Annotated in this window: 60 protein-coding genes and 1 riboswitch (1 of these 61 cut by a window edge); of the genes, 33 read left to right on the top strand and 27 right to left on the bottom strand. The window is 36.1% G+C overall.

Annotated features, from left to right (window positions below; genetic code table 11):
* Positions 1 to 98: 98 nt before the first annotated feature.
* Positions 99 to 689 (top strand): hypothetical protein, encoded by a 591-nt coding sequence (locus ACN5L8_RS12360; protein ID WP_419173164.1) that lies wholly within the window; start codon positions 99 to 101, stop codon positions 687 to 689.
* Positions 690 to 732: 43 nt separating this feature from the next.
* Here the strand turns inward: ACN5L8_RS12360 and ACN5L8_RS12355 are convergent, their stop codons facing one another.
* On the bottom strand, positions 733 to 1,095 hold the full coding sequence (locus ACN5L8_RS12355; protein WP_162929649.1) for a c-type cytochrome: 363 nt from the start codon (positions 1,093 to 1,095) through the stop codon (positions 733 to 735).
* A gap of 133 nt (positions 1,096 to 1,228) precedes the next feature.
* On the opposite strand from ACN5L8_RS12355, the gene ACN5L8_RS12350 reads away from it, so the two are divergent.
* From ACN5L8_RS12350 to ACN5L8_RS12325, 6 genes are all read left to right on the top strand, one after another.
* A complete protein-coding gene (locus ACN5L8_RS12350; protein ID WP_419173163.1) occupies positions 1,229 to 2,158 on the top strand; it encodes a DMT family transporter in 930 nt (309 codons plus the stop codon).
* 27 nt (positions 2,159 to 2,185) lie between these two features.
* Positions 2,186 to 2,944 (top strand): glutathione S-transferase family protein, encoded by a 759-nt coding sequence (locus ACN5L8_RS12345; RefSeq protein WP_419173162.1) that lies wholly within the window; start codon positions 2,186 to 2,188, stop codon positions 2,942 to 2,944.
* 79 nt (positions 2,945 to 3,023) lie between these two features.
* Positions 3,024 to 3,728, top strand: coding sequence for a 5'-methylthioadenosine nucleosidase (locus ACN5L8_RS12340; RefSeq protein WP_419173161.1), 705 nt, complete (start codon positions 3,024 to 3,026; stop codon positions 3,726 to 3,728).
* Between the two features lie 9 nt (positions 3,729 to 3,737).
* A complete protein-coding gene (locus ACN5L8_RS12335; protein WP_419173160.1) occupies positions 3,738 to 4,157 on the top strand; it encodes a hypothetical protein in 420 nt (139 codons plus the stop codon).
* Between the two features lie 8 nt (positions 4,158 to 4,165).
* A complete protein-coding gene (locus tag ACN5L8_RS12330; protein WP_419173159.1) occupies positions 4,166 to 6,112 on the top strand; it encodes a bifunctional 2',3'-cyclic-nucleotide 2'-phosphodiesterase/3'-nucleotidase in 1,947 nt (648 codons plus the stop codon).
* A 151-nt stretch (positions 6,113 to 6,263) separates the two neighbouring features.
* A complete protein-coding gene (locus ACN5L8_RS12325; protein ID WP_114705156.1) occupies positions 6,264 to 7,643 on the top strand; it encodes an HAD-IG family 5'-nucleotidase in 1,380 nt (459 codons plus the stop codon).
* Here ACN5L8_RS12325 and ACN5L8_RS12320 read toward each other — a convergent pair.
* Positions 7,633 to 8,595, bottom strand: coding sequence for a histone deacetylase (locus ACN5L8_RS12320; RefSeq protein ID WP_419173158.1), 963 nt, complete (start codon positions 8,593 to 8,595; stop codon positions 7,633 to 7,635). The genes ACN5L8_RS12325 and ACN5L8_RS12320 overlap by 11 nt on opposite strands.
* A gap of 189 nt (positions 8,596 to 8,784) precedes the next feature.
* Between ACN5L8_RS12320 and ACN5L8_RS12315 the strand changes: the two genes are divergently transcribed.
* The gene (locus ACN5L8_RS12315; RefSeq protein ID WP_419173157.1) at positions 8,785 to 9,903 is read left to right on the top strand and encodes a saccharopine dehydrogenase; all 1,119 of its coding nucleotides are present in this window, start codon (positions 8,785 to 8,787) and stop codon (positions 9,901 to 9,903) included.
* On the opposite strand, the gene ACN5L8_RS12310 is transcribed toward ACN5L8_RS12315, so the two are convergent.
* Entirely contained in the window at positions 9,892 to 10,719 is an 828-nt protein-coding gene (locus ACN5L8_RS12310) for a glycosyltransferase family 2 protein (RefSeq protein WP_334678259.1), read from the bottom strand. The genes ACN5L8_RS12315 and ACN5L8_RS12310 overlap by 12 nt on opposite strands.
* A complete protein-coding gene (locus tag ACN5L8_RS12305; protein WP_120405142.1) occupies positions 10,709 to 11,638 on the bottom strand; it encodes an aldo/keto reductase in 930 nt (309 codons plus the stop codon). The genes ACN5L8_RS12310 and ACN5L8_RS12305 overlap by 11 nt, the downstream gene beginning before the upstream one ends.
* A 74-nt stretch (positions 11,639 to 11,712) precedes the next feature.
* Here ACN5L8_RS12305 and ACN5L8_RS12300 point away from each other — a divergent pair, with 74 nt between their 5' ends.
* Entirely contained in the window at positions 11,713 to 12,729 is a 1,017-nt protein-coding gene (locus ACN5L8_RS12300; protein ID WP_419173156.1) for a hypothetical protein, read from the top strand.
* Positions 12,729 to 13,730 carry a radical SAM protein gene (locus tag ACN5L8_RS12295; RefSeq protein ID WP_419173155.1) on the top strand — a complete coding sequence of 334 codons (1,002 nt, stop codon included), beginning with the start codon at positions 12,729 to 12,731 and terminating at the stop codon, positions 13,728 to 13,730. Before ACN5L8_RS12300 ends, ACN5L8_RS12295 begins: the two co-directional genes overlap by 1 nt.
* Positions 13,731 to 13,738: 8 nt before the next feature.
* On the opposite strand, the gene ACN5L8_RS12290 is transcribed toward ACN5L8_RS12295, so the two are convergent.
* A complete protein-coding gene (locus ACN5L8_RS12290; protein WP_419173154.1) occupies positions 13,739 to 14,698 on the bottom strand; it encodes a hypothetical protein in 960 nt (319 codons plus the stop codon).
* A 238-nt stretch (positions 14,699 to 14,936) separates the two neighbouring features.
* On the opposite strand from ACN5L8_RS12290, the gene rpmB reads away from it, so the two are divergent.
* Entirely contained in the window at positions 14,937 to 15,173 is a 237-nt protein-coding gene (gene rpmB, locus ACN5L8_RS12285) for a 50S ribosomal protein L28 (RefSeq protein ID WP_419173153.1), read from the top strand.
* Positions 15,174 to 15,267: 94 nt separating this feature from the next.
* Here rpmB and ACN5L8_RS12280 read toward each other — a convergent pair whose 3' ends face one another.
* Positions 15,268 to 16,965, bottom strand: a complete 1,698-nt coding sequence (locus ACN5L8_RS12280) for a S8 family serine peptidase (protein WP_419173152.1) — start codon at positions 16,963 to 16,965, stop codon at positions 15,268 to 15,270.
* Positions 16,966 to 17,110: 145 nt separating this feature from the next.
* Between ACN5L8_RS12280 and ACN5L8_RS12275 the strand changes: the two genes are divergently transcribed.
* A complete protein-coding gene (locus ACN5L8_RS12275; RefSeq protein WP_114705166.1) occupies positions 17,111 to 17,803 on the top strand; it encodes a hypothetical protein in 693 nt (230 codons plus the stop codon).
* Positions 17,804 to 17,823: 20 nt separating this feature from the next.
* Entirely contained in the window at positions 17,824 to 18,831 is a 1,008-nt protein-coding gene (locus ACN5L8_RS12270) for a DUF4340 domain-containing protein (protein ID WP_114705167.1), read from the top strand.
* Here ACN5L8_RS12270 and ACN5L8_RS12265 read toward each other — a convergent pair.
* Positions 18,828 to 19,718: a hypothetical protein gene (locus ACN5L8_RS12265; RefSeq protein ID WP_114705168.1), complete on the bottom strand. Its 891-nt coding sequence runs from the start codon at positions 19,716 to 19,718 to the stop codon at positions 18,828 to 18,830. The genes ACN5L8_RS12270 and ACN5L8_RS12265 overlap by 4 nt on opposite strands.
* A gap of 221 nt (positions 19,719 to 19,939) precedes the next feature.
* Here ACN5L8_RS12265 and ACN5L8_RS12260 point away from each other — a divergent pair, with 221 nt between their 5' ends.
* The 9 genes from ACN5L8_RS12260 to ACN5L8_RS12220 all read left to right on the top strand — a co-directional run bounded on the left by ACN5L8_RS12260 (position 19,940) and on the right by ACN5L8_RS12220 (position 27,996).
* The gene (locus ACN5L8_RS12260; protein WP_162929650.1) at positions 19,940 to 20,950 is read left to right on the top strand and encodes an HD-GYP domain-containing protein; all 1,011 of its coding nucleotides are present in this window, start codon (positions 19,940 to 19,942) and stop codon (positions 20,948 to 20,950) included.
* Positions 20,951 to 21,070: 120 nt separating this feature from the next.
* The gene (locus ACN5L8_RS12255; protein ID WP_114705170.1) at positions 21,071 to 21,295 is read left to right on the top strand and encodes a hypothetical protein; all 225 of its coding nucleotides are present in this window, start codon (positions 21,071 to 21,073) and stop codon (positions 21,293 to 21,295) included.
* A gap of 127 nt (positions 21,296 to 21,422) precedes the next feature.
* Positions 21,423 to 22,418 carry a phosphate ABC transporter substrate-binding protein PstS gene (gene pstS, locus ACN5L8_RS12250; RefSeq protein ID WP_419173151.1) on the top strand — a complete coding sequence of 332 codons (996 nt, stop codon included), beginning with the start codon at positions 21,423 to 21,425 and terminating at the stop codon, positions 22,416 to 22,418.
* Positions 22,418 to 23,362 carry a phosphate ABC transporter permease subunit PstC gene (gene pstC, locus ACN5L8_RS12245; RefSeq protein WP_419173150.1) on the top strand — a complete coding sequence of 315 codons (945 nt, stop codon included), beginning with the start codon at positions 22,418 to 22,420 and terminating at the stop codon, positions 23,360 to 23,362. Before pstS ends, pstC begins: the two co-directional genes overlap by 1 nt.
* Positions 23,359 to 24,219: a phosphate ABC transporter permease PstA gene (gene pstA / locus ACN5L8_RS12240; protein WP_419173149.1), complete on the top strand. Its 861-nt coding sequence runs from the start codon at positions 23,359 to 23,361 to the stop codon at positions 24,217 to 24,219. The genes pstC and pstA overlap by 4 nt, the downstream gene beginning before the upstream one ends.
* Entirely contained in the window at positions 24,219 to 24,986 is a 768-nt protein-coding gene (gene pstB, locus ACN5L8_RS12235) for a phosphate ABC transporter ATP-binding protein PstB (RefSeq protein WP_419173148.1), read from the top strand. Before pstA ends, pstB begins: the two co-directional genes overlap by 1 nt.
* A 10-nt stretch (positions 24,987 to 24,996) precedes the next feature.
* Entirely contained in the window at positions 24,997 to 25,611 is a 615-nt protein-coding gene (gene phoU / locus ACN5L8_RS12230; protein ID WP_114705175.1) for a phosphate signaling complex protein PhoU, read from the top strand.
* Positions 25,612 to 25,628: 17 nt separating this feature from the next.
* Positions 25,629 to 26,324, top strand: coding sequence for a response regulator transcription factor (locus ACN5L8_RS12225; RefSeq protein ID WP_419173147.1), 696 nt, complete (start codon positions 25,629 to 25,631; stop codon positions 26,322 to 26,324).
* Positions 26,314 to 27,996: a sensor histidine kinase gene (locus ACN5L8_RS12220; RefSeq protein ID WP_419173146.1), complete on the top strand. Its 1,683-nt coding sequence runs from the start codon at positions 26,314 to 26,316 to the stop codon at positions 27,994 to 27,996. The genes ACN5L8_RS12225 and ACN5L8_RS12220 overlap by 11 nt, the downstream gene beginning before the upstream one ends.
* Here the strand turns inward: ACN5L8_RS12220 and ACN5L8_RS12215 are convergent.
* The 6 genes from ACN5L8_RS12215 to kdsB are packed head-to-tail and all read right to left on the bottom strand — an operon-like array spanning position 27,993 to position 33,026.
* Positions 27,993 to 29,030 (bottom strand): NAD(P)H-dependent glycerol-3-phosphate dehydrogenase, encoded by a 1,038-nt coding sequence (locus ACN5L8_RS12215; protein WP_419173145.1) that lies wholly within the window; start codon positions 29,028 to 29,030, stop codon positions 27,993 to 27,995. The genes ACN5L8_RS12220 and ACN5L8_RS12215 overlap by 4 nt on opposite strands.
* Positions 29,027 to 29,281: a DUF493 family protein gene (locus tag ACN5L8_RS12210; RefSeq protein WP_114705179.1), complete on the bottom strand. Its 255-nt coding sequence runs from the start codon at positions 29,279 to 29,281 to the stop codon at positions 29,027 to 29,029. The genes ACN5L8_RS12215 and ACN5L8_RS12210 overlap by 4 nt, the downstream gene beginning before the upstream one ends.
* 11 nt (positions 29,282 to 29,292) lie before the next feature.
* Positions 29,293 to 29,868, bottom strand: coding sequence for a KdsC family phosphatase (locus tag ACN5L8_RS12205; RefSeq protein WP_334678251.1), 576 nt, complete (start codon positions 29,866 to 29,868; stop codon positions 29,293 to 29,295).
* A 3-nt stretch (positions 29,869 to 29,871) separates the two neighbouring features.
* Complete coding sequence (gene kdsA, locus ACN5L8_RS12200; protein WP_419173144.1) at positions 29,872 to 30,678, bottom strand: 3-deoxy-8-phosphooctulonate synthase; 807 nt, start codon at positions 30,676 to 30,678, stop codon at positions 29,872 to 29,874.
* On the bottom strand, positions 30,668 to 32,272 hold the full coding sequence (locus ACN5L8_RS12195) for a CTP synthase (protein WP_419173143.1): 1,605 nt from the start codon (positions 32,270 to 32,272) through the stop codon (positions 30,668 to 30,670). Before ACN5L8_RS12195 ends, kdsA begins: the two co-directional genes overlap by 11 nt.
* Entirely contained in the window at positions 32,262 to 33,026 is a 765-nt protein-coding gene (gene kdsB / locus ACN5L8_RS12190) for a 3-deoxy-manno-octulosonate cytidylyltransferase (protein ID WP_114705183.1), read from the bottom strand. Before kdsB ends, ACN5L8_RS12195 begins: the two co-directional genes overlap by 11 nt.
* 69 nt (positions 33,027 to 33,095) lie before the next feature.
* Between kdsB and ACN5L8_RS12185 the strand changes: the two genes are divergently transcribed.
* The 4 genes from ACN5L8_RS12185 (at position 33,096) to purB (ending at position 36,940) form a co-directional block, all read left to right on the top strand.
* Positions 33,096 to 33,464 carry a hypothetical protein gene (locus tag ACN5L8_RS12185; protein WP_133296839.1) on the top strand — a complete coding sequence of 123 codons (369 nt, stop codon included), beginning with the start codon at positions 33,096 to 33,098 and terminating at the stop codon, positions 33,462 to 33,464.
* 93 nt (positions 33,465 to 33,557) lie between these two features.
* Positions 33,558 to 35,006 (top strand): TolC family protein, encoded by a 1,449-nt coding sequence (locus ACN5L8_RS12180; protein ID WP_419173142.1) that lies wholly within the window; start codon positions 33,558 to 33,560, stop codon positions 35,004 to 35,006.
* Positions 35,006 to 35,644 carry a hypothetical protein gene (locus ACN5L8_RS12175; protein WP_334678249.1) on the top strand — a complete coding sequence of 213 codons (639 nt, stop codon included), beginning with the start codon at positions 35,006 to 35,008 and terminating at the stop codon, positions 35,642 to 35,644. Before ACN5L8_RS12180 ends, ACN5L8_RS12175 begins: the two co-directional genes overlap by 1 nt.
* 9 nt (positions 35,645 to 35,653) lie before the next feature.
* Positions 35,654 to 36,940 (top strand): adenylosuccinate lyase, encoded by a 1,287-nt coding sequence (gene purB / locus ACN5L8_RS12170; protein WP_120405150.1) that lies wholly within the window; start codon positions 35,654 to 35,656, stop codon positions 36,938 to 36,940.
* Here the strand turns inward: purB and cdd are convergent.
* The gene (gene cdd, locus ACN5L8_RS12165) at positions 36,937 to 37,359 is read right to left on the bottom strand and encodes a cytidine deaminase (protein WP_114705188.1); all 423 of its coding nucleotides are present in this window, start codon (positions 37,357 to 37,359) and stop codon (positions 36,937 to 36,939) included. The genes purB and cdd overlap by 4 nt on opposite strands.
* Before the next feature lie 155 nt (positions 37,360 to 37,514).
* Here cdd and ACN5L8_RS12160 point away from each other — a divergent pair, with 155 nt between their 5' ends.
* Together ACN5L8_RS12160 and ACN5L8_RS12155 are read left to right on the top strand one after the other, a co-directional pair.
* Entirely contained in the window at positions 37,515 to 39,173 is a 1,659-nt protein-coding gene (locus ACN5L8_RS12160; RefSeq protein ID WP_419173141.1) for a SulP family inorganic anion transporter, read from the top strand.
* A gap of 68 nt (positions 39,174 to 39,241) precedes the next feature.
* Positions 39,242 to 39,571, top strand: a complete 330-nt coding sequence (locus ACN5L8_RS12155; RefSeq protein ID WP_114705191.1) for an SWIB/MDM2 domain-containing protein — start codon at positions 39,242 to 39,244, stop codon at positions 39,569 to 39,571.
* A 32-nt stretch (positions 39,572 to 39,603) separates the two neighbouring features.
* On the opposite strand, the gene ACN5L8_RS12150 is transcribed toward ACN5L8_RS12155, so the two are convergent.
* A complete protein-coding gene (locus ACN5L8_RS12150) occupies positions 39,604 to 40,731 on the bottom strand; it encodes a DEAD/DEAH box helicase (RefSeq protein ID WP_120405151.1) in 1,128 nt (375 codons plus the stop codon).
* A gap of 60 nt (positions 40,732 to 40,791) precedes the next feature.
* Between ACN5L8_RS12150 and ACN5L8_RS12145 the strand changes: the two genes are divergently transcribed.
* Positions 40,792 to 41,010, top strand: a complete 219-nt coding sequence (locus ACN5L8_RS12145; protein ID WP_120405654.1) for a DUF3820 family protein — start codon at positions 40,792 to 40,794, stop codon at positions 41,008 to 41,010.
* On the opposite strand, the gene ACN5L8_RS12140 is transcribed toward ACN5L8_RS12145, so the two are convergent.
* The 3 genes from ACN5L8_RS12140 to ACN5L8_RS12130 all read right to left on the bottom strand — a co-directional run bounded on the left by ACN5L8_RS12140 (position 41,007) and on the right by ACN5L8_RS12130 (position 45,054).
* On the bottom strand, positions 41,007 to 41,450 hold the full coding sequence (locus ACN5L8_RS12140) for a hypothetical protein (protein WP_419173140.1): 444 nt from the start codon (positions 41,448 to 41,450) through the stop codon (positions 41,007 to 41,009). The genes ACN5L8_RS12145 and ACN5L8_RS12140 overlap by 4 nt on opposite strands.
* 89 nt (positions 41,451 to 41,539) lie before the next feature.
* Complete coding sequence (locus ACN5L8_RS12135) at positions 41,540 to 42,013, bottom strand: hypothetical protein (RefSeq protein WP_120405152.1); 474 nt, start codon at positions 42,011 to 42,013, stop codon at positions 41,540 to 41,542.
* A 2-nt stretch (positions 42,014 to 42,015) separates the two neighbouring features.
* Complete coding sequence (locus ACN5L8_RS12130) at positions 42,016 to 45,054, bottom strand: hypothetical protein (RefSeq protein WP_419173139.1); 3,039 nt, start codon at positions 45,052 to 45,054, stop codon at positions 42,016 to 42,018.
* Positions 45,055 to 45,306: 252 nt separating this feature from the next.
* Here ACN5L8_RS12130 and ACN5L8_RS12125 point away from each other — a divergent pair, with 252 nt between their 5' ends.
* Complete coding sequence (locus ACN5L8_RS12125) at positions 45,307 to 45,972, top strand: hypothetical protein (RefSeq protein ID WP_419173138.1); 666 nt, start codon at positions 45,307 to 45,309, stop codon at positions 45,970 to 45,972.
* Position 45,973: 1 nt separating this feature from the next.
* On the opposite strand, the gene ACN5L8_RS12120 is transcribed toward ACN5L8_RS12125, so the two are convergent.
* From ACN5L8_RS12120 to ACN5L8_RS12100, 5 genes are all read right to left on the bottom strand, one after another.
* The gene (locus ACN5L8_RS12120) at positions 45,974 to 46,720 is read right to left on the bottom strand and encodes a Bax inhibitor-1/YccA family membrane protein (protein ID WP_419173185.1); all 747 of its coding nucleotides are present in this window, start codon (positions 46,718 to 46,720) and stop codon (positions 45,974 to 45,976) included.
* A 69-nt stretch (positions 46,721 to 46,789) separates the two neighbouring features.
* Positions 46,790 to 48,103 carry a sensor histidine kinase gene (locus ACN5L8_RS12115; protein WP_419173137.1) on the bottom strand — a complete coding sequence of 438 codons (1,314 nt, stop codon included), beginning with the start codon at positions 48,101 to 48,103 and terminating at the stop codon, positions 46,790 to 46,792.
* Between the two features lie 160 nt (positions 48,104 to 48,263).
* Positions 48,264 to 49,754 carry a hypothetical protein gene (locus tag ACN5L8_RS12110; RefSeq protein WP_419173136.1) on the bottom strand — a complete coding sequence of 497 codons (1,491 nt, stop codon included), beginning with the start codon at positions 49,752 to 49,754 and terminating at the stop codon, positions 48,264 to 48,266.
* Positions 49,755 to 49,779: 25 nt separating this feature from the next.
* Positions 49,780 to 50,346 carry a pentapeptide repeat-containing protein gene (locus ACN5L8_RS12105; RefSeq protein ID WP_162929651.1) on the bottom strand — a complete coding sequence of 189 codons (567 nt, stop codon included), beginning with the start codon at positions 50,344 to 50,346 and terminating at the stop codon, positions 49,780 to 49,782.
* Positions 50,347 to 50,390: 44 nt separating this feature from the next.
* Positions 50,391 to 50,786, bottom strand: a complete 396-nt coding sequence (locus ACN5L8_RS12100; protein ID WP_148666850.1) for an acyl-CoA thioesterase — start codon at positions 50,784 to 50,786, stop codon at positions 50,391 to 50,393.
* A riboswitch (cobalamin riboswitch) is annotated at positions 50,752 to 50,926 on the bottom strand. It overlaps the preceding gene by 35 nt.
* A 78-nt stretch (positions 50,927 to 51,004) precedes the next feature.
* Here ACN5L8_RS12100 and ACN5L8_RS12095 point away from each other — a divergent pair.
* The gene (locus ACN5L8_RS12095) at positions 51,005 to 51,634 is read left to right on the top strand and encodes a hypothetical protein (protein ID WP_334678241.1); all 630 of its coding nucleotides are present in this window, start codon (positions 51,005 to 51,007) and stop codon (positions 51,632 to 51,634) included.
* 57 nt (positions 51,635 to 51,691) lie between these two features.
* On the opposite strand, the gene ACN5L8_RS12090 is transcribed toward ACN5L8_RS12095, so the two are convergent.
* The 4 genes from ACN5L8_RS12090 to ACN5L8_RS12075 form a co-directional block, all read right to left on the bottom strand.
* Positions 51,692 to 52,084, bottom strand: a complete 393-nt coding sequence (locus ACN5L8_RS12090; protein WP_419173135.1) for a hypothetical protein — start codon at positions 52,082 to 52,084, stop codon at positions 51,692 to 51,694.
* 97 nt (positions 52,085 to 52,181) lie between these two features.
* Positions 52,182 to 53,690, bottom strand: a complete 1,509-nt coding sequence (locus ACN5L8_RS12085; protein WP_419173134.1) for a hypothetical protein — start codon at positions 53,688 to 53,690, stop codon at positions 52,182 to 52,184.
* A gap of 86 nt (positions 53,691 to 53,776) precedes the next feature.
* Positions 53,777 to 54,118: a hypothetical protein gene (locus ACN5L8_RS12080; protein ID WP_114705204.1), complete on the bottom strand. Its 342-nt coding sequence runs from the start codon at positions 54,116 to 54,118 to the stop codon at positions 53,777 to 53,779.
* A gap of 71 nt (positions 54,119 to 54,189) precedes the next feature.
* Complete coding sequence (locus tag ACN5L8_RS12075) at positions 54,190 to 55,095, bottom strand: MerR family transcriptional regulator (protein WP_114705205.1); 906 nt, start codon at positions 55,093 to 55,095, stop codon at positions 54,190 to 54,192.
* Positions 55,096 to 55,196: 101 nt separating this feature from the next.
* Between ACN5L8_RS12075 and ACN5L8_RS12070 the strand changes: the two genes are divergently transcribed.
* Complete coding sequence (locus tag ACN5L8_RS12070; protein WP_419173133.1) at positions 55,197 to 56,579, top strand: TIGR01777 family oxidoreductase; 1,383 nt, start codon at positions 55,197 to 55,199, stop codon at positions 56,577 to 56,579.
* 28 nt (positions 56,580 to 56,607) lie between these two features.
* A protein-coding gene (locus ACN5L8_RS12065) for a lipocalin family protein (protein ID WP_114705207.1) crosses the window boundary here: on the top strand, positions 56,608 to 56,783 show its 5' portion. The gene runs 358 nt beyond the window's last position; the window shows 176 of its 534 coding nt (coding positions 1–176); the start codon lies at positions 56,608 to 56,610; its stop codon lies off the right edge, out of view.

The following is a 56,783-nucleotide window of genomic DNA, read 5'->3' as shown; positions in this document are numbered from 1 at the left end:
ACTTCTCAACTCTTCCATGTAAGATTTTTAACATTCAACAATGCCATTAAATAATGTGATATACATGTTCATTATTTATAAAAAGATGAGAGAAGTATATGAAATCACTAGTGTTAACATCAGTTCTATGTAGTGGTGTTTGCCAAGCAACACCTGTTAATAAAGTTGTAAAAGTCATGGATGGAAACCTTTCCAGGTGTACATCAAAGCAAGATGTCTTTAGAAACAAATTACAATCATATCGTGTAAAAAGCTACAAGGCCCAGCAACATAGCGGCAGTGTGGAACTGACAATCAATATTCAAATGCTTGAATGTAAAGAGACAGATAAGGGCTTTGCTTTTAAAGAAAAGAATATCTTTGACTTATTCTCGTATAAAACATTTAAAAATGAAGATGTAAGTGTTGTAACCAAGTCAGCAAATCTTCATTTCTATAAAGATGGAAGCTATAAGAGCTTATCTAAAGTTGCTATTAAAGATTATTCAAAAGAGTCTTCTATAACAGTGAACTTTGACATCCAGGACCTACTTACAAAAGAAGAATTACGAAAGTACTTAGATGGTGAAGCTGTTACAACGAGTTTCGATTTTAATCTTAATCGTAAAGTTGAAGTTTCAAATGATGAGATTTCAGATGAATTTAATCAAAGCTATGGTGGATTCAGGATTTTCTTAGAAGTTAAATAAAAAATACAGAAAAGCCGCTTAACTAAGCGGCTTTTTTATGGAATTACTTTTGTAACATTCCTTTAAACTTATCCTTAGACATTGTGCTTACATAAGCAGCTACATCTTTGATATCTTTGTCAGAGAGACCTCTAACTTTAGACCACATCATCGTTGTGTATCTAGTTTTTCTCTTCTTTGACTTAATTGCTGTTACTTGCTCAGCAATATAAGCAGCATCAAGACCTGCAATTCTTGGCCCGCTAACGATTGCTAATTTTCCATTTTTTGCTTTTCCCATACCATCAGCTTTGTGGCATAGAGCACAGTTAACTTTCTTGTAAATGGCCTTACCTTTAGCAGCGTCTCCAGCAAAAGCACTAACACTTAGTAAAGCGGCAACAACAGTGATTTTAAATAAATTCACAATATATCTCCTTTATAATTATAGCGTACGCATACTTTATGAAATTATCGGCAAATCGTCAGCAAAATTCAAAGAAAATATACCCTTCTAACTATAGTTTCGGCTATACTCTTGAAACTTAGTGAGGACTAATATGAACAAGAGCGTTATAAGCCTTATTTTAGGCACCATCTGTATAGGCTTAGCACCAATTTTTGTAAAAAACTTAAGTAGTGATATATCTCCTAGTATGATCGGCGCCCTTCGTTGTGGAATTGCTGGATCAATACTTCTTCTTTACCAATTATTTATTAAAAAACACTATATCAAAGATATTCGCTTCTATTCTATGACGGCCGTCATAGGAATTTTCTTTGCTCTAGACTTATTCGTATGGCATCGATCAGTTCATCTCATCGGCGCAGGAATGGCCACGATACTAGGTAATACTCAAGTATTTTACTTACTAGTATTAGGACTAATCCTTTACAAAGAGAAAGTTACAATAAAAAAACTTTTAGTCTTCTTCTTTGCTTTTTCAGGGGTTTTCTTGATTCTTAAAGGCCAAGTCGAGTTCTATAAATCAGATGACTTTTTCTGGGGTGTCTTGTTTGGCCTAGCAACAGGGCTTTGTTATTCTCTTTATACTACTTCGATTAAGAAAACGACATTACTAGCTTTTAAACAACAAATCACAGCTCTTGATATCATCACATATTCTTCATTAGTAACAGGCTTACTCTTATTTGTAAGTTCACAATTTGAGAGTGGATATTCACAAATAAACACGACCCACTTACCTTCTGTCTTAGGCTTGGCCATACTATGCCAAATTATTGGTTGGTCACTTATCAGCTATGGCCTAAAAAAAGCTCCTCTGTCGATTTCAGGGCTTATTATTTTGCTTCAACCAGTTATTGCAAAGAGCCTTAGCATTTCTCTATTTAATGAGCCATACTCATCACTTGAAATCGTTGGTGCAACAATTCTCTTAACTTGTATTTACCTTGGTACAAAACTTTCAAGTAAGACCAATAGAGAATCGTTAATCAAAACTGATATAAATCATATTTTCACTAAATAAAATTAAATCCCTTCCGATTAAAGAATTATGAATAAAATACTCTATACATGGTCTGGAAGTGACGAAATTGAATCTTTTGGCCCTTCATGCGCGATAATAAATCGATGTCTATCGTATTTAAATATCGACTTTGATATTAAGTCAATTGTTCTTGGCTCAGAGCTGACAGGGGCCAAAGAAAAATTAACAGGCCTTCCAATTATCCAAAATGGAGATAAGAAGTATTTTGGCATAAGAAACTCTCTAAAGTATCTAATGGAGTTAAGGTCTGAGTCTGATCTTTTTGAGATAGCTGATGATCAAATCATTCAAGAGCAAATGATAAGGGAATGGGCCTTAAATGTATTAAGAGCTTCATGTGTATACATGACATTTAAAGACCCAAGTGGCTACTCAATAATAAAGAAGAAGTTCTTCAAGGCGGCAAAATACCAATTGGATAAACAGGATCATTTAGAAACTGTGGCCGAACCAATTAGAAAGGCCCTCCTTGAGTCAACAAATGCACATGATATTTATAGCTTAGAATTAGATAAAGCAAGAGAGCACTTTGAAAAACAAATAAAGTATTTAGACACTATTTTACAATCAAATCAATTTCTACTAGGTAATCAGATTAAGTTAGTCGACATTATAGCATACTGTCATTTGAGCTCCGCTTTTTTATCTGCATCTGATTTTGTGACAAATCTTCGCCCTAAACACCCTCGAGTAACACGCTGGTTATTAAGAGTTGCTGGACTTACGCGCTCAAAGAATAATATTCATCCTGCTCACTTAGACTAAGAAAAAAGAAAGGCACAAATATTTCAATTAATGCTCAAAGTATTCTACACTATTAGTGTATTATTATTTGAGGTATTTAATGAAGAATATTGCTGTAATTATGGCCATGGATTCAGAGGCCGCTCCCCTGTTAAATAAATTAGAAATTAATCATAAAATTGCAGGAAAAATTGATGAGCACCTGCCAATGAAAGTTTATAAGACTAAATATCACGGTCATAATATTTCAATCGTTACTAGTGGTGAATGTAAGCGAAATAAAGTTCAAAATGTTGGAACTGCACCCGCAGTTATCTCTACTCTAACGGCAATAAAAGATTTCAAGGCCGATTTTATAATTAATGCTGGAACAGCTGGTGGCTTTAAGAAACGAGGAGCCGATATTGGAAAGGTCTATACTGTCGATACAACAGTCTTTCATGATCGCCGCATTCCAATTCCTGGCTATCAAGAATATGGAACATATCGATCTGAACATAAGATTGCTACAGATTATGCAAAAGCTCTAAATATTGAAACAGCAATCATCTCCACTGGCGACTCTCTTGATATGAGTCCTGAAGATGAGAAGCTTATCGAAAGTAATCTTGCACTTTTAAAAGATATGGAAGCTGCAGCTATTGCATGGGTAACAGATCAGTACTCTATTCCTACCCTATTTTTAAAATCAGTTACCGATATCGTCGATGGAGAGCATCCAACAGAGGAAGAATTCTTTGCTAACTTAAAATTAGCATCAGAAAATCTCGGTGAAAAATTAATCGAATTAATCGAAAAAATATAGGAGAAAACAATGATGAAGTATGCACTTGCAACACTTATTTCTTTACCACTACTAGCAGCGCCATGCGCAGGACAAGAAGGTGAATATAGAATTAATGCTGATGGATCTCAAGGTGGATTTGTCGCAACCACGGCCTATGTTTCAGATAGTGTCTACATCGGAGAGAATGCGCAGATTTGTGATAAGGCCCAAATTACAGGTTATGCTAAGATAACTGGTAATGCCATTATTTCAGACTATGCTAAAGTATGGGGCAATGCTCATGTTTATGGAGATGCAGAAGTTTTTGATACAGCTTCAGTATGGGAAAATGCAAAAGTTTACGGCCAAGCACAGGTCTATGGATTTGCAGGTTTAAAAGGAAATGTCGAAGTATATGGAATTGCCCGCATGTTTGATGCAACTTATTCTTCAGGACGTTATTACTAGGATTAAATATGAAAAACTTCTTCTTACTTTCACTTTCACTCACTTTTTTAATTAGTTGTCAGAATCAGACACAAGTTAAATTACGTATCATCGAAACAACTGATATTCATGGGTACTACAAAGATTATGATTATTATCAAAATCGTGAAAGCAAGAAGTATGGTCTAGTTAAAACAGCAACCCTCATTAAGAAATACATTAAATCCGCAGATAATTATACTTTGGTCGATAATGGTGACCTCATTCAAGGAAGCCCTATGGCCGACTTTGTGGCCAGCTATGGAAAAGAAGGAATCCATCCAGCTTTTAAGTTAATGAATCATTTAAAGTATGATGTGGGTAATATAGGAAATCATGAATTTAATTACGGACTAGACTTCTTAAACGAGTCCTTAAAAGATGCTAATTTCCCATATATCAATGCAAACGTTTTCAAAGACGAAAATGGCAAACCAGGTGCTCCATACTTTAAGCAATATATTATTAAAGAAAAGGAAGTCGTCGATACAAAAGGTAAAAAACATAAATTAAAGATTGGCTATATTGGTTTTGTACCACCTCAAATTATGTTTTGGGATAAGGTAAATCTTGAAGGAAAAGTGATTGCTCGAGATATTGTCGAAGTAGCAAAAGAGCTAACCGTTAAAATGAAAAATGAAGGTGCTGATATCATTATTGCCATTCCCCATTCGGGAATTAGTACTGATAAATATAAACTCTATGCTGAAGACTCTGTCTTCTATTTAAGTAAGCTACCATTTATCAATGCTATTGCTTTTGGTCATACTCATGCAGTATTTCCTTCTAAAGAATATGAAGGGATCGAAGGTATTGATGCCAAGAAAGGGACGATTAATGGTAAAGCAGCAGTTATGCCAGGAAAATGGGGTTCTCATATTGGAATCATCGATTTAAAACTTAATTACGATGGAACTATTTGGAGTGTCATTGATGGGCAATCTAGTGTCGAATCAATCTATGATCGAAACTCAGATATGAGTGTAAAGCCTGATTTAGAGTTAAGTGAGATCATAGAAGAAGATCATCAAAGAACGTTAAAATTAGCAGACAAGAAAATTGGTTCTTCAAAACAAGACTTCTATAGTTTCCTTTCTCTTATTCAAGATGATGCAACAACTCAAATTGTATCAAATGCACAAATTGACTATGTTAAAAAGGCCATACAAGGAGATGCTAACTTAAGTGATCTTCCTGTTCTATCAGCTGTGGCCCCTTTTAAGGCCGGTGGAAGAAAGAATGATCCAAATGGTTATACAGATGTCTCGAAGGGTGAATTAACGATTAGAAATGCAGCAGATCTCTATCTTTATCCAAATATTCTTTATGCCCTAAAAATTACAGGTAAAGATGTCAGAATGTGGCTTGAGTGCTCTGCTGGTATGTTTGCTCACATTGATACTAACTACTTTAAGGAGCAACCTCTTATCAACTGGGGAGGATTTCGTACTTATAACTTCGATAATATTGATGGTGTTACTTATGAGATCGACGTCACAGAAAGAAGACATTTTGACGAAGACTGTAAAGTTCTAAACAAAGACTCTTTTAGAATTAAGAACCTAAAGTACAATGGTAAACCGGTAAAAGATAATCAAGAATTTATTCTAGCAACAAATAATTATCGCGCTACAGGTGGAAAATTCTCGGGAACAATAAAAGAAAATGTTGTTATTACAGCTCCTGATACTAACCGCCAAGTACTAATAAATTACATTAGAAGTGAAAGTAAGAAAAAAGGTTTTGTTGAAGCAAAGCCCAATATGAATTGGAAAATAAAATCAGTTCCAAATGCAGAAAAACTAAAAGTATATTTTGAAACCTCACCTTCAAAAAAGGCAAGCCGATTTATAAAGGAGAATGCAATCTATCCTTTAAAGCGACTGGATGGCCTGGATGAAGAAGGTTTTGCACGCTATCAAATCAACCTAAAATAGTGGCCATACACATACTTACCAAGAGCGTCATTAAGGTGTAAGTCATTAGATTTACACCTTAACACATTAATAATATGACTTTTTATTCCTTTGAAGCTAAAATCTACGGTCCGAGAATAATTCTTGGATAGATTTATAAAAGGAATTTAATATGTCTGTTTACGTCAATAGAACATTAAACATGAAGAAGATCAAGGCCATCGGTTTTGATATGGACTATACATTAGTTCGCTATAAAACAGAGGCATTTGAAAAATTTGTTTTTGAACTTGTACTAGAAAAACTAGTTGAGATTAAGAAGTATCCAGCAGAGATTACCAATATAAAGTTTGATTTCAACCAAGTTATTCAAGGCCTTATTATTGATAAGTTAAGAGGAAATATTCTTCAAACAAATCGCTATGGAAAAGTTAAGATTGCAAAGCATGGGACAAAGTCAATTGACTTTCGTGACCTAACGGAAATCTATGGCAATAGTATTATTGATCTAAACTCAGATCAGTATCAATCATTAGATACAAACTTCTCAATTTCAAATGGAGCAATGTTTTCAAATCTAGTGGATCTAAAAGATAATGGCCTGAAATTACCAGATTATGAGACTCTATCTAGCGATATAAAAGAAGTCATTGATATTGCCCACTCTGATGGTTCACTTAAAGGTCATGTTCAAGAAAATCTTGAAGACTTTATTATTGCAGATCCGGAAGTTGCAAAACTTCTTGAGCGCTTCAAGAGATTTGGAAAGAAGCTTATTCTTATCACTAATAGTGAATGGAGCTGGACAAAGAGCCTTATGGAGCACACGATTGATCCATTCCTAAAGGAACACGATAGTTGGATGGAGCTTTTTGACATTTCAATCTGTCTTGCATTTAAGCCACGCTTCTTTAGTGTAAGTAATATGTTCTTAGAAATTAATCCTGACACTGGATTTATGACAAATGCAGAAGGACCTCTAGAGCAAAATAAAGTCTACCAAGGTGGATGGGCTGGAAAACTTCAAAAAGACCTAGGACTAGAAGGTGAAGAGATTCTTTATCTAGGAGACCATATCTACGGTGACGTTCTAACATTAAAGAAAACTTTTAATTGGAGAACTGCCTTAATCTTCGACCCTCTTCAAAGTGAAATCGATGCAATTAAAAAATCAGCACCGACACAGGCCTTAATTGATGCCGAGATGAAGAAGAAAGAAAAGCTTGAGCATGAACTTAATAAATTAGAACTTCTTAAGCACGAAGATCCTGAAAAGTATAACAAGGAAGATATTGGAAAAATCTTTAGTGAGATTGATAAGATCAACACTAAGATTTCTCAACATCTTGAAACTTACAGACAATTTTTCAATCCTCATTGGGGAGAGATGATGCGTGCTGGTTTAGAAGAATCTCGTTTTGCTGATCAAGTTGAAAAGTACGCCTGTTTTTATATGGCAAAGATTACGGACTTACTTGAATACACTCCACGTACGTACTTTAGACCAACGAAGAGAGTCTTAGCTCACGAAATTACGGAGCCTAATTTTTAAAAGTATTTTGTAAGAATTGTAAAAAGACGCGGTATACCTCGTCACCATATCCCCCGGCCATAACCCAGGCCTGGGGAATTTTTCTCTCTTCTAAAAAGTTCTTCATAAAGAGATCACGCTTTAAACACTCTTCCAAACTAAGCTGAATTCCTTTTGCACTTTCAAGAATGTCTTTTTCATAAACATCGGCACCTTGAACGACAATACAAAGGTCGTACTTATCAGAGATTAAATCCTTCACTTTTTCTAAGTTCTCTAAATAATTATCATCAGCAGCGACAGGAATATCCCATGTACTAGGAATAAAGCTTGAATTCGTTTTGTCTGGATTATCCAAAGGCCAGCCATCTTTCATGTGAATAGAGAGACAATCAATCGTCTTATCATCTTTTAAGATCTCTGCAGTACCATCACCTTTATGAGCATCCATATCAATCACAAGGCACTTTCCTAGGCCCTTTTCTTTTTGTAATTTTCTAATGGCGATAACAATATCATTAAAAAGACAAAACCCTCCTGGTTCACTACTCTTTGCATGGTGCATACCACCACCAAGATGATAACTAAAACCACTTTCTAAAGCATTTTCAGCGGCAAGGTATGTCCCTTCACAGTGAGCAAGGGCCCTCATTATAAAATCTTTCAACGGCCTTTTTGCACTATCTGGTTCGTAGCGATGAAAAGATCCATCATCATTAATTAGTTCATAAGCTTGTAAGACGAGATTTGTCGAATCACCAACAGCTCTCATATAGAAGCGATCAGTATGGGCCAATAAGAGATCACTTAATTTAAATTTAGTAAGCCTACGTCTTTCAAGAGATGGATTATCTTTAAAAATATCTAGTATTCTTGTGACACGTTCATCTTTAAGAGGAACTCCAATACCGTAATCAAGATAACTTCCAAGAGAGTCTTCCATGTAGAAAATTTTTGAGCTTGTTTTGGTCATTACTAAAACCTTCGTTTTCGGACTTGCTTATCAATACTAATATTATATAGTTATACCTTAATCCCACTTGTAAATCTTACAAAATTTGGCAAATTTCAGGCCCTGAGCTTATATTTTGCTATACTTGTTAAATTATATTTGTTCGTAAATTCGACAAATTAGGGATGATATAGATGATTAGGAGATTGGATGATTTATAAGACTTTATGGTTACGCCATGAGACAAAGCCATTTGAGCAGCGAAGTGCCCTCACGCCAGAGGCGGCCAAAGCTATACGTGATCTCGGCCATGAAGTTATCATCGAAAGATCTCCAAATCGTATTTTTAAAGACGAGGAATTTGAAAAGCTAGGCTTTAAAATGATGCCAAGTAACTCTTGGATCAATATGGCGCCTAAGAATGCATATATCTTAGGTCTAAAAGAGCTGGATGCAGAGAAGTTTCCTCTCACTCATCGCCACATTCACTTTGCTCATGTTTACAAGGGTCAAAACGGGGCCAATGAAATGCTTGATCGCTTTATTCAAGGTGATGGTAAGTTATTTGATCTTGAATACCTTGTGGATGAGAATGGAAAGAGAATTGCAGCCTTTGGTCGATGGGCCGGTTTTGTTGGTGCAGCAATTGGACTTAAAAATTGGATTGCTCAGCAAAGAGGAGAAGACTTCAATGCAAGCGCACCTTTAAATTCATACGAAAATCAATTTAGTCTTATCAACGAAGTTGCCAAAGATCTTGAACAGCTTCAAAAACGACCTCGTGCCGTTGTCATTGGCCACCGTGGACGTTGTGGTATTGGTGCAAAACAATTTCTAAAAAGTGTTGGTGTCGAATTCTGTGCATGGGGACGAGAAGAAACAAGTGTCCAAAGACCAATTAGAGCAATTTTAGATTATGATATCTTGATAAATTGCACTTTAAATACAACTAAAGCAAAACCATTTCTTGATCTTAAAACATTAGAGCAAGAAAGAAACTTAAGTGTTATTTCTGATGTTAGCTGTGACCCTACCGGGCCATGTAACCCACTTCCAATCTATGACGATATCACAACAATTGATACGCCAACGACCAGAGTCGACTTGGAAGAGCTACTTGAGGTTACGGCCATTGATCATCTGCCTTCACTTCTTCCAAGAGAAAGTACTGAGGAATATGTTGAGCAACTACTGCCTCATATTATCGATTTATTAAACGGTGATATTGAAGACTCTCCATGGGAGAGAGCTTTAGAGGTTTTCTATGCTAAAACTATTGAACTTGGATTAGAAAAGAGACTTAGTGAAGAGCCACAATTACTTATGTAGTGTAACAAAGCTTGCAATACTCTTTACTTCTTCATAGTCTTTAAAATTTTGATGCTTCTTATAGCCTTTCATTAAATACTGACATTTTTTATGACAACTTTCTAATAAGGCCTTTGAACGTTCTTCACTAAGTGGCCTATTCTGTAATATCCATGCCATACTTTTCACACGCCAGTAATCCATGGCAAAGAACTTAAAAGAGAGTTGATCTTCATGGCCGCCATACTTATTCACAAACTCATTTTCTAAAAAACCAATATCGTACAGAGAAGTTACTTTTAGCCAGAAGTCATAATCTTCACAAACCACGAAATCTTCTCTCATCCCACCTATTTGTTCAAAAAGTTCCTTCTTCATTAAAACACTAGAGGGAGAAATGACACAGCCTTGTAACGATCGGATAAACATATCACCACCATGCTTTTGGTGATGTTTTTTCTGCTTAACAACCTTTCCATCTCTTAGCCACCTCTCAGCAGTATGAACTAATACCTTTCCTGTATTTTTTAGGTAGCTAACCTGAGAGGCCAACTTATCTCGATGCCATTCATCATCAGAATCTAAAAAAGCAATATAATCACCTTTTGAGTTCTTTACACCAAGATTTCTTGCACTAGAGACTCCAGCGTTTTCTTTCTTTAAATATTTAATTCTTTTGTCTGAAAATGAGCTGACAACATCATGAGTATGATCAGTTGAGCCATCATCTACAATAATGAGTTCTAAATCATTAAAGCTTTGATTTAAGACGGAAGTAATCGAGCGCTTTAAAAAATCTGCACGATTATATGTAGGAATAATAACACTAACTAACACTATTGATTATATCTTCCAACATTTCATTAGTAATGTTCTTCTCTAAACTATCGATAACACCATCTAATTGTTTTAAATTTCTAGCACCACAAAGAATCGTACTTAACTCATCATGAGAAAGGTTAAAGTGAATCGCAAAATCTAGACCTGTCATAGCGTGTTTATCCAATGCAGGTTGCATCCTTTCAACAATTTCATAACGACTCTCTTTATCCATGGCCTTCCACCATGGGGCCCACGAGCGACAGTCACTCTTATCAAATTTACGGTCGCGATTAACTCGTCCAGTAAGAATCCCTTTATCAAGAGTTCCCCAGCTCATGAAGCTAATATCGTTTTCTTTAACTATTGGAAAAATATCATTTTTTACATCTTGTTCAAAAAAGTTGAATTGAGATTGAATCACTTCAATCTTATCCACTTCACTAGCAAGCTTAAACTCTTCAGGTGTAGTATTACAAAGACCGATATGTTTGATCTTTCCTTCATTCTTTGCTTTAGCTAATACTTCAACTGTTTTACGAATATCAACATTTTCATCAGGCCAATGAACCATAAAGAGATCAATATAATCACTTTGAAGATCACGTAGAGATTGCTCAAGCATATCTCTAGTTACTTTTGGATCATTACTCATATCCACACGTTTATTCTCATGCCAAGTAACACCGGACTTAGAAATGATAAAAGCCTTCTCTCTTTGTCCATTTGAAGCAAAGGCCTTGCCAATTCGCCTTTCACTTTCTCCAAAGCCGTATATCGGAGCTGTATCAAAGATACGAACGCCTCGATCAAAAGCGTGCTGTAGAAGAGTAAGAGAGTCAGACTCACTAATATCTCCAAATCCATAACCAGCGCCTTCTCCAGAGATACTTGCGCCACCAAAAGCAAATTTTCCATATTGGTCTAATATTTTCATAATTTAAAAGTATCCTCTGTCCTAAAATGCGTAAAGACTTGACGCACCGATAGATTAAAAGTTATTCCAATGGAATGGATCTACTTGTTTTTGCACACCGCGGTGAAGCACAATGCTTCTTAAAAGAGATGGAGCTTAAGGCCCACCCATTGAATAATTCCCTCTACACTCTAGAGGACCAGAGTGTTGCGCTTATTATCACAGGAGAAGGCCATAATAACGTTCTAACGGGACTTAGCCTAGCTCTAGGGCAACTTAGTGGAAATGTTCAAAGAATCATTAACTTCGGTATTTGTGCTGCCTTAAATGAACAATTACAAAAGAATGAAATTCACTCAATTAGAACAATCTATGGCCAAGATGAATTTAAAAGCTTTCAAACAATAGACACTCAGGCAAAACACGACCTCATCACAGCAAAACAAAGACTTTTAGATACCAAAGAATCTCAAAAGCTAGAGCACATTGCTCCACTAGCAGATCGAGAAGGATGGGCCATAGGCCTAGTTGCCAAGCAAGCAAATATCGATCTTTTATCTTATAAACTCATTTCAGACCATGTTAGTGATGCACCAATATGCGAATATATTAAAGAGCTTTCTCAAGATTACTCTCAAAAATTATTTGAATTCTATCAAGAATTAGAACTAATAGAGAAAGCCTCATCAATAGAGAATCCATTTAAAGAACAAAGCGACTACTACTTTACACTTTCTCTTAATCGAGAAGTCTCAAACCTGTGCCAGCAACTATGTGTAAAGTATGAAAAAGAAAATATTAATGACATCATCGATACAACTTCCCTTCTAAACTTAGAGACGACCCCAAAAAAGAGGGCCTTAAAGCTAAGGGATCAACTAAAAGAGAAGCTTTATCCTACACGCACAAAAATTCTAGGACAACTTGATAGCTTTATTCAAGATGCAGGCTTTGAGAAGAAAGAGCTCACATACGACCCAGCAATTGAGAAAGTCTTTTTAAATTTAAAAATAAATATCAAAAGTGAAAAAGATATTAAAGAGCTTACTCGTAAACTTAAAAATATAAACTGGAACGAGTACCAATCAATTATGAATGGAGAAAATCTTTAATGAAGATTGAAAAGATATTCATTGAAGAAGAAGCTCGAGATGGAGAAATTGCTCTCTCTCTTCCAAAGCGCTTTCCAAAAGCACAAGTTGTATACATAGATAATCATGCAGATATCTGGGGAAGAGTAAAAAAACCATATCTCCATAAGAGAGGTTCTCTAAATCTCTTTATTGCCCACAAAAAAGGCTCTTTAGTAAAAGAAGCTCCTGATGCATATGGAATCTCAGGTGAGCCTCATTATTACTTTATCCACGCTTATAATTGTATTTATGAGTGTGATTACTGCTACCTTCAAGGATATTTTAATTCACCGGATCTTGTTCTCTTTGTTAATCATCAAGAAATTATGGCAAGCATGCAAGAAATAGCAGATAAAACAACAGGAAACCTATGGTTTCACGCTGGAGAATTCAGTGATTCCCTAGCTCTAACACACTTAACCAATGAACTAAGTTTCTATCATGACTTTGCAAAACGTAATTCAAAGTGCTTTATTGAATTAAGAACAAAGTCGGCAAATATTAAAGAACTGATGAAGCTTGATCCCTTACCAAACTTTATTACTTCATTTTCTTTATCGCCAAAGAATAAGATTAAATCACATGATCTTAAGACACCATCTCTTGCAGCAAGACTTAAGGCCATTGAGAAGCTCTATAAAGCAGGTCACCCTATTGGACTACACTTTGATCCCGTTATTCACACAGAACAATTCGAAGAAGAATATCAAGAACTAATAAATGAAGTCTCTAAAATCATTCCACTAAATAAAGTAGAATATATCTCAATTGGTGTTGTGCGCTTTACTAAAGATGTCTACTCACAAGTAAAAAAGAATTATCCAAAAACAACCTACTTTCATTCGGAACTTACAAAAGGTGAAGATGGAAAGATTCGCTACCCAAGGCCAATGCGCCACTGGATTTTAGGTAAGATTAAAGATATGTGCTTAAAGGCCGGCGCTATTGAAAAGGCCGTCTACTTATGCATGGAAGAATAATCAACCTCTTAAAACTGAAGATAAATATCTAAGTAATTATCAATTAACTCTAAACTTCGGGCGGCTGACTGCTTCTGCCTTGCTTGGTATTCCATATATACATCACCAGGATTAACGACTTTTAAATTATCTGTTTCAGGTGCTTCATAAACAGATGAATAGACTGCTCTCAACTCATCATAAATTGACTCTAGCTCAGTAAAATAAGACTGATCCGCCCCAGATAAGAGTCCTACACCTTTTAAAAGTGTCAGATGCATTAAAATATTATCTTGTAAGTAGTCGTTAGAAAGAGACTTAAAGATTTCGGTTGTCATAAAGCCCACAATATTTTCTTTTTGAATCGCGCTAAACTCACCTTCTTCAGCTAACTCAATAATAGACTCAAAGAAAATCGTTAAGTTGGACTGACGACATACAAGAGGGGCCCTCAAGATCTTTCCAAAGTCTGTTGCGCTTACTTGTTCATAAGAAGATAATGCGTACTCAGCTTTTTCCACAAAACGAAGCGCCTCTTGCCTGGCCTTTACATCATTATAAAAAGTTACAGCTCTTTTAAGATTCATTATAACTTCATCTGGGTTTTGAAAATAAGAAGAATTAATTGGATCGATAATTTGTGATGGTGGCAGATTTGAGTTGATACTCCTTTCACAATCTAAGTTGAGCATCTCAAGTTTTTGAATTTCGCCACCTAATTGTGCAAGTTCTCCTGCAGGCAGGCCTTCAATTGTGACGACTTGATCATCACTTCTTTTATACTCATTATCTTCATGGAATTGCTTTCGTGGAACAAACTTCTTTTTAGGAGTATTATTTGAAAAAGGTTTGAGTTCTTTTTGATCTTCAGATTCGTAATGACCCCTAACCTTCTGTGGTAGATAATCATCCTGATAGAAGTGGTATAGGAAGTAGCTCACCGACATAGCGACTAGAATTATGAAAAACAATAAAATACGTTTTTTCAATCTTACAACCCCTCCTCTTCCTTTTAAGAGGATAACTACCTGAAATTAGTTATTTATAACTAATATGATATCGACAGCGTTTTGCTATGTCCAAGATTCTTTGATAACTACTTGTAAAAACCATAAGATATTGCTCATTTTGCACAAAAATGGTTGCACTTTTATGACGATATGTTTATATTCTACAACCTAATAACCCAAATATTAATGTAGAGTTTATATAAATAAGGATGAAGTGATGGCACGTACATGTGATTTAACTGGAAAAAGAAGACTTGTTGGTAATAAAGTTTCTCACGCTAAGAACAGAAGCAAAATGACTCAAAAACCAAATCTTCAAACAAAGAGAGTATATGATCCTGTAACAGGTGAAACAATTAAGCTTAGACTTTCAACTAGAGCAATTAGAACTCTAGATAAAGTTGGATCTCTTTCTAAGTTCCTTAAGAAGTACAAGCACCTTTGGAGCGCTTAATTAGATTTTAATTCTAAGACTTTAAGTCATTTAGATATAGAAAAGGCCAGCACTTAGCTGGCCTTTTTATTTATGGCCGTTTACTTAAAACAAATTAGTATTGAACATCAACTTGATCAATAACAAATCCCCACTTCTGAACTGAACGGTCTGACTTAAATGTTAATTTAAGTGTTCCACCTTCAGCAAAGAAAGAAGTGTAGTTCTCACCGCTACCAGTTACCTTCTCAATTAAAGTACCTTTAGCATCTCTAATCTCGATGTAGTCATAACGATTCTCAAGGTCAAACTTACGAATTCTTAGACGAATGAATTTTGCACCTTCAACTTCGTAAACAGTTTCCATAACTTCATTTTCTGAATATGGGTGTGCTGACTCAAAAAGAGGAGCATCAACTGTTTGCCAATCTTCTGGATTTGGCTCGTTTCTTTCAGGAATTGTATTCGTTAAAAGATTGTAAGCGTTAATACGTCCAGAGTTAATAGTCTTACCTCTAAGTGCCGCTACTGGATCAGAAGTTACCATAACTTTATTTCTGATTTGTAGTGGAGTTAGATCCTTATTTTCAGCTAGGAAAAGACCAATTACACCTGATACATGAGGAGTTGCCATTGAAGTTCCCGAGTAAGAAGCATATCCACCATTTTTAACAGTTGATAGAATCTCATGCCCTGGAGCACCAATATGAACTGTTGAACGTCCGTAACAAGAAAAGCTTGCTAGTTCATCAGCAGCTGTTGTTGCAGCAACTGAAATTACGTTATCAACATTGTAGTTTGATGGGTAGTGTGGTCTTGAATCGTTATCAGTTGAAGAGTTACCTGCTGCGGCCGTAAATACGATACCTGCATCATTAGCTCTTTCGATTGCTTCTTGAAGAGCTTCAGAGCGTCCGCCCCCTCCCCAAGAGTTTGACATAATATCAACACCAACTTTTGTAGCATAATCAATTGACTTGATCGCAGCTTCAGTTGAACCTGAACCACTATCAGTTAAAAACTTAACCGCTACAAATTGAACATCTCTCATTACACCAGCAACACCAATAGCGTTGTGTGAAGCACCGATTGTTCCTGCACAGTGTGTACCATGAGAATGTCCATCAATAGGATCACCGTCATTATTAGCGAAGTCATAACCATGGATATCATCAACATAACCATTTCCGTCATCATCAACACCTGGCTGACCATTTGCTTCTGCTTCGTTTACCCACATTTGATCTCTTAGATCTGGGTGGTTGTAATCAATCCCTGTATCGATTACAGCGATTTTAATTGCGCGATCACCTTTTGTGATTTCCCATGCCTTAAGTGCATCAACGTCAGCACCTTCGACAGCATTTACACCACGTGGCCCATTAGAACCAGTGTTTCTAAGTCCCCAAAGTTTTCCAAACTTAGCATCTGCTGGTGTATAGTATGCACCATTATCAGAAGCATCTTGATAGTTTAGAATTTCATCAAGAACATTTGTGTGCACAATTGGCTTTACGATTTCGTAAATGAAGTTAGGCTCAGCATATTCAACTTCTGCTCTTTCATTCATTTGCTTTGCAAGAGTGTCAATTGAAACAAGTGATTCATTAAACTTCACAACATAAAGGTCACCTGATGATAGCTCGATACGACGATCAAGTGATGCTCCCGTTAGTGAATGTCCAAAAAAGTTCTCTGCTGCAACATCTTTCTTAAGCTTTACAATCAGTTCTCCTGGAACATGATCAGCTGCAAGTGGTGAAAGTGCCATTGCTGAAATAATAGCTGGCGCTAAAATAGATTTAATACTCATTAAGATCCTCCTAATCCTTTATCTCCCCTTCCATAAGGAGACCATACTAAGACTAAAAATATGTCTGCTAACTAGTTTACCACCATTCAAAGGGCAAAAATTTCAAAAGATACAAAATATTGAAAATGTGAGAAAATGTTAGTTAATGATACACGGAAAAAGTAACGACCCAGTCCTTATAAAAAGAATACCAGTAAAAGTCTGGACTCTTCGATCTGAAGTAGAAGAGGCCGTTCGTCTTCGCTACAAAGAAGGCGAAAAGCCTGATTTAGAAGACCTAATCGAAATTTACAAAGACAAAGGTGAGCTTCCTGTTGCTGAAGAAGTTGAAGATGATAACAACGAACTTGATCCTCAAGCACTGGCAGATGCAGCAATGAATGGAGAAGAAACCGACAATGTTACTCCGATAAATGAGAAGAAAGTTATCAAGCAATTTATTCCCGATCTACCAAAAGAAAAGCTTTTTAGTGGGAATTTATTGTTATCAGAACTCTACATGGAAGGTATGTATTTCTTCTGTGAACGAGAGTTCACACAGGGTCAATCAATCGTTGTTGATATCCAAATACCAAATCGTATTATCCTAAATGGAATCGTTGTTTATTCGCGAACTTTTAATATGAAAAGTCGTATTATTTCCAACGCTTCTCTACCCTACCGTACAGGGATAAAGTTCACATTTCTTAAAGAGGGTGAAAGAACTCTTCTTAGAAACTTTATTAAGTCATTTGAACCAGAAGTGGCCCAAGAGGCTCCAAAGTCAGTAAATGCGACTCCGGCATCACCAGCAGGAGGAGATGATGATGACGAGCTGGATATCTTTGACGATCTCTAATAAGAATTCTAAAATTTCTTATGCAAAATATTAGACGTAACTATTTCTCAGCAAGCCTTGTTTCAATTCTCTTTGTGACTCTCCTATTTGGAGCTGTTATAAGCGAGTTTTTTCAAGCACCCGTGATAACTTCAAAAGAACTTTCGAATCTACAGTTTCTTTTCACAAGTGATCAAATTGATGACGTAGATAGTCTCTCTCTTGCATCAAACCTAGGACGATTTAGTCTTGCAAAGAATAATGGCCAATGGATTATTACTCAGCCTCGACGAATTAATGCCAATGAAGCGACAATCACAAAGCTTCTCGATTCACTAAAGAATGTAAAAATAAAAAAGATCTTTCCAAAAGACCCTATCAATTTATCAAACTTCTCTCTCGATAATCCAACTTCAACTATTACTCTAAAGAATGAGGATGGAATTGATGAAACAATCTCTTTTGGACTAATTAATCCAATTGATAACTCGACTTATGTTGTGAGTGATAGTGATAATGCTATCTACCACGTAAACGCTGTAAAGTTCTCTCTGGAAAAACTAGACCTTCCATCTCTAATTGATTCACGAGTCTTTAGTTATGCTCCAAGTGATATTACGGCAATTACTGTTATAAATTCAGGAAAACTGCGTTTTGCTTTTGAGAGAAATAAGAATGACATATGGATATCTGGAAATAATGCTTTAAATGATGAATTAGTCCAAGACTTTCTTGTTAAATTAACGAGCTTCAAATCGAATCTTATTTTAGATAAGAGAACAGATAAAATGAATGAAAGAATTGAGCGCTACCTAAAGAAGCCATATTATAAAGTTATTGTAAAAATTAAATCAGGAGAAGAGATTGAATATGACCTTTCATGGGTATTAACTTCTCTACCAGACTTAAATATTGAGAAAAAAGAAAACTTTATTATTCGTGCCTCAAATAGAGAACACCCGTTCCTTGTAAGTAAGGAATACCTAAGTGTACTCTACAAAAGAATAAGAAGCTTTAGACCAAGTCCACTCAATAAGATAATTTACTAAGCTATTAACTTATTAAGAATTTCAGACGCTACACCTTCAACTTCATCAATAACATGTTGAATGGCCTTACCTACTCTGTGGTGTCGGATTGGAAATTTTGAAAATGGAACAAAGATGTAATAAGTCTCACCTTTACATGTTTCCAAAGCATTTAAGTCGCTAAAGATATTATCATCAAAATCTATCTTTATACTCTTCTTCTTACTTTGGCAGATGGCCTCATCAAGTTCTTCATAAGTTTTCCCATTAGCGCTAAGGAGTCCCCCAACCTCAGCACTAAGGGAAATTTGGTCGGCCTGTGATAAACTTAAAAAATTCTTGTGCCCCTCAATTGATACAAGGATTCCCTTGCGACTCAATTGCACAATCTGTCCATCAACAGGTTTTAATATAGAATTCCAGAATGAAAACTTAGCCTTAAGATTTGTGTTCATTCTGAAGTCACGATGACTTAATGATAGGTTTGTCAGTAAGCGATCATAGACAAATAATTTATAAATATCATAATCAACCCATCTCATTGAATGCAGATGCATAAATGGACCGGCCTTATGCTTTAGAGATATTAGTGTTTGCTTATTCACATCAAACCAAAGATGCTTTAATCTCGGGTCAATATAGAAGTTATAGAGATCAAATAGAGTTGTCTCCATCTCACCTTTCTTATTTACTAACCAAACTGGAATCTCTTTAAAAGCTTCAAGTTCTTCTTTAACTTCACTGATACTCATCGAAGAAATACCACTTGAGTGACGATCTTTCATGGCCTCGATTAATTTCGACCAATTTGACCAATGTAGACTATATGGGCCGTCATCAAATAATTGAATAGATTCAAATAACTTAGGATCTGCAATATATTCTTCTAAATTCTTTAATGCGCTCATATCCGCCCTCTACTGGTCAACGATTTATTTCTTCGTATTTCCCCACTATAGCAATCTGGTTAATTAAAACGAGTGGATTGCTTAACTCTCTAATAGAAGCCTTTATTTTCAATAATTTAGATACTGTAATTGACCATTTTCCCCACTTGGCAATAAAAGCGAATTATTGCCTATTTTCATTGGTATTTAATGATTTTGGTTACTTAAGTTATAATATGATCATGAATGCATTGGATATTTTCCGAAAATCCCATTTGGCCCTAAACCTCACACCTTTTACAATAAGGGAGCTCTTTAATATCCCGACAACCCCATGTGATGTTTTTATCTTTGAAGATGGTAAATTTAAGCATTCACTATATCGTGGCACCTATGTTGCTAACGATACTTTAAAGGAAATGATTGAAAGAGGTCATACTATAGTCTTTGCAAGTAATGAGCAAAGAGAAGAGTTAAAGGAATTACAACAAAATACCCTAAGACAGGTAACAAGATCCTTTTCAATGGGTGATACATATCAAAATTGTAAAAATCAGCTCAATCTTATTACCATTAATCTTCGCTATCTCTTTGAAGATCCAACGGATGATAATGCATTAAATCTTCAGTATCAAAGTCTAAAGGTTCTCGCCAACTTTCTAATAAAGAACCCAAAGATGCACGAGCCACTATATCGTTACTATGCGGCCCAAGGGCATCATTATATTTTTGCTCAACCCCTACTTTCCTCAATCTTTCTCGTAGGGATTCTGAAAACATCTCAACTCTACAATGATAAAGATATTGAGAACTTTTTTATCACAAGTTACTTTAAGGACATTGGAATGTCGGCCATTCCTATTGATAAATTCGATAAAGAGAATCTTTCTGAGATGGATAAAGTCCTACTTGCGAAACACCCAATTATTTCTGCAAGAATTCTGCAAGGAAGGATTCAGCTCTCACCTGCTCATATGAAGGTCATTGAAAACCATCACACGTTCAGTATTATCGATAAATACGACACTGATAATCAACATATCAAGAACCTGACTGTAACAGGTTTTGAAACGCTCATGGTTAACGTCTGTGATATCGTTGCGGCCATGATCTCAACACGCCCTTATAGAGAGGCTTTATCAATCTTTGAAGCCTTAGAGAAAATACGTTCACATATTGGAAGTGAGTACCCACACGAATTTAAAATTATCATTAACTACTTTCGCAATTTCTTTACAACATCAGTCAAGTAAAAAAAACTTTTCATAACGTTTCAAATATTTCAAAATAATAACTAACCAAGGATAAGGTTAATATATTTTTAATTACATATATTTAAATTCAACAATTGCTAAATGCTCCAGGGAGGGAACATGGCCAGTCAACAAATTCCAGTAAGCCCGGTAACGGGAATAATTGCAGAAGAAAACGTCTTTATCGATTTTGGTGAGCACGAAGGAAAATCTATCCTTGAGATCCAAGATACTCTTCCAGATTATTACGATTACTTAATCAACAAAAGAGAAGAAGGAATTTGCACAATTCGTCGCAACCAAGATAAGTCATTTAGACTTTACGTTTCAAATACACTTCAATAAATTATATCGTGGGGCAGCAATGTCTGCCCTACTGTTTTCTTAACAAAATCTTAATAAACACCCTTTTCTCCCTATGCTAAATTTCTTAGTGAGAACACACATTTAGCTATATTCGAGGAGACATAAAATGATTAAAAAGCTCATTATACTTTGTGCCGCACTATCTGCACTAAGTGCTCATGCAATGAAAATTAATGCTGCTGGTGCTTCATTCCCATATGCCATTTACTCAAAATGGTTTTCAGAATACTCAAAACAAAATCCTGACGTACAATTCAATTATCAGCCAATTGGATCAGGTGGAGGTATTCGCCAACTAATTAAAGAAACAGTTGATTTTGGTGCCTCTGATGCTCCAATGAAAGAAAAAGATAAGAAGAAAGCAAAGTGGCCAGTACTTCACGTTCCAATGGTTCTAGGTGCAGTGGCGATTGCTTATAATCACCCAGAAGTTAAAGATCAGCTTAAACTTGATGGCCCAACTTTAGCAGATATCTACCTTGGTAAAATCACAAAGTGGAATGCTCCACAAATTCAAAAATTAAATCCAGAAATAAAACTTCCTGAAAGTGATATTCTAGTTGTTCGCCGTGCTGATGGTTCAGGAACAACGAAGAATTTCGCTGACTACCTAGTCGACGTAAGTTCAGAATGGAAGCAAAGAGTTGGAACTGGAAAGTCACTAAGATGGCCAACAGGAATAGGAGCAAAAGGAAATGATGGTGTAACTTCAATGGTAGAAAACACTACTGGCACTATCACTTATATGGATCTTGCTCACGCCAGAAAGAATAATATCAAAACAGTTGCTCTAAAAAATAAAGCAGGTGTCTACATTAATCCAACAGTTGAAGCTGTATCAGCATCGGCCAAAGGATTTACTCCAAAAGGTAAGGAATTAACTGGCTCACTAATCAATAGTGCCGATAAAGATGCATATCCTATTAGTGCCTTAACTTATATTCTTTTACCAATGGTTGAGAAGGACCAAAAAAGAGTCGAGATCTATAAATTTGTAGAATGGGCCATAACTAAAGGTCAAAATTACGCAAAAGAGCTTTTCTACGCTCCATTACCAGAAGAACTTTCCAAAAAGGTTGTTAAGAAGGTAAAATCTCTTTAATGAAATTATTAAAAGACTTCAGGCCATCATCTCCTAGTTATCAGGATAAGATGGCCTATACTACACTAAGATTTTTTTCACTTGTTGTAATTGTTCTCCTACTTATTATGATAGGACAATTATTCTTTGCAAGTCGCGAAGCCTTTAATGAATTTGGCTTTGCTTTTATCACAGATGACTTCTGGAATCCCATTGATGATGAGTTTGGAGCTCTTCCCTTTATTTTTGGAACGGTTGTAACATCTCTACTTGCACTTTTAATTGCAGGGCCAGTAAGTGTAAGTGTAGCACTTTATATTACAGAATACCTTCCAAAATCCCTTTCAAATATTTTAGGGACATTTGTTGAACTTATTGCAGCGGTGCCAAGTATTATTTTTGGTCTTTGGGGACTTTATTACTTAGCTCCTTTTGTAAAAGATACTGTTACACCTGCTCTAAAATCAATTCTAGGATTTCTACCTCTATTTCAAGGTCCAAGTTTTGGAATCGGTATTTTAACTGCATCAATCATCTTAGCGATAATGATCATCCCAACGATTACTTCTGTAGCAAGAGAAGTTTTTCGCTCTGTAAGTATTCTACATAAAGAGGCAGCTTTAGGGCTTGGGGCGACTAAATTTGAAATGATTAAAATTGCAGTACTTAAGCCAAGCTTTTCAGGTATCGTTGGTGCATTAGTTCTTGGCCTTGGACGTGCCTTAGGTGAAACAATGGCCGTGGCAATGGTTATTGGAAATACACCTCAAATATCAAAATCAATATTTGCCCCGGCTTCAACAATGGCCTCAGTTATGGCAAATGAATATGCAGAAGCTGAAAGTGATCTTCACCTATCAGCACTGTGCCTAGTTGGTCTTCTACTTTTTGTCGTCACTTTTGTCGTCAATCTAATTGCACGAACAATTGTATGGAGACAAACTAAAGGAAGGAGTAAGAAATGAAACTATCCAAAAAAAGAGTCATAAAGAACCAACTCTTTCGAGGAACTTTAATACTAAGTTCTCTCATTGTAATAATGCCACTTATTCTAATCTTCGTTTTCCTTCTACAAAAAGGTTCCACTTCGTTAAGCTTAGATTTTTTTCTAAATGATCCTAAACCTGTAGGAGAAGTTGGAGGCGGAATGAGACATGCAATCATCGGAACACTAATGATGGTTGCCCTAGGCTCATTTATAGCTGTTCCTGTAGGGACATTATGTGGTGTCTACTTAAGTGAATACGGAAAAGGAAAAATTGCGCAAAGCCTACGCTTTACAATTGACCTCTTAACAGGTGTTCCATCAATTGTTGTCGGTATTTTTTCTTATTTAATATTTGTTGTTAGCTTTAAATCGTTTTCTGCCCTAGCAGGTGCTTTTGCTCTGAGTATTATCATTTTACCAATTGTTACACGTACAACTGAAGAGATTTTAAAACTTATTCCAAGACATGTTAGAGAAGCAGGGTTGGCCCTAGGGTTACCTCGATGGCGAGTTATTTGGAATATAATTTTAAGAGGCTCTAGAAACTCTCTTACAACAGGGGTTATCCTGGCCATATCTCGTGCTGCTGGTGAAACAGCACCACTACTCTTTACAGCTTTTGGAAGTATGTATTTAAGCTTCGAAGTGACAGGCCCAATGGCATCCCTTCCTGTCCAAATTTATAATTATGCAATAAGTCCTTATAAAGATTGGCAACAACAAGCTTGGGCCGGATCATTTACTTTAATTATTATTGTTCTGGGACTAAATTTAAGTGCGAAATTTTTATTTAATACAAAGAAGCTTAAAAAATTCTTTGTGAGGAAATCATAATGTCTAATAGCGATATCATTTTAGAAGTTAATAATATTCAAGCATGGTTTGCTGACTTTCAAGCAGTCAAGGGAATCGACCTAAAATATGAGAAGAATACGGTTAATGCCATTATTGGCCCATCAGGTTGTGGTAAATCAACTTATATCCGTACCTTAAATCGTATCCACGAAGAAGTGGAAGGTGCACGCGTATCTGGAGAAGTCATATTAGATGGTAAAGATATTTACGCACCAGACGCAGATCCTGTTGAAATCCGTCGCAAGATTGGGATGGTATTTCAAAAGCCAAATCCATTTGCGGCCATGAGTATTTATGACAATGTTGTTATTGGCCCACGTCTTTGGGGAAAGAAGAAGAAAAGTGAATTAGATGAAATTGCTTTTAATTGTCTTACAAAAGCAGCTCTTTGGGATGAGGTAAAAGACAAGCTTCACCAAGAAGGAACTTCTCTCTCAGGTGGACAGCAGCAAAGACTTTGCATTGCTAGAACTCTTGCAACGAACCCTCCAATTGTTCTAATGGATGAGCCAACATCTGCACTTGATCCAATTGCAACGGGTAAAATTGAAGATCTGATGAGTGAATTAAAAAAGGACTATACGGTAATTGTTGTAACTCACAATATGCAACAAGCTGCTCGTATTGCAGACTATACAAGCTTCTTCATCTTAGGTGAGCTTATCGAGCACGGCCTAAGTAGTGATGTATTTACTAACCCAAAAGAAAAGAAAACAGAAGACTATATCACGGGTCGTTTTGGTTAAGGAGTAGGCCATGGATTTAACAGTTGAAACACTTAGAAAAGATATTACCGAAATGGCCGCTGTTGTGGAGAAGATTCTTCACGTAGCCGTTCAAGAAGATTCAAAGATTGAAGAGCTTCATGAATTAGAACATGAAATTAATGAATATCATAAACTAGTTGATGACCATGTTTTTAAGTTTATTGCACTGAAGTCCCCTACTGCAATTGATCTGCGTACGGCCCTTGCAATTATGAAAATAAACTCAGAGCTTGAAAGACTTGGTGATGAGGCAGTTAACTTAAAACGTTACTTAATGAGAGTCGAAACTAATCGTGACTACTGCACGATCATTCAAGCAGAAGTTTTAGAAATGGTAAGAAAAAGTCTTATTGCCTTTGCTTCAAATAATACAAAGATGGCAACAGACGTAATTAAAGCGGATCAGGAAGTTAACTCTCTTCACAGAGATCTTGTTAAGAAGTTTTACCAATTATTAAAAGAAGGAAAAGCTGAAGTCGACGAAGGTTTTGCTATTATTCGCGTTTCAAAAATATTTGAGCGCTGTGGTGACCACGCTACAAATATTTGTGAAGATATCATTTTCCTAGAATCAGGACAGGATATTAGACACTCTGAAGATTAGATTATAAAGGTTAAATTATGAAGGCCCTTATTGTTGAAGATGAAAACTCGATTGCTAAACTAATTGGTGTAAACTTAAAGAGCCTAGGTATCGATTACGACATCGCACCAACAGGAAATAGCGCCATTGCCTGTATCGATTCAAATAACTATGAAATCTTTATTCTCGATCGAATGCTACCGGATCTAACTGGTGTTGAAATTTGTCGCTACATCAGAGGCCCAAAAGCTCTAACAACGGCCGGGATTCTTTTTGTAACAGCTTTAACATCAAGCGAATCCATCATTGAAGGACTTGATGCTGGGGCCGATGACTATATCACGAAACCTTTTGATATTGGCGTTCTTAAGGCCCGTGTCACAAGTCTAAGAAGAAGAATTGAAGCTATCACAAAAGAAGACGCACAGCACAGCAGTAAGATTTTTCAACATATGGGAATTACTGTCGACACTGAAAGCGTGACAACAAAAGTTGATGAAAAGCTCGTTAAGTTAACAGTTTCGGAGTTTAAAATCCTCTGTGTACTCATATCAAGTCCGGGGAAAGTGTTTACAAGAAAGCAAATTGTCGATTTAATAAAGGGTGAAAATATATATGTAACAGATCGAACTGTTGACACACATGTTTTTGCCTTACGAAAGAAACTCGGTGAGAAATCTAAAGTTATTGAAACAGTTCGAGGAATTGGCTATCGAGTAAAAAGTGAAGAATAACTTTTTTAATTTTCTTAAAATAAAATTCCTAAACGATATCATCTTCTATCAAACGATACTTTTTTGTATCTCTCTACTCGTTATGGGCGTTGTCTTTATTGGAAATTTTAAAGATAACTTTATTCATTCAATAATTGAACAAGAACTCAGCTTATTCAAAAAAAATAATATATCAAAAATGTGTGAGTATAAATCTCCTCGCTCACAATTTTATATACTCAATGCAAATAGAACAATTCGTTGTGGTGAAACTAACTTTAAGATCAATGAGTTCAAAGGACTAAATCCAGGATCTTATAGAAGTGAAGAAGATCATATCTTTTATCACGAAACAATTACTTCAAAAGAAAAGGTCTATACTCTCTTTATAAAAATAAAATCAGATGCCTTGAAGTTAATGTCAAAAAGAGTATTTTCTAAACTCTTCTTGGCCATGGGCATACTTGGCTTCCTTTTTCTGGCAGGACAATTCTTTCTTTTCAAGCACTATTTTTCACCTCTATATAGTTTATTCAAACTATTTAGAATGAAGAATAAAATCGACACAAGCGATAGCCGCGACTACTGGGACTATATTGAATCAAAATCACAAAAGAACTTTAATAAACGAAGAGAATTAAAATTAGAGATCTTTAATACAAAACAATACTACTCTGTCATCTTAAACTCAATTGATGACCCCGTTGTCGCAACAGATAATAAAGGAATAATTGTTTTTTCAAATGACTCTTTTCGCAAGACCTTCTCTTCATTTAATGGAAAGTATCGCGGAGTAGAAATTATTAACATTATTCGAGACTATGACTTTATCAATCTCATTAGAAAGAGTGGTTATAACGCCCACTTAATTCACAACTCTCAAGTAGAATTAAAAAGTGTCGAAGGTAGTAATCACGTCTATCAACTCAAAACAAGCAATATCAAATCAAAAAAGAAAAACTATGAACTTTTCTTTTACTTTAGCGATATTACAAAGCTTCAAGATGTAAATAATATGAGAAGAGACTTCTTTGAAAATGTCTCACATGAAATTAAAACTCCCCTTACTTCTATAAAGGGATACTCTCAAACTTTACAATCAATTAATGAAGATAAAGATCAAGCCGAGATCTTGGATATCATCTCTCAGAACGTTGATCGCCTAGACGAGTTAATTAATGGTATTTTATCTCTTTCAAAAATTGAAAACGAAGGAAAGATCGAAGTCGAAGAAATTAATATCCCAGAGTTTATTAATGCACTAATAAATGATTACCAATTAAAACTCAATGAAAAAGATATTTCGATTCAAATTAATGAAGATAATCTTAAAACCTTAAATACAGATAAGAGACTACTCTATCACTGTATTTCAAATTTAATTACAAATGCCATTAAGTACTCTCTTGAAAAAACACAAATAACTATCAATTATTCTTCAAATAAAGATGGATCATATATTAGTGTTCAAGATCAAGGGGTTGGTATTCCAAATGATAAGATCGCTCGTATATTTGAGCGCTTTTATCGTGTCGATAGCTCTCGTAGCATAAATACTGGTGGAACGGGACTTGGACTTGCTATCACAAAGCATTCAGCACAAAAGATGGGTGCAATCATTGACGTTGAAAGTCAGCTTAATGAAGGAACGAAGTTTACAATCTTCTTTCCAAATAAAGTCATTGAATCTTAATCAATTTCAAACTTAATTGGTGCCTTCATAAGTTTTTCTAAAACCTCTTCAACATTAGCATCATTATAAAGGACTTCATAAAGCCCTTTAAAAATACGAGCTCGTATATCGTACTTCTCAGCTAGAAGAAAAGCAGCTTTCGTCGTCTTATAACCTTCAACAACAGTACGCTGAGAATTAATGATCTCAAGTGGCTTACGCCCTTTTGCAATCTCTAATCCAAAGGTCTTATTTCTTGAGAGGCCACCAGTAGTCGTTAAAATTAAATCCCCCATTCCACTTAGCCCATAGAATGTTTCAGGACGTGCATTAAAGACTTTTCCAAAGCGAAGCATCTCCACAATTCCACGTGTAATCATGGCCGCACGAGTATTGTGGTTATAGCCTAGACCTTCAACAATACCACCAGCAATAGCAAGAACGTTCTTAAGTGCTCCTCCTAAGAGAACACCTTTAATGTCATAGCTAGGAAGTGCTTTAAAATATGGAGTATCAAGCTTTGTTGCGATATCCATTAGAACTTTCTTAGATCGTCCAGCAATTGTGACTAGAGTAATCTGTTTTTCCATTATTTCTTTTGCGAAACTTGGGCCAGATAAGAAAGTAATATAGTCACGATATTGTGGGAAGAAATCATTAAAGAGGTCATCACTTAACTCAAGAGTTTCTGGATCAATCCCTTTAGATAAACTAATAATAGGAATTTCTCTTTTAAGATAGCCTTCAAAGCGATCGAGATTTTCGCTAAAGAAGGTACGAATTCCGTGAGTCGGAAGACCTGATACAACAAGTTCTAGATCATCCTCAAAATTCGTATCAAACTCATCCCACTCGATGATGGCCTTGATATTATCATCAAGTTTAATACCAGGAAGGTAGACTGAGTTTTCACGATCATCATTGATATTTTGATAAACATCTTCTGATCGAACTTTTAAAATTACATGTTCAAATTTATTGGCAAGGATTGAAGCAATTGATGTTCCAAAAGCACCCGCGCCAACAACTAGTGCTGTCTTATAAATTTTTGTCATAGAGACATTATACCATGAAGGCGAGAAACTCTTTCATAAATTGTTAACACTTCATCTGCACTATTGCATTTGACGTTGAAAGTAAAAGAAATATACTTACCTGTTTTAGACGGTCTTTCATGGTGTGGCTCTGCGCCAACGGCCATAATTAATTCATCTCGGTTGCTATCATTTCCGATAAATTTAAAATTATATTCTGCAGGCCAATCGTATTGATCATTTAATAGGCCTTTTAACTTCTCCATATCCATTATATCAACTCCTACTTTGGCCAGCTCGATTTAAAATCAATTGGTTTGTCATCGAAGTCTAAAACCTCGGGAACAATTCCATGTACGTAGCGAAAAATATCAATCATCTCTCTAGCGGCACCATGACCACCCTCTCTCTGAGTCACATAATCACAAAACATTTGGATTTCATGTGAGGCATGAGGTGTTGTAGCGGCAAAACCAGCGGCTTTTAAAAGTGGTACATCAAAGAATTCATCACCCATAAAGAGAACTTCATGAGGTTCAAAGCCAAGATCTAAGACTTTCTTAAAAGCAACTCGCTTATCTTCATCACCTAAAAAAGCAAAGTCTAGTTTTAGATTATTTACAAAGCGCTCTTGCACACCTTTTGATGCTCCTCCAGAGATAACACCAACTTTAAAACCTGCTCTCATAAGAAGCTTTAGCGCATATCCATCAGAAGTATGAGATGAGCGATTAAAGCCCATTTCATCATCTTGATACCAAACATGCCCTGGCGTTAGGACACCATCAATATCAAATGCTAATACTTTGATATCTTTTAATTTGTCTTTAAATTCTTGTGCTTTTGTAAATAAATCCATTAATTATTCCGTTACTGCTTTTCTTATTTTTAATAGTCTCTCAATTATGGCCCCGGCCTTATCAAGAGGAAGGCTCGTTGCTGCATCAGACTTTGCTTCATTTGGGTTAGGGTGAACTTCCATAAAGATTCCATCAGCACCAGCGGCAACAGCTGCTTGAGCGAGAGTTAAAATCTGTTCACGTTTTCCACCTGTTGCCGTCCCTAATCCACCTGGTCTTTGTACACAGTGAGTGGCATCGTGAATAGCACGAACACCAAATGACTTCATAATTTGAAAACTTGCCATATCAACAACAAGATTATTGTAGCCAAATGACGTCCCTCTTTCAGTAAGAAGGATCTTATCTTTTGAAAGAAATTCTTCAGCTTTTGTAACAATATTTCCCGTTTCTTCAGGAGAAAGGAATTGGCCTTTCTTGATCTTAAGTTGAGCATCATGCTTTTTACACGCTTGAGCTCCTGCAAGAATCATATCTGTTTGACGACATAGGAATGCTGGGATTTGAATTGTATCCACAACACTTGCCACAGCATCTGCTTGATCCGCTGTATGGAAGTCAGTAATCAATTGAACTCCATATTCTTTTTTAACTTTTTCAAGAATCAGAAGACCTTTTTCAAGACCTGGTCCTCTAAAAGAGCTAATTGAAGAACGATTGGCCTTATCAAAACTTCCCTTATAAGAGAAGTTCACTTGATCCATTACTGGCTTAAGCATCTCTAATAAGCTTCCGCAAACGTCCATACACATTTGTTCAGACTCGATTACACAAGTCCCCATAAATAAATCAAACTTCTTATTTTCCATACTTATCTGCCTCTTTTATAAATTCACTAAAAATTGGATGGGCCGCATATGGCCTCGATTTAAACTCAGGGTGATACTGACAAGCAATGAAGAAAGGGTGATCCTTAATTTCAATTGTCTCAACAAGATCAAGCTCTGGATTTCGGCCACTAATAATAAGGCCATTCTCTTTTAATTTTTCAACGTAGAAGTTATTAACTTCTAGACGGTGACGGTGTCTTTCTTTAATATTCTTTTGTCCGTAAATTTCTTTAGTACGGCTTCCATCAAGTAGTTCACAATCGTAACTTCCAAGGCGCATACTTCCACCTTTTGCTCCGTCACGAGTTTGTCCTTCCATATAATGAACAAGGTGGTCACCACCTGTATTAAACTCTTCTGAAGTTGCTTCAGTTAATCCACAAATATTTCTCGCGTATTCAATGATTGCTAATTGCATCCCTAAACAGATACCAAAGAAAGGCATCTTATTTTCACGAGCATATTTTATGGCCGCAATCTTTCCTTCAGTTCCTCTTTGTCCGAATCCACCAGGAACAAGAACACCTTGAACATCAGAAAGAAGTTTATCGGCACCTTTCTTTTCAATTTCTTCTGAATCAACATAAACAGGAACAAGCTTTAATTGATGAGCAAGAGCTCCGTGCTTAAGTGCTTCATCAAGAGACTTATAAGATTCAACTAGTTCAGTATATTTTCCAACAATACCAATCTTTACTTCTCTTAACGGATTATTAAAGTTGTAAACAACCTTTTCAAGGTCAGCAACTTTTGGTGATGATGACCAAATCCCTAAGATTTGAGTGATCTTTTCATCTAAACCTTGAGCGTGGAAATTTAGAGGAACTTTATAAATAGAATCAAGATCTAATGATTGAAAAACATTCTCTTTAGGAACATTACAGAAAAGAGAAATCTTATCCATAATTGACTCTTCAATTTCTCGATCACTTCGACAAATAATCACATGTGGGAATAAACCTTGCGATCTCAATTCTTTAACAGAGTGTTGAGCAGGCTTTGACTTTAACTCTCCCGCTGCATCTAGGTATGGGATTAGAACAAGGTGAACAAAGAGAACATTCTCTTGCCCAACATCATGAGCAAATTGTCTAATTGACTCAACATATGGAAGAGATTCAATATCACCAATTGTTCCACCGATTTCACCAATTAAAATATCGGCATCATCAGCGGCCAAATGAATTCGGCGCTTAATCTCATCAGTAACATGAGGGACGACCTGAACCGTTTTCCCCAGATACTTCCCTTCTCTTTCCTGTTCAATAACTTTTAAATAGACTTGACCAGTTGTGAAGTTTGACTGCTTTGAAAGAGTTAATGAAGTAAATCTCTCATAGTGGCCAAGGTCGAGGTCAGTTTCAGCACCATCATCAGTGACAAAGACTTCACCATGTTGAGTTGGACTCATTGTTCCCGGATCAACATTAATATAAGGATCCATCTTTAGCATATTGATACGAATCCCACGTCTTTCTAAGAGTGATGCAATTGAAGCTGCAGCTAAACCTTTCCCTAGGGAACTAGCAACTCCACCTGTAATAAAAATATACTTCTTTTGGCTATTGGCCATTAATTACTCCCTCCACAAATGGAATATCTTCTGGAGTATCAACTCCACATAATGTCATATCTGTTATGGCCGCCCCAATAGTATGCCCATTATCTAGTAGGCGTAATTGTTCAAGGCATTCAATTCTTTCGTTTGTTGACTCACCTAGAGAACAAAAGCTCTTTAAAACTTCTGGTCTGAATGAATAAATCCCAATATGCAGATACCAATTTAGGCCTGCTTGTTTTTGACGATTAAAAGGATGAGGACTACGAGTAAAGTAGTGGCAAATATTCTTCTCTTTTGAGAAGACGGCCTTCACTTTATTTGGATTCAAATAATCTTCGTGATCGTTATCAATGGACATCTCTTTGATCACAGTTGCCACATCAAAGTTTTGTCCGTGATGAATCTCTATCAAGTTCTTTAAGAGGTCTGCTTTAATAAGCGGCTCATCACCTTGTACATTAATGACAAAATCAAATTTTTCATCTTTAAAAAAGCGCTCATAAGCGAGATAGATTCTCTCACTTCCGGAAGGAACATCATCGTCTACTCGAACAACATTACGTCCGCTTTCTTTTAACATTTTTTCGATATCATCATTATCCGTTACGACACAAACCTTAGAACCTGGAAATACATCTGCAATTGGAGCACATCCATCGTATACATGAGAGACCATGGCCTTACCATTGATCTGTGCAAGTGGTTTTCCGGGGAAGCGAGTCGAGGCGAATCTTGATGGTATTAATACCAAAGCTTTTAAGTTCATTATTTACCTTTTTGACAGTAAATATTATCAAAACTTAAGGGCCGTTGCAAAGTGTGATATTATAAATCTATGAAATACTTCAAGTTTGCGCAAGACGCCATTCTTCCCTTCATTTTATTGAGTTCCATGATTTTTGTTGCCAATACAATGGCCCAAAGTGTTTCAGAATCTATTATTACTGATCCATCAATTTCGAGAAGATGTGACGACCTAATGCAACAAAGACAGGATAAGGTTCAACATCGCCAAAGATTACTCTTTCTCTTGGATCGCAACAAGAATCTACTTAAGGATGCACCAGATAATAAAGTTTCCATTGCAAAGAAGCTGCGTGCCAATCAATATAAAGTCATTCAAGAATTAAAGATCACCAATCTGAAAGTCATTAAACTTGAAGAACAAATCGTTCGTCGTGGCTGCCCTGGCCTGACACTCTAAATAACCTTAAAATTTGCCATCTCGAGTCATGCAAGACATAATTTTCATGCACACATTATAAAGTTTTATTTATATTTGAGAGGGATTTCTTATATGACACGTTCTTTAGGCATTATTATCGCCTTTTGCTTGCTCTATACCAATAATTTACATGCTATAGATGATGAACAATCTCCAGAGATTTTCATTCAAGAGGCAAATGACTCAACCACAACACAAACCTATCGCCCACTCGATTTCGGAACAGTCATTGAGCAAGGGATGAGAAAATACCAGGCCAATATTATTCGACGTAAGAATATTGAGATCTCAAAGAATAAGTTGAAAGATGTAAAAGAATCTTTTTGGACACCAAATCCAAAAATTACTCTTCAGCTAAACCCACAACGAATTGGAACTCTTAAGACAGGAAGTGAAAGCGCAAGTCGCATAACCAAAGATGCAAGTGGTGCCCTGGCCTTAGAATTGGGAGAATACACTCTATTTAACTGGGGAAAGGATTACTTAAACTTTAAAAATGAAAAAGAATCACTTGAAAGAGAGATACAAAGAGACAAGGAAGATCTACGTGAATTCAAACAGGAGCTTGTTCGCCAATATGTTGAACTCATTCACGCAAAAGACTTGAAGGTCATAACTCGTCAGTACCTACAAAGTGCAACGCTTGTGTATCGTCTTAACCGTGAGAAAGTCCTGCAAAAGAAGATCACAAAACACGAATACTACCAAGCACGCTCTGAATACTTAAGGGCCCAAGAGCATTACACAAGAGCAAAAACTAACGAAGCAATTCAAAATGAAAATATGGCAAAGCTGTTAGACGATGCTCCTGGAACTCTCTACCTCATAAAAGATGATTATGAGTATTCAAAAACGACTTATAGTCGCGAGAATGCCATGGCAACGGCCAGAAAGTTTTCTCCTTTTATTCTCGATCGCCAAGTGGATTCAAATATAAAAGCAAGAGAATATGAAATCGCTTTAAGAGATAATCTTCCCCTACCAAAGATTTCAGTAAATTTTGGAACTTATGCTCACGGTTTCAGTGGTTCAAATGTCGGGACAGACTACTATACAAGCTCTGCCGGTGATTCAAATATTGATCTTGTTGCTAGCTTAAACGCGAGTTGGACCTTATTTGGTGATGGTGGACTATTTAACCGTAGAAAAGTTGCCAATGCCAGACTAGAAAAAGAGAAGGCCGTATATAACTTAAGCCTTACAAGAAGAAAGGTTGAAGAGGCCATCGTTAATATCTTCAATTTTCTAAACTCAACAGTAGAGCAATTAGAGATTATAAAAAGCCGTAATGATTCTCTTAAAAAGAGAATGGATACAGCACTAAATCAATATTCAAAAAGAAAGACTCGTTTTCTGGAATACCAAATGGCCATGGAAGATTACTATGAATCACTAAATCGTGAGTCTATTCTTAAGTATCAATATCTTGTTAAAAGAATTGAACTTGCACAGATCATCGGAGTTGAAAACCTACCGGACCAAACATTTGATAAGGCCATCGTTAAAGGTGGAGGTCGATAATGAAAAAACTACTAATTATTTTATCTTCATTTCTTTTATCTAATACGCCCTTTGCTCAAGGACTTTCACAATTTTCAGACATAAAGATTGTTGAAGAGGACTATGGATATGAATTAGAATCCTATAATGCAAAAGATGATAACTTTTCACTAGAAGTTAGCTTTGGTGCTATTACTAATATGAGTGAATTCTCTAGCACAAATACAATTAGTGGAACCCTTACTTTTTATTCATCAGATCTATCCTACACCCTATATGGAGCCCTCAACACACTAGACGTGGCAGCGGTGACTTCTTTTGATAATATTGATGCAAGTTTAAGTACCTACTCTATTGGTGCAGGCTTAAGCCGTCGATCAATTCTTATAAATGACTTCATCAATATTAACTCTATTTACGATGAGATTCAGACTAATATCACTTATAATTTAGCTGATAGTGAAGCGTTTGGTGTTGATCTAGCAGGGCTTGGTTTTAACGCAGGATATGGATTAATCTGGCGAGCATCTGGAGGAGTCCACTTCTCTCTTCGCTTCATTTATAACTTAATGGCACTTAAGAGTTCAGATGACACAACACCAGTTGAAACAACTGCAAGCTGGGTTAGCGCACAAGCAGGACTTGGTTTTATATTTTAGGGAATAAATATGATTGAAAGATATAACAAAGCAGAAATTAGTGAAATTTGGACAGACCAATTTAAATTTGAGAAATTCCTTGAAGTTGAAAAGGCCCTTGTCGTCGCACTTGAAGAAGCAGGACTAATTGAAAATAAATTCTCTAATAAACTCAATACTGTTTCTGTCAGTCCAGAGAGAATCAAAGAAATAGAAAAAGAAACACGCCATGACGTTATTGCTTTTTGTACTTCAATCACAGAACAACTAGAAACCAATGAAGGAAAGTTTTTTCACTACGGTGTGACTTCTTCAGACGTAATCGATACAGCACTAACTCTTCAAATAAAAGAAACTCTAGAACGTACTTTTCCAATTTTTGAAAAGCTTCTTAAGTCTCTTGAAGACAAGTCCCTAGAGCATCAAGATACAATATGCATTGGCCGCTCACATGGGATTTTTGCTGAGCCAATGAGCTTTGGGCAAAAATTAAGAGGTCACTACTGTGAATTTAAGAGAAGATTCAATGACCTTAAAGACTTCTACAATAATGAGCTTACTGGTCAAATTTCAGGAGCAGTTGGAAATTACACGATCATTACTCCTGAAATTGAAAAGCGTGTTCTATCGCAACTTGATCTTCAAGTAGAATCTGTATCAACACAGGTTATCCCAAGGGATCGACATGCAAAATTGACATCTATTATCTCACTATTTGGTTGCGCCCTAGAAAGACTTTGTATTGAAATTCGCCATCTTCAACACTCTGATGTTGCAGAAGTTTTTGAAGGCTTTAAAAAAGGACAGAAAGGATCTTCCACAATGCCACACAAAAAGAACCCAATCTCTAGTGAAAACCTAACAGGAATGGCCAGAATGCTTCGCTCTTATCAGCAAATTGCCATGGATAATACTCTCTTATGGCACGAAAGAGATATTAGCCATTCAAGCTCAGAAAGATTTTATTTACCAGATATGTTTGGAATACTCTTCTACTCTATAGAGAGAATGACTAGTACAATTGAAGATCTTGTTGTGGATAAAGAGGCCATGCTTTCAAAAGTAACTGCAAACTTCAAACACCTATCAAGCTTTGTACTTCATAAGTTAATTGAGGTCTCAAATAATACTCGTGAGGATCTTTACCGCGTAGTTCAGAGTGCTTCGTTTGAAAGCAAAGACCGAAATGGTTTCTTTGAGTACCTAGAAAAGAACTTAGATGATAAGTCCGACAAAGAGCTTATTAAAAGTCTAGCAGGACTAAATGATCTAGAAATCTATGGTGCTCACACGAAAGAAGTTTTCCAGCGCTGTTAAACTGTAAACTCAGTAAACGGATGTGGTAGCAGTTCTTTAAAAAGAACTTCTTTAGTGATGCCTTTTAGGTTTCCAAGATAAATTGGAAAGTCAGGGCCAACAAACTCAGACAATACCTGAAGACAAAAAGCACATGGAACCGCAGGCTCTTCTTGGTCGGTTACAACGACAATATATTCGAATTTTTTCTTGCCGTGATTGGCAACACTTGAAAGGATGCTTCCTCTTTCAGCACAAATTGTTCCACCATAACTTGCATTCTCAACATTACAGCCAGGTATACATTGATCAACGCCTTCAATTTTTAAGGCCGAGCCAACTTGAAATTTTGAATATGGAGCATGAGCTTGACTTCTTGCCTTTAGGGCAACATCGTAAGCTTCTTTAAATTTTTCTGTAAGTTCTTCATTAATTTTCATAGTTTCATTATAAACGAAAAAAGAAAGAGCACAATATTTGAGCGAATTTATTTAGTCCACATTGAATAATCGGTAAAACTCAATAGATAATTACTTTAAACAATGCATCAAGTAATATATGATTTAGCCTTATATCATTTAGAACAGGAAGAGAGATGTCAGCTGATAAAATCAAGCATAGTGAAGATGTAAGTGCTTCACTGAAGAACAAATTTGTTCAATTAATTGTAAAGAAACCAGAAAACCTCAAAAACGACTTCCTTTCAGGATTAACTGTTGCCTTAGCACTAGTTCCTGAAGCGATTGCCTTTGCCTTTGTTGCAGGTGTGCATCCAAAAGTAGGTCTTTACGCAGCTTTCATGATGGGATTACTCGCTTCGATTTTTGGAGGTAGACCAGGAATGATCACAGGTGCAACAGGAGCAGTTGCAGTTATCTTTGCACCACTAGTGTATAAAGTAATGGAAATGAGTAAGTCACAAGGTATGACGTTTGATGCGGCCATGGATAATGCGCTAAACTACCTTTTTGCTGCCGTTATTTTAATGGGATTGATTCAAATCATTTGTGGGATATTAAAACTTGGTAAGTTCATTCGCCTTGTACCACATCCTGTTATGTTGGGTTTTGTAAATGGTCTAGCGATTATTATCTTTAAGGCGCAATTTAGTCAGTTTACAATGGGAGGAGAACTTCTACCATCACCTCAACTAATGACAATGTGTGGCCTAATAGCCCTTACAATGGGAGTAAGCGTATTCTTACCAAAATTAACAAAGGCCATACCTGCCACATTAGCAGGTATCGTTCTCTCAACAGTCATTGGCTACTTTATAAATGAAGCAAATCCAGGACTAGTAAGAACAGTTCTCGACTTTGTTCAAGATCAAGATAAATCAATTACAACGATTGCAGCAGGTCTTCCATCTTTTAGAATTCCATATGTACCATTCACAATGGATGCTTTTACTTTCATTCTTCCATATGCTGTTCTTGCGGCCGCAGTTGGTTTAATTGAGTCCCTTATGACTCTTCAACTTGTTGATGAACTAACTGATACTCGAGGAAAAGGAAATCGTGAATGTATTGGTCAAGGAATTGGAAACTTCGTTAATGGATTCTTTGGCGGAATGGGTGGTTGTGCCATGATTGGACAATCAATGATTAATATTCGCGGTGGTGGACGAGGTCGATTCTCAGGAATCACAGCAGCTATTCTTCTCCTACTATTTGTACTCTTTGGCGCCCCTCTAATTGAGATGATTCCACTTGGTGCACTTGTTGGTGTTATGTTTATGGTTGTTATTGGAACATTTGAGTGGTCAAGCTTAAGACTCTTTAAAAAGATTCCGATGTCAGACCTATTTGTTATTATCCTCGTTTCAGTTGTAACGATTCTAACTGACTTAGCAGTGGCGGTTGCTGTTGGTATTATTGTTTCAGCTTTAGTTTTTGCATGGGAACACGGAAAAACAATGCATGCAAAAAGAGAAGATAAAAAAGAAGGAACATTCTATGAATTAGAAGGCCCATTATTCTTCGGTTCAGTAACTTCTTTTAAAGACCTTTTTGAATTTAAAGAAGATAAAGAACACGTTTATATCGACTTTGATAACTCAAAAGTTTGGGATCATTCAGGAATTGAGGCCCTACAAAATATCACTGAGCGTTACGAGCAAGTTGGAAAAAAACTTCATTTACTTAACTTAAGTAAAGACTGCCAATTGCTATTAGACAAAGCATCAAATATCGTGGAATTATCAGTAATTGATGATTTATCGACACATATTGCTGATGATCGACTAGATGACTAAGAATTTACTGTACAAAGACTTGATTTTACTAAACAATATTTCAGTAGCTATTTAAAAAGGATTTAAATATGAGTGAAGCAAAAGGATTAAAGAAGCCAGTTAAGTTAAAAACAGAACTAGCATCAATGCTAGGGGAAACTGAACTTCCACGCACAGAGATTACAAAAAGACTTTGGGACTATATCAAGGAAAAAGGTCTTCAAACAAAAACTGAAAATGGAAAGCCTGAAAATGCAGGTAAGTTTATTGTAGCTGACGCTACTCTACTTCCAATTTTTAGAAATACAAACTCAACTTCTAAGTCTGGAAAAGTAACAGATCTTCGTAATATGAATGAAGGTGAGACAATCAACATGATGCAAATGGCTGCGATTGTTGGTGCAAATATCGAAAAGTAATTTTCAAAAGATATTCAAAAAATATGAGAGGCCTACTTTGTAGGCCTTTTTATGTGAATATCAAGACCAAGTTCTTTTTGGATTCTATTAAAATAGCCTTCTTCTTGCGGTGAAATATAAGAGATCGCAATACCTCTTCTCCCCCCACGGCCAGTTCTTCCGATTCTGTGTGTGTAATTTTCGATTTGTTGAGGTAGGTTGAAATTTAAGACATATCCTACACCATCAATATCAAGACCTCTTGCTGCAATATCAGTTGCCACAAGAACGTGCATGGCACCCTTTTGAAACTCTTTTAAATTATAAACTCTTTGGCGTTGATCGCGATCAGAATGAATTGCACAGGCCTTAATATGATTCTCTTTAAGATACCTTTCTAATTTATTTGCCTGAGACTTTGTTTTCACAAAGACAATTATACTTTTAATATGGCGGTCTTTAAGAAACTTCAAAAGAAAGTCGGCCTTCATTTCTTCTTCAACAAGATAGGCCATCTGACGAATCCCTTCATGTCTTGCGTGCACTGGTGCAATCTCAATACGATGAGGGTTAACTAGAGTTCTTCGAGCTATTTCTTCAACAGGCTTTGGCATCGTTGCAGAAAATAAAAGCGATTGTCTTTCACTAGGAAGTTTGTCCATCACCTTATCAAGATCATTTTTAAATCCCATATCAAGCATGCGATCTGCTTCATCAAGGACAAAGTATTTTAAATCATCAAGAATAACATAATCATCTTCTAATAGATCCACTAGACGGCCAGGTGTTGCAACTAGGATCTGAATTCCTTTAGCAAGCTTTTGAACTTGTTGCTTACGACTGTGGCCGCCGTATATGGCCATTGTCGATAAGGCAAGTCCCTTACCATATTGCTTAAAGCTTTCTTCTACTTGCATAGCAAGTTCACGTGTTGGCACAATAACAAGCGCCCTTACATGAAATGGATTAAGCTTTCTCTTACTTTCTTTGATTAAATGAAGTAGCGGAACACTAAAAGCAGCAGTTTTCCCACTCCCAGTCTGTGAGATTGCAATAAGATCACGCCCTTGTAAAACTGGTGTAATCGCTTGTTCTTGAATTTCAGTTGGTTGTGTATAACCTTTCTTTTCAAGAGCTGATAAAATATGTGGGGATAACCCTAAGTCTTTAAATTCTGCCATATGTCATATTTAGCAAAGTATTTAGGGGCCAGTCAACGAGTATTAATTTATAATGTCTTTATGGATATTGAATTTAATAAGGAACATCTATTAAAATTTGTCCAAATTCGTATGCCCTTTGGAAAGTATCAAGGTCGCCTTCTTATAGACCTACCTGATGAGTATCTTGTGTGGTTTTCGAATAAAGGCTTTCCACAAGGAGAGCTCGGCAAGCTCTTGGAAGAGCTGGCCGAGATCAAACTTAATGGATTGGAATTTTTATTTAAAGACCTTCGCTAGAAGCAATCATCAATATGTCTTTCTGGCATTGTGTGTCTAAGAGTGTGCTGAAATTCAAAACCACGAATATTTGCTCTTACATCCTCTATTAGAACAACCCCACACTTTTGTTCGTCAAGCTTGATTGTTTGCTTTGATAGCTTGATCTTAAAATCAACATCTTCAATTGAAGGATTGTCTCCGACGACGTCCTCTACGTTTCTCGTATCATGAGTAAATAAACAAGGTCCGTCCTCACCAACATTTCGATGATTTAGAAATGTTTCTCCAGCTAGCTCCGGAACAATGACTTTTACAAAGTAAATGCTGCCATAACCTAGGTTCGTCCATTTTAATTTAGCGCTACTAATATCAACAGGTAATTGAACCGTACGCTCTGAAATAACTGTCGTTTGTGCAAAGCACGTCAACGAAAATAATACAACTAATAATGCTTTCATAAATTCTCCCTACTCTTTTTCTTTATTGAAAAAGTTTGTTAAAGAGAAATTATCGAATTAAGTATCATAAATATAATGATTATAAATTATCATTGTGATTCAATATATTTATTATAAAGAAAAATGCTCCAAAAGCTGATTCCAACGATGTTAAAGAATAAGATTTGTAGAACTGAGAAGAACTTAAGTTTTTGTCCCTTATTAATGGCCAGGTAAAGTTTAAATAGGGATAGAATATTTAAAATGAGCGGAACAAATAGCATTCCAAAGATCGCCAAACGTAGAGAATCGTGAAGATAATCGATATCAAGCTTCTTTTTACCATCAGAAAGAGGTATCTCTTTTACTTCAACACCTTCTTTTTCTAACAGGGACTTCGCTTGATAATAGTCCAATTCATTAATAGATATAGAATATTCTTTTGTGGCAGCACTATTAAGATAGATATGATCATTTAAGAGCGAGTTTGATGACTCGCTCTTAATACCATGACTTTCCAAAAGATCCACAATATGTTTTGCATCCTCATGGATAAGCGTTGAATAGATCTCTCGTTTAACCACTGTTATTGGCCAATGAGATCTCTAATTGCTGTTACACAATTGGTCTTCTTTTTTAGCTGAGGAAGGCCAGAAAGATTTGTGGCCGCATTGGCGCGATTGTATGCGCTATCTTCTGCGGATTGAATCCTTAATCGTTGAAATTCTCGGGCCTGTGGTGAAATTTCTCCAGTATAAGCTCTTCCTTCAGAAGAAATCGCAGAACGAGCTCCCCTTGGTCTTACTGCCCTTTCCCAATTAGTAAACTTTGGATTATTTGTTAATTGATCAGCTAATGGTTTATAAAATTTCATTTGCGTATAATGTTCAACATTAGATAATGCTTCACCAGCAAGTGGTCTAAATTCACGCATCTCTAGACCAAGATCATCAGTCATCTTCTTTAAGTCATCTATTAAGCGATCTGGCCTTTCCAGATACTCTTCATGAGAAATACTTTGCATCTCACCAGAGATCTCATCATTTTTATTTAATGCTTTATTTAAAATTGCACGAAATAGCTTCATTTGAAGAGCACTCTCATATGCATCTCTTGGAGCATTAAACATTCTCACTTCGGCCTTGCGAATTTTTGGATTTACTCTAAAGGCAGGTCTCCACGGAACTTTTGGGTTAGAGATATCAAAGTCATCACTAATAAACTTAGGAGGAATGACATCCTGAAAATAGGCAGAAACATCTAAGTGCGTATAACGAGTCTTTCTTCCTACTCGCTTATTAAAATATCCTTCATTATAAAGGGCCTTTTTTAGGTCTGCTTCAGAACCATTCCAATTAGCAAGTTTTTGAGCAAACTCTTCACTAATATCGACAGGCTCTGCACTTTTAATACGATTGAGATCCTGAAATAAGAATGCAATGACTGACCTGTATTCATGGAAAGTCGCTAGAAAGCGAGCAAACTCTTTCGGTTTTCCTTCAAATGCCGTTAGATCAATATTTAAGTGCCCACCACCTGCTTTAATATATGGAAGGGCATTATTCTTTTCAAAAGTATCATATACTGCTTGGACTTCATCCATATTTGGTTCAAATTTTGGAGTTACGACTTCAATAGATCCAGCTCTAACAGACTCAACTAAGACTTCACCACTTGGGGTATAATTACGTCCAATACCATCCCACTCAATTCGCCATGAACGATCTTTTGAGTCTTTAATTTTATATGCGATATCTAAACCGTGACCGTGACCATCCTCAAAAAGTCTTTCAGGCTCACCTTCTCCACCTAGACGATCTCTTAGATCAACGGCCATCTTCTTTAGGTATTCTTCTTTTTCTTCTGGCGACATATCAACACGTGTTTGAAGCCAAGACATTTTTCCATCCATTAGCCTTTGGCGATTATAGCCTCCGCTACCATCTTCAATCATGGCATAGTCACCTTCAAACTTTAATGGGAACTTAGCTGAGTACTCAACTCCAAGATCGATTTTATTAACATCGACATTCATTCTTGTACCTGGTTTAAACTTATGAAAATTTTCTTTATCCGAAAACTTTCGAGCAGGCATCATATACTTCTTAACATCTTCAGCAATATTAGAAGATTTAACCCATTCTCTTTGTAAAGAGATTACGGCCTTCTTTAAATTCTCATAATTAGTATGACGTAAACTTGCGACATCAATTAAATAGTCTCGTGTTAAATTCTTTAAAATAGCTTTCTTAGTATCCCCTAACATTGGGTTATCATCATACCAATTCCATAGAGCAATATTGTAACCACTTAATCCAGCTCTTCTTAGTTTTTGAGCGGCCCTCTGGGCCTGACTACGAGTTAGTCCAAAACGCTCAACCAGATCATCTTCATCAGGGTATGTTGAGTATTCTCCAATGATATTCCAAGAATCAGCTTTAGAGATCCCTGTAAAGTCACCGCGAGAAAAGCGAGATGCCATTGAAGCTTGAATAAAGCGAGCGACACGAGAGTTCTTTGTCCCCGATCTAAACTCAATTGATATTGAGTTATTAATAAAACGATCTTCATCATCGACACGAAGAGGGCCACGATTTGTTTCATAACCGTCTTCCAATGCTTCGATAATTTCATAATCATCAATAATACTTTTATAATCAGCAGTTTCAATACCAGATCGTCCAGCTATTCCCTCCAAGACAATAAGGGCCTGAGCTGCTTTTGTTAACTCAGCTGCTTTTGAACGATTAAAGTTTCCACCAATAGGAACAACCATACGCTGGTGACCTGGAGCCTGAAATAACTCACCTCCGCGTCCCATCGTTTTCTTAAACCATGCGATCATTTCTTGAAATTCACCATAAGACTTCTGTGGTGCAAATTTAACTTCCCATCCAACAGAAGTGTCTTCAATTTCAGACATATACTTTTCAGGTGCTCCAAGATTGGGAACCATGTCATAGTAATCGTCAATTGGATCTACTAATGATGAGAACTCTCCTTTAAAGAACTTACGTCTAGTTCCAGGAGTTAAATAACTATATGGACTATTATTGGTCTTACTAATAAATTCTGACCATTTATTCATTAACTGTTCATGTGATGCTGTTTGCGGGTCAAAGTTATTTAAGAAGGACATATTAATGGCCTTATTTCGCCCCTTAGCATCTAATAACTCTTGTGCAGGATCATGGCGAACACCATCTTCATCAATCCATACACGTATCGATTCACCAGCTCGATTATTCATCCAACGACTAAAGAAGTCTCTAAGAAATGTAACTTGCTCTTCTTCATCCATCGAATAACCTTCGACAATAGCTTCAAACGTATCTGCACTAGGCCCAAAGATTCTTGTGACATAAGAAGATGAACCCTCTTTTTCACCTCCCCAAGAAATGGCGCGACGGCCAGAGCCTAAAACTTGGGTTGCTTTAGCATTAAAGGCCACAGATGACTCCATCATCTCACCCCATACTTCATAGGCCGTTTTCTGAGCGGAAGAAGCCGGCAGACGACTTAAGAAATCTGGATAATCGTACTTTGCGACATAGACCTGTGGAAATACCCCGGCCAAGAGAGAAAAGATTAGAATTAGTGACGGATTCTTAAGAAGTTTAAGCATTGTTTCCCCTAATAATAAAAATACTTAAGACTTTATCGGAAACTAAGTTAATTAACTTGACGTAAAAGCTACACTACTCAATATATTCAACTACTTAGTTATATTGAACTTTTGATAAGTCCCACCTATAATGCGCCAATGAAGCCACGCAAGCCAAATTATATCCGTATTGTACTTAAGGTAATCCTCCTTATTTTATCTATTTATATCTGGTTCGTTATTTATAACGGTATGACAACTCAAGGATAGAACGTGATTTTAAAGTTACTTATTTCATTAATTCTTTTCTCATTTAATTCATATGCACTAGAGGCCGGCCACTGTATTAGTGACTACTCAACTAAGCGCTATATTCAAAATGATTTTTCAGCACCATATCCAAAAAAAGTCATCTTCACATGTCGATATCGTTGCCTTGATTTAGAAGGCTATGAGAGTGAGGAGATTTTAGGAACATCAACGATCACTGTTAATAGTTTAAGTGATGATGCCTTAAAAGTCGTTTGCCAAGGTGTGATCGTAAAGAAATCAAAATGGGGATACGAGTATAGTCGAACTGATTCATTCTACGCTCATTTTACTGCGATAAGTGAAATTAAGGATTGGGCAAATAAGAATATTCCTCTTGATAATTCAATTAGTAAGAAGCTCTTACTAGATTTTAAAAAGACGATTACTTCTGTTTATCAAAGTTATGAAATAGCGGGACGCTCTAATACTCCCGTTGCAAAAGAGTTCTCAAAAGCAGCACAAGTTTTAAAAGAAATGGCCAATCAACTGCCAGAAGATCAGAGTCTATTTAATTTATATCGTAACAAGATTGAAGATTTAGATGGGAAAACTGGAAAAGATTTTAATTCAGAAAAGCTAATTATGGACCAGATACTCTTTGGAGCACGCTGGTCCATAAATATTTAAATTAGTCGCGACTATTTAACTTTGATAATAATCTTAATACTTCCATATAAAGCCAAATTAAAGTAACCATAAGTGAAAAGCTAGCATACCACTCTAAGTACTTAGGAGCACCTTGATTAACACTTCTTTCAATGAAGTCAAAATCAAGAATTAAACTAAAAGCAGCAATACAAACCACCACAAGACTAAAGCCAATACCTACTGGACCATTTCCATGAATTAATGGAATTGATGCTCCAAAGAAGCTCATGATAAAGCCAACCATATACACTAAGAAAATAGCTCCCATTGCTGTCATTATAATCTTCTTAAAAGTACCAGTTGCTCTAACTAGGCCCCAACGATAAAGAAAGAAAAGTGTGATAAAAGCACCAAATGTAATCGTTACAGCATTAAAGACTAATCCCTGGAATTGAAATTCATACATTGCTGAAACAGAGCCAAGTAATAGGCCTTCAAAGAGTGCATAGATTGGAGCTGTGAACATGGCCCAAGTTGGTTTAAAAATTGTAACCATTGCTGCAATAAGTCCACCAATAAGACCTATCATGACAAATGGTGAAAGTTGGCCACCCATACCATTTTCAAGAGCACCAAGTGTTTGATTCCAAGTATAAATAAAAGTCATCATCATAAGAGCAAAGAGAATCATCCCCTTATTGAAAACCCCAGAAAAACTCATTGTTTCACCTGTTGTTGCTCTTGTATTAAAAACATCATTTGATAGTGTCGGATTTGTCGACCTCATCATTCTCATAGATTCCTCTTTTGTTATAAATTTAATTCATTATAACAAATCCCTGAAGAAAAAGAAAAATTAAGAGAATAGCGTCTTTTTAAAGCTTAATTGAAAATGTGTTCCATGATTGCCCGGTGAGTCATTCTTAGTTCGGGACTTCACAGCAATAGTTCCATGACTGAGTTCAACAAATGTCTTCACAATGGACATCCCAAAACCTGTTCCTTTTTCTCCACCGGTTCCCTGTCTTGATGTGATGGCATTACTTTCAAAAAGAATATCTAAGAGTGTTTCATCAATTCCAACACCTTCATCAATTAGATGAATATGAACACCATCAATTGTTTCTTCTATGGCTATTTTTATCTCCTTACCTCTTTCCGAAAACTTGATTGCATTAGAGAGGAGATTGCCTAATATTTGATATTTTAATGCAGTTGCATTGGCCGTGACATAGATATTTCGATACTTCTTAAAATCATAATTTAGGATAATGTCTTTTTCTTGAAGCTTAGATTCAAATACTTTTGAAAGATAGTCCACAACATCATTAATGTAGACCTTTTCAAATTTTAACTCGACTTTACCTTGTTTGATCGATTGTAGATCCCGTATTTGAGCGAGTATATTTCCAATCCCAGTCGTGCAAGAATTAATACGGGCCAAGCACTTCTCAATCTCTTCATCAGAATTATCTTCTAATAATTTGAATAACTTCTTCTGTGATAAATTAATAACAGTTAAAGGGTTACTTATGTCGTGTCCAACGAGTGTTAAAAGAGTATTAATTTGTTCACTCTTTTCAAAAATGGCCTTATTAAAGCGGTCCCTTTCAGTTAAGAAAACAAACATATAAACAGTATTTAAAAAGATAAGTCCCATCATTATAAAGACACGGGCAGCAATATCACCAGTTTGTGATAAGTGATTTGCAAATACAAAACCATTTAAGTTGAGTACTAAATAATACAAAGTCGCTACGACAGGAATCACACACCAGATAATAAAGTCTCTGCGTGTTCCTACAACTCCAGCGATAAGAGGAAGAACGGTAAACCAAATAGGCTGTACACTATAAATTCCACCGGTATAATGAGTCCAAAGTACAATATGAGAGAATCCAGCAAACATGATTGCGTGAAAGATTAATGAGAAAGAGTGAAATACTTTATACAGAAGCGGACTTAATAGATGAATCGTTGCACAGACAATTCCCAGTTGATAGAAGGTAGGAATATCTGTGAATACATATGCGGCCAGTACGTGAGTCCACAATAAAGGTGCAGTAAGAAGCACCGTCAATAGATAGAGTCGAAAATGTGAAACTTCTTGATCTGAAAAGTTTTTCAAGTCCCCAAATAGAAGCACAATTAATTTATCACGTAACATCATAATGGCCAATTATCCCACAATATTTATTGCCACCTTCTTTATGAGGTAAAATTAGCGATGTAACTACATGAAATAAAAGAGCTTTTTCTCAGAACATAAAAGTACAATTATGATTTACGTCATGTGAATAAGCTCCAATTTCTGCCAAGAATTTAAGCCTTTAGAACTGAATACTTGCCGAAATTTTATTAAGTGGCATATATTCTATCCCCTCTTTTTTTAACTTTCTATCAAGGTCGATAAGGTCTTTTTTAAAAGTTATAACCGCCTTTCTTCGTCGAGGACATTTGAACTTATAATTAGCATCAATGAGTTTTGTCACCGTAGTTGGTGAAAAGAAGAGATTATCTGCCATAGAGTATTTCATTTGATCCCAGGCTTTAACAAGCTTTGACCTCTTCATCATCTTATCTCCCTTTTTAGGAGGTGCTTGTCTAAGTCGTAATGGAACCTGTCTCTTATCTAAGATTCCATAATTATAATGATCAGTAGCGTGAGCAACAGTTACTGTAAAAAGATAGGTCGTCACTGCTCTCACTAATGTATCACCTTTAAAAATATCACTACCATTTGGAAAATCATTAACGTGCTGATGACAATAATCAGACCATTTAGTAATCCAAAAATCACCATCTTCTACATCTGATAAAATTTCTGATACAAATTTATAGAAAACTTCATAGTAGCTTTTTAAATAGATGCCGTACTTTCCTTCAACACTTGGAGAATTAAGAGAGTATGAAAATGGAGGGTAAGATAAATTCCCTTTAATTCCCTTATATCCTTCCACTAGTAAATCTCTTAAACCAGCTGGCCCTCCTGGGTAAGGCGCATACACCATCCACCACTTCTCTTGAAGAAGAGAGCTCTTATAATTTAATACAGCATTCTCTAGTGGCAGAGTAAAACGAAAATGTGGAGATAGTAATTTAAATAAAACATGCTCTTTAGGTAATGATGTCTTAGAGATGGCATTTATTGAGTCGAATGGAAAGTGCAATAAAGGATGAACAACTAAAGTTGCACATAGAGCTCCTCCTTGAAGAACGAAGTACTTTGCTAGCTCCCATGCATCAGAATCCTCACTTATATCGAATACAGTCTCAGTGTCTTTGATGTAGATCGCCTGAACGATGAAGCGCTCTCCTTCTTTATAGAGGAGTGTTTTAGAAGCGCTGGCGTAAATACCAGGAAATGTTTTTACAACTCTTACAGCATCGAGATCGACAATAAACCATTCTCTCTCGTCTTTATTATAATCACTAAAAACTCTCCAATCTTCCTCATCTAATTGATCACTTAAAAATTTACTCATCATCGAATAATTTAATAAGTCCTCAAATTCCTTATTCGTGACTTCTTTTAGTCCAGGAATGATCTTGGCCTTAAGACAATAAAAAGGAGCAAGAGGTAAAGTCGCCATATAACGAAGGCCAATCCAAAGCCACCAGTCAGCGACTTCTCTAAATGGAACATGAATAACAGCAGGAGATTCTCCCCAAGGATGAACAGGAGAAGGCTGTGGCCAAGGCCCCTTTCTTTCATAGAGGAAATCTTTTTGCGAGTATAGATGTTTGTTTGAAGTAGCACTATTAATTTGTGCACGGATTTTGTCTTTAACCTTTAAAGCAAATTTCTCTGGTGTTTTCATTGGCGCCTTCCTAGCTTAACTTTGATTATTCGATTTCTATCCCAAAAGGGCCCAATAAGTTTAGGGCCTCAGGCATAGTGAATTTACATTTTTTTAAATTTGTATTTGTAATATCAATATAGAAATTAATTGCATGGCTAAAATTAGAGCCTTTCATATTGGCCTTTGAAAAATTCGCACCTAAGAGATTGCTATTTGAAAAGTCACAATTTTCAAAAGTTCCCTGAGAAAAGTCCGCCTCTTTAAAAGAGCTTTCAATAAAGCTTGAACTATTTAACGAGCAGTCCACAAAGCTTGTATAATCAAGAGAAGCTCTCTTAAACCTTAAATCAAATAAATTATTGCACTCAGAAAAGTTAATACCGACACACTTACAATCGCCAAATGAAACATCTCGTAGTGTAGCACCTAATAGATTTAAATTACTCAAATTTGAGTTATTAAACTTACATTCAATAAACTTGGCACCAGATGCATCTAATCCACTTAAGTCTAAATCATTAAACTCACAACAAATGAACTCGCCCCCTTTTAGAGAGCTGAGTTCACTAATATTTTCGCTATTAAATACTTCTTCTTCAAAATATGACATAGTCATATTTTAAATGAAAAAAGTTTATCCATCCATCTCTATTTTTATGAGAAAATAGGTACAGCCTTTCGTTCATCATTGATTGCAACTAGAGTGAAACTCCCCTTTACTGCTTCAACCTGTCCTTCTTCATACATTGCCTCAAGCATTAAAGTGACATCCACAATTAGACTACTTTTTCCAACTTTAACAACTTCTCCAATAAGTTCAGCAAAGTGGCCACCTGGGATCGGCATATTGAAGTCCACACGATCACTTGAAACAGTGACAAATTTCTTTCTTCCAAACCTTGTTGCGGTAATGAAGGCAACTTCATCCATCCACTTCAACGTGATACCACCAAATAATGTGTCATAATGATTTGTACTATTTGGGAAAACGGCCCTAACAATACGTGTTTTTGAGCGCGCGATTGCGTCTTTTAACTGATCTTCAGTCATAATTCCTCCTCGGGATAAATGTTATTTGCTAATTAGGATCGGACTATAACCGTTGCGGGACAGTAATGGATTTTCACCATATTCACTAATTAACTATTGGATATTAGATAGAAACGAGTATCAAGGCAATGAATAAAATACATTTTAACTGGCATAAATGAACAAAAGTGATATTTCATTTAAAACTTAAATAAAAATCGCATATAAAGGAATAAATAATGAAATACTTAATTCCCCTAAGTACTCTTTTTATAGGTCTAAGCGCTCAAGCAGTTCAAACAACAGCAAGACCTTTTAGCTTTGAGTTTTATGCTCCAACAAATGAACTAAATTTTGATGTAACTTTAGAGCAATGGTGTCGTTATGAGATCCCAGTGTGGTCTGACTCTGCTGAATATAAAACAAAACATCAATCAACTCCACTAAGGGAGAAGAGAACAAAATTAGGAAATGGCCTTACTCGTTTTACTTATTCTTTAAATAGTACAAAGTCTTTAGAACAAACTGGCTTCTTTAAATCAGGGAAAGAATGTACAAGTGGAGTCAGAATTATAGTGGAAAGCGCTAAATATGCACTTGGCTGGGCAGGACAATATAGTCGCCCTATTGAATTTAAATTTCTCGATGAAATGTATGCATTTAAAGAGTACGACACAACATTTGATGCACAATCAGATAAGAATATTAGACTATTCTCAGATAATGAAATCTCATTTGAATACAAGACATTCTCTGGTGGGAACCAAGTAAATGTAACAATTCTCTCAAATGGAAAGAGAATGAGAAGTTCATTTCCACAAGGTGTTTTAAAGAATCCAAAAACAAATATGCCTTACAAATTAAAATAGAAATAAAAAAGGCCTCTTTGAAAGAGGCCTATATTTTAAATATTTTAAATTAAACCGTTATTCCCAAACCTGATAAACTGCTTCTTCCATCTCAGTTACACAATCTGTAACAGCTTCATAGAATGGCCATTGTAGATCATATCCCCAACGACTTTCTTCAACCATTTGATTGAAGTTTGTATAACCTTTAACAATACAAGATTGTGGGTAGCGCTTTTCAGTTTCAACTTCACCACTATAGTCATAAACGATTAAATCTGCTTGAAGAACACATGAATTTGTATTCTCATCACAAACAAATAGGTTGAAGCTAAAGTTAAAATCACCTTCACACCATGTATCACCACAAATATTATCAATTGCTGTTAAAACCTCTGATTCTTGCTTTTGACTTAGTGTATTTGCAAAAATTGATGACGTAACTAGCATTAGTAGAATTAGCTTTTTCATTGGAATCCCCTTTAAATAATTTAGGGGAATATAGATTACGATTTACATGATGTATATTCGATTGATAATATTTACACTATACAATTATTAGATAACGCTATAGCAGTTCTTCTAACATTCTAACGCCACGACCAAGCTTGGCTGCAAATTGAGAATCTCTTGCATTTTCATCTGCTATTTTAAAAAGTGACTTTGAAGTGATTTGCATTCTAAGGGCCGTTTTAGCTTTTGAGGGTTCTTTATCCACAAATGATCTTATTAGCGCCCTTGCATAGGCTTCACTTACTTTTGCAATAAAACTATTTATTGGGCGGTAGTTTTTTGCATCTCTTATCAGCTCTTTCGTTTCACTTGTTTCTCTTATTTTATAACCTTTCTGCTCCATTTGCTTTTTGAATTCTTGTAAAACTCCTGGACCTCTTGTTGCGAGTCCAATAAAGAAAGAGTCGATATTTTCTTGATTAACAGGGATTCTCTCAATGTTATTGTAGAGAAATAACTCTGCTGAAACGAGACCTGACTCCTTAGACATCAATGCCATATCTCTTATATATGCTGAATCCATTTCGTCTTTATACTTTCCAACACAGATATTACATGCATATTTCTTTGCCTTATCATTACCAAAGCAACATGCTTCACATCCATAAGATGTATCGACTCCTGTTCCATGTCGATAGCCAAAATTATGAATCATCTCATGAAACATAACACCTTCTAACTCATCTGTGCTCGGGCCGTTCTTTATTCCACCAAAGAAGCTTTTTTCCATCTTTGGATTTAATGAAACAAATGGATGCTTAATACCTAGACTCTTAATCTCAACTTCACTAGTCGATGCATAACCGACGACACCATTATTCCAATTATAGTTTTTATTATGACAGATGAATTTTGTAGGATTCACTTTTCCACTTAACTGTATGTTAAAAAAGTTTAACAAGTTTGAAATCTCACCTTTCATTGACTTATCTTTATCCTGACTGGCCAAATCAGAGAGACAACTTAGACCTTTATCCAATGCATTTCGAAGCATCCTTGGAAACTTCTCATCGCCTAGATTATCTAAGCAGCTCTTGTGTATTTGAACTCCTGGTGTAAATTCAAAAACACCTCCTCCAATTCTTGAGATGATTGGATCGAAGTTATCAATAAAATCATCAACCCCCTCTAGACCTCTGAGGAAGTTTTCATAACTACATTTAATATTGGATTCATTACTTAATGTTTCTCTATGATCAAGATTTGAAATTTCTCTATCAACTATTAGCTTCTTTTTTCCATCATTTATGTCATAGAGTTGATATTGTGAGCTTGCGCCTTTATTTGATATGATTTCGAGCCGATCAAATTTACCATCAAAGTCATTATCTGCTTCTATACGAGTAATATTACCTTTTACCTGCATTTTATAATCATATTTCTGATCATAATTACGATCATTGAGGTGCTCTACGAGAGCTCCGTCTACATAGCGAAAGATATTATCAATTACTTTGTCTTTATTATCATCGAACTCAAACGTCTGACTCTTTTGAGCAAAGAGCTCAGCTGTAGCTAATAGGCAAATAAGAATAAGTGAATAGTATTTTAATTTAGCTCTCATCTTATTTAAGTATCGGTATTTCTTAAGAAAAGATAAGAAAAAAGGCCCAACGAAGTGGGCCTTAAGTATTTGAAATATTATTTAGATCACCAAGTATTATAACAACGCTGACGACTAAGCTTCTTAAGTGTCTGGTTGTAATAAATTGTACAGCTATGATACTCATAATGAAGCTGAAGCTTAATATGATGATCATCTTCTTCACCTACTGGCCAAAAATTTGGAGCATGTGTTACTTGAAGATCCCAAAGGCGATCTGCTGTACAGAAATCAAGTGTTGATTCGTAATTTAATAAATTTGCGCTAAATTCAATTGCTTCAACCTTAGCTGCGTCATTTTCAAATCTTAGGCATTCATTATTACCATTAAGTGCAAATACTTGAGCACTAAAGAATAATGCAATAAACATTAGGAATGTGTTTCTCATTGTTGTCTCCTCTATAAAGTCGAGGGAGTTTTACTAATCAAACAATGGTATGACAAAGCCTAACGCGTTAATTATGACAGCCCAGATAACCTCTTATCAAATAGTTGGAAGTCAGCAATAATCTCAACAGACTTAATATTTTTAAATTCAGGAAAGTCCAAAGGCTTCGCCCCACCTAATATGATCCTAACTGGTCTATTAAGGACTTTATCTACTCGGTTCAAATATGGAATGATATGAGTTTCATAATTCCAATGATCAGAGCTTACAACACCAAGGATGATATTATCGCATGACAGCGCGTTAACGGCCTCTGCTAAGCAATGTGCAGGATTTGCGGCACCAAGATAATAAGTACTATTTCTATTGGCCTTACAAAGGATATCAGCAATTATAATTGATAATTCATGAAGGTTTCCTTCAGGAGTAGCTAAGGCAAAACGTTCAGACTCAGGAAGATTTGGTAATCTAATTTGTCCAAGTTGTTCCCTAATAATAGTCGAAACGATATGCTCTTGTGTTACGGTATACATACCATCAACAACCATTTGTCCGGTTTGCTGCATTACAGGTAGGACAACCTTGAAGATAAACTCCTTGGAGCTTGAATTAAGCCTTAAGTATTCCGCTTCAGAATGAACTCTATCAATCTCATATCTCTTTAGGGCACTTAGTAAGCGCTCAACACCTTCATTAATGATGTGATTTGTCTCATAGGCCATTTCATCAGAAATCCCAGAAACCTGCTCGTTTAACTCTTGTAGAGTTAGATTAGCTACTTTAGAAATTGTTTGTCCGTGGGCAATGAGGTTTGCCATGGCCTTAGCTCTGGCCACATCTTCATCACCATAGAGCCTCTCGCCATTCATTCCCCTAACGGGCTCAAATGCACCATATCTCTTCTCCCACATTCTGATTGTATGGGGTTGAACTCGACAAATGTCTGAAATTACTCGGATACCAATATTTTTATTCATGAAAGCCTCTATATTTTACAAATTCTTGTTTAATTGTTGTATATTATATTATATATACAAAGCATATACAAGAGTTATTTCTTGTATACTCAGGAGGAAAAATGAGCATACTTATCACTGGAGCAACTGGATTGATTGGCCAAGAGTTAGTTTACGCTCTAGCTAAAGCAGGCCATGAAGACATAAGAGTACTAACTCGAAATACAGCTAAGGCCGCAAAGCAATTCACAATTCCTCTCTCATTTTTCGAATGGGATCCAAATGCGAACAAGATCGATGAATCTGCTCTGGAAGGTGTTGAAACAATTATTCATCTTGCAGGTGAGAATATCGGAGGCGGCCGTTGGTCCGAGAAACAAAAAGAGAAAATATTAAACTCTCGAACACAAAGTACTAAACTATTAGTTGATACAATTAATAATAATCAAGTTTCATTAAAGAAGTTTATCACGGCCAGTGCTATTGGAATTTATGGAACACAAAGTGAAAAGAATCCTCCGGCGCTAAAAGAAGACGCTTCATACGGTGATGATTTTCTGGCCAAGGTATGCAAGGCCTGGGAAGACGAAACTGATAAATTAAATAATAAAGAGATACTTATTAATCATGTAAGAACAGGTATCGTTTTGGCCAACAACGGTGGTGCTCTTCAAAAAATGCTTCCAGCTTTTAAACTTGGAGTGGCCGGAAAACTGGGCAGTGGAAATCAATTTATGAGCTGGATCCACATTAAGGACCTAGTAAGTATTTATCTTCACCTAGTGGAAAACCAAGTTAATCAAGTTGCCATTAATGCAACAGCTCCAAGACCAGTAAGTAATAAAGAATTCACATCAACTCTAGGAAGCGTTGTTAAAAGACCAACGATTCTTCCTGCACCAGGATTTGCATTAAAAATAATTCTAGGAGAGATGTCTACCCTCTTATTAGATGGTCAAAATGTAATCCCATCATATTTAAATGAAAATCAATTTCAATTTCAATTTCCTAACTTAAAAGATGCTTTGGAGGATCTTGTGGGTTTGGAAAAAAAGTTCTCACAGGTTCAATGGGTTGAAAGGCCAGTTGAGAATGTCTTTAATTTCTTTAGTAACGAAAAAAACCTAGAAACAATCACACCAGATTCTATCGGGTTTAAAGTACTAGATATGAATACTCCAGAGATTACAAAGGGTACTATAATCGATTACCGCTTAAGTATTTATGGTATTCCTCTTAAGTGGAAATCAGAAATTTTACACTTTGTTAAAGGTAAGGAATTTGTCGATAAACAATTAGAAGGTCCTTATAACAAATGGGTACATACACATGGTTTTATACCATATAAGAATGGAACACTCTTAACTGATGAGGTCTTATATAAGGTTCCTCTCGGTGCCCTTGGGGATCTCTTTGCCGGTGCCTTTGTTAGGAGTGATGTTAAGAAAATTTTTAAATTTCGTAGTCAAAAATTAGATAAAATTTTTGATGAAGTTAATAAGTAGTTAATCTAAAATTAAGAAGGAGAAGAAGATGAAGAAGCTCGTGTTATTTTTTTCAATGTTAATGTGCTCGGTTGCACTATCTAGCTCAAGCTTACCGCTAGATACAGTTGATTATGTTGATCTCGATCGATACCTAGGAAAGTGGTATGAGATTGCACGTTTTGATCAAAGCTTTCAAAAAGGCTGTACTGCTGTTGAAGCCAA

This window comes from Halobacteriovorax sp., from assembly GCF_048381875.1.
GTDB lineage: Bacteria > Bdellovibrionota > Bacteriovoracia > Bacteriovoracales > Bacteriovoracaceae > Halobacteriovorax_A > Halobacteriovorax_A vibrionivorans.
The sequence above is the reverse complement of the archived record's forward strand: the minus strand, read 5'-3'. Positions and strand labels throughout refer to the sequence as shown.

Excerpts from the sequence above, each read along its gene's own strand:
- ACN5L8_RS12360 (WP_419173164.1), top strand. The coding sequence starts at position 99 with ATGAAATCACTAGTGTTAACATCAGTTCTATGTAGTGGTGTTTGCCAA.
- ACN5L8_RS12350 (WP_419173163.1), top strand. The coding sequence starts at position 1,229 with ATGAACAAGAGCGTTATAAGCCTTATTTTAGGCACCATCTGTATAGGC.
- ACN5L8_RS12345 (WP_419173162.1), top strand. The coding sequence starts at position 2,186 with ATGAATAAAATACTCTATACATGGTCTGGAAGTGACGAAATTGAATCT.
- ACN5L8_RS12340 (WP_419173161.1), top strand. The coding sequence starts at position 3,024 with ATGAAGAATATTGCTGTAATTATGGCCATGGATTCAGAGGCCGCTCCC.
- ACN5L8_RS12335 (WP_419173160.1), top strand. The coding sequence starts at position 3,738 with ATGATGAAGTATGCACTTGCAACACTTATTTCTTTACCACTACTAGCA.
- ACN5L8_RS12330 (WP_419173159.1), top strand. The coding sequence starts at position 4,166 with ATGAAAAACTTCTTCTTACTTTCACTTTCACTCACTTTTTTAATTAGT.
- ACN5L8_RS12325 (WP_114705156.1), top strand. The coding sequence starts at position 6,264 with ATGTCTGTTTACGTCAATAGAACATTAAACATGAAGAAGATCAAGGCC.
- ACN5L8_RS12320 (WP_419173158.1), bottom strand. The coding sequence starts at position 8,595 with ATGACCAAAACAAGCTCAAAAATTTTCTACATGGAAGACTCTCTTGGA.
- ACN5L8_RS12315 (WP_419173157.1), top strand. The coding sequence starts at position 8,785 with ATGATTTATAAGACTTTATGGTTACGCCATGAGACAAAGCCATTTGAG.
- ACN5L8_RS12305 (WP_120405142.1), bottom strand. The coding sequence starts at position 11,638 with ATGAAAATATTAGACCAATATGGAAAATTTGCTTTTGGTGGCGCAAGT.
- ACN5L8_RS12300 (WP_419173156.1), top strand. The coding sequence starts at position 11,713 with ATGGATCTACTTGTTTTTGCACACCGCGGTGAAGCACAATGCTTCTTA.
- ACN5L8_RS12295 (WP_419173155.1), top strand. The coding sequence starts at position 12,729 with ATGAAGATTGAAAAGATATTCATTGAAGAAGAAGCTCGAGATGGAGAA.
- rpmB (WP_419173153.1), top strand. The coding sequence starts at position 14,937 with ATGGCACGTACATGTGATTTAACTGGAAAAAGAAGACTTGTTGGTAAT.
- ACN5L8_RS12280 (WP_419173152.1), bottom strand. The coding sequence starts at position 16,965 with ATGAGTATTAAATCTATTTTAGCGCCAGCTATTATTTCAGCAATGGCA.
- ACN5L8_RS12275 (WP_114705166.1), top strand. The coding sequence starts at position 17,111 with ATGATACACGGAAAAAGTAACGACCCAGTCCTTATAAAAAGAATACCA.
- ACN5L8_RS12270 (WP_114705167.1), top strand. The coding sequence starts at position 17,824 with ATGCAAAATATTAGACGTAACTATTTCTCAGCAAGCCTTGTTTCAATT.
- ACN5L8_RS12265 (WP_114705168.1), bottom strand. The coding sequence starts at position 19,718 with ATGAGCGCATTAAAGAATTTAGAAGAATATATTGCAGATCCTAAGTTA.
- ACN5L8_RS12260 (WP_162929650.1), top strand. The coding sequence starts at position 19,940 with ATGAATGCATTGGATATTTTCCGAAAATCCCATTTGGCCCTAAACCTC.
- ACN5L8_RS12255 (WP_114705170.1), top strand. The coding sequence starts at position 21,071 with ATGGCCAGTCAACAAATTCCAGTAAGCCCGGTAACGGGAATAATTGCA.
- pstS (WP_419173151.1), top strand. The coding sequence starts at position 21,423 with ATGATTAAAAAGCTCATTATACTTTGTGCCGCACTATCTGCACTAAGT.
- pstC (WP_419173150.1), top strand. The coding sequence starts at position 22,418 with ATGAAATTATTAAAAGACTTCAGGCCATCATCTCCTAGTTATCAGGAT.
- pstA (WP_419173149.1), top strand. The coding sequence starts at position 23,359 with ATGAAACTATCCAAAAAAAGAGTCATAAAGAACCAACTCTTTCGAGGA.
- pstB (WP_419173148.1), top strand. The coding sequence starts at position 24,219 with ATGTCTAATAGCGATATCATTTTAGAAGTTAATAATATTCAAGCATGG.
- phoU (WP_114705175.1), top strand. The coding sequence starts at position 24,997 with ATGGATTTAACAGTTGAAACACTTAGAAAAGATATTACCGAAATGGCC.
- ACN5L8_RS12225 (WP_419173147.1), top strand. The coding sequence starts at position 25,629 with ATGAAGGCCCTTATTGTTGAAGATGAAAACTCGATTGCTAAACTAATT.
- ACN5L8_RS12215 (WP_419173145.1), bottom strand. The coding sequence starts at position 29,030 with ATGACAAAAATTTATAAGACAGCACTAGTTGTTGGCGCGGGTGCTTTT.
- ACN5L8_RS12210 (WP_114705179.1), bottom strand. The coding sequence starts at position 29,281 with ATGGATATGGAGAAGTTAAAAGGCCTATTAAATGATCAATACGATTGG.
- ACN5L8_RS12205 (WP_334678251.1), bottom strand. The coding sequence starts at position 29,868 with ATGGATTTATTTACAAAAGCACAAGAATTTAAAGACAAATTAAAAGAT.
- kdsA (WP_419173144.1), bottom strand. The coding sequence starts at position 30,678 with ATGGAAAATAAGAAGTTTGATTTATTTATGGGGACTTGTGTAATCGAG.
- ACN5L8_RS12195 (WP_419173143.1), bottom strand. The coding sequence starts at position 32,272 with ATGGCCAATAGCCAAAAGAAGTATATTTTTATTACAGGTGGAGTTGCT.
- kdsB (WP_114705183.1), bottom strand. The coding sequence starts at position 33,026 with ATGAACTTAAAAGCTTTGGTATTAATACCATCAAGATTCGCCTCGACT.
- ACN5L8_RS12185 (WP_133296839.1), top strand. The coding sequence starts at position 33,096 with ATGAAATACTTCAAGTTTGCGCAAGACGCCATTCTTCCCTTCATTTTA.
- ACN5L8_RS12180 (WP_419173142.1), top strand. The coding sequence starts at position 33,558 with ATGACACGTTCTTTAGGCATTATTATCGCCTTTTGCTTGCTCTATACC.
- ACN5L8_RS12175 (WP_334678249.1), top strand. The coding sequence starts at position 35,006 with ATGAAAAAACTACTAATTATTTTATCTTCATTTCTTTTATCTAATACG.
- purB (WP_120405150.1), top strand. The coding sequence starts at position 35,654 with ATGATTGAAAGATATAACAAAGCAGAAATTAGTGAAATTTGGACAGAC.
- cdd (WP_114705188.1), bottom strand. The coding sequence starts at position 37,359 with ATGAAAATTAATGAAGAACTTACAGAAAAATTTAAAGAAGCTTACGAT.
- ACN5L8_RS12160 (WP_419173141.1), top strand. The coding sequence starts at position 37,515 with ATGTCAGCTGATAAAATCAAGCATAGTGAAGATGTAAGTGCTTCACTG.
- ACN5L8_RS12155 (WP_114705191.1), top strand. The coding sequence starts at position 39,242 with ATGAGTGAAGCAAAAGGATTAAAGAAGCCAGTTAAGTTAAAAACAGAA.
- ACN5L8_RS12150 (WP_120405151.1), bottom strand. The coding sequence starts at position 40,731 with ATGGCAGAATTTAAAGACTTAGGGTTATCCCCACATATTTTATCAGCT.
- ACN5L8_RS12145 (WP_120405654.1), top strand. The coding sequence starts at position 40,792 with ATGGATATTGAATTTAATAAGGAACATCTATTAAAATTTGTCCAAATT.
- ACN5L8_RS12140 (WP_419173140.1), bottom strand. The coding sequence starts at position 41,450 with ATGAAAGCATTATTAGTTGTATTATTTTCGTTGACGTGCTTTGCACAA.
- ACN5L8_RS12130 (WP_419173139.1), bottom strand. The coding sequence starts at position 45,054 with ATGCTTAAACTTCTTAAGAATCCGTCACTAATTCTAATCTTTTCTCTC.
- ACN5L8_RS12120 (WP_419173185.1), bottom strand. The coding sequence starts at position 46,720 with ATGAGGTCGACAAATCCGACACTATCAAATGATGTTTTTAATACAAGA.
- ACN5L8_RS12115 (WP_419173137.1), bottom strand. The coding sequence starts at position 48,103 with ATGATGTTACGTGATAAATTAATTGTGCTTCTATTTGGGGACTTGAAA.
- ACN5L8_RS12110 (WP_419173136.1), bottom strand. The coding sequence starts at position 49,754 with ATGAAAACACCAGAGAAATTTGCTTTAAAGGTTAAAGACAAAATCCGT.
- ACN5L8_RS12105 (WP_162929651.1), bottom strand. The coding sequence starts at position 50,346 with ATGTCATATTTTGAAGAAGAAGTATTTAATAGCGAAAATATTAGTGAA.
- ACN5L8_RS12100 (WP_148666850.1), bottom strand. The coding sequence starts at position 50,786 with ATGACTGAAGATCAGTTAAAAGACGCAATCGCGCGCTCAAAAACACGT.
- ACN5L8_RS12095 (WP_334678241.1), top strand. The coding sequence starts at position 51,005 with ATGAAATACTTAATTCCCCTAAGTACTCTTTTTATAGGTCTAAGCGCT.
- ACN5L8_RS12090 (WP_419173135.1), bottom strand. The coding sequence starts at position 52,084 with ATGAAAAAGCTAATTCTACTAATGCTAGTTACGTCATCAATTTTTGCA.
- ACN5L8_RS12085 (WP_419173134.1), bottom strand. The coding sequence starts at position 53,690 with ATGAGAGCTAAATTAAAATACTATTCACTTATTCTTATTTGCCTATTA.
- ACN5L8_RS12080 (WP_114705204.1), bottom strand. The coding sequence starts at position 54,118 with ATGAGAAACACATTCCTAATGTTTATTGCATTATTCTTTAGTGCTCAA.
- ACN5L8_RS12075 (WP_114705205.1), bottom strand. The coding sequence starts at position 55,095 with ATGAATAAAAATATTGGTATCCGAGTAATTTCAGACATTTGTCGAGTT.
- ACN5L8_RS12070 (WP_419173133.1), top strand. The coding sequence starts at position 55,197 with ATGAGCATACTTATCACTGGAGCAACTGGATTGATTGGCCAAGAGTTA.